The 52608-nt window shown below is 64.2% G+C and carries 68 protein-coding genes and 3 tRNA genes; 17 read left to right on the forward strand and 54 right to left on the reverse strand.

Annotated elements, in window-relative coordinates:
- Positions 1-624 precede the first annotated feature (624 nt).
- The 4 genes from C487_RS10005 to C487_RS10020 all read right to left on the reverse strand — a co-directional run bounded on the left by C487_RS10005 (position 625) and on the right by C487_RS10020 (position 3334).
- Positions 625-695 (reverse strand) — tRNA-Pro (locus C487_RS10005).
- 89 nt (positions 696-784) lie between these two features.
- The gene (locus C487_RS10010) at positions 785-1693 is read right to left on the reverse strand and encodes an RNA-guided pseudouridylation complex pseudouridine synthase subunit Cbf5 (RefSeq protein ID WP_006185627.1); all 909 of its coding nucleotides are present in this window, start codon (positions 1691-1693) and stop codon (positions 785-787) included.
- Positions 1693-2268 carry a (d)CMP kinase gene (gene cmk / locus C487_RS10015; RefSeq protein WP_006185628.1) on the reverse strand — a complete coding sequence of 192 codons (576 nt, stop codon included), beginning with the start codon at positions 2266-2268 and terminating at the stop codon, positions 1693-1695. The genes C487_RS10010 and cmk overlap by 1 nt, the downstream gene beginning before the upstream one ends.
- 115 nt (positions 2269-2383) lie before the next feature.
- On the reverse strand, positions 2384-3334 hold the full coding sequence (locus C487_RS10020; RefSeq protein ID WP_006185629.1) for a DUF106 domain-containing protein: 951 nt from the start codon (positions 3332-3334) through the stop codon (positions 2384-2386).
- A gap of 313 nt (positions 3335-3647) precedes the next feature.
- Between C487_RS10020 and C487_RS10025 the strand changes: the two genes are divergently transcribed.
- On the forward strand, positions 3648-5237 hold the full coding sequence (locus C487_RS10025) for a DUF7289 family protein (RefSeq protein WP_449406431.1): 1590 nt from the start codon (positions 3648-3650) through the stop codon (positions 5235-5237).
- A gap of 5 nt (positions 5238-5242) precedes the next feature.
- On the opposite strand, the gene C487_RS10030 is transcribed toward C487_RS10025, so the two are convergent.
- On the reverse strand, positions 5243-5878 hold the full coding sequence (locus C487_RS10030) for an adenylate kinase (protein ID WP_006185631.1): 636 nt from the start codon (positions 5876-5878) through the stop codon (positions 5243-5245).
- Positions 5879-5937: 59 nt separating this feature from the next.
- Between C487_RS10030 and C487_RS10035 the strand changes: the two genes are divergently transcribed.
- The 3 genes from C487_RS10035 to C487_RS10045 all read left to right on the forward strand — a co-directional run bounded on the left by C487_RS10035 (position 5938) and on the right by C487_RS10045 (position 10291).
- The gene (locus tag C487_RS10035) at positions 5938-6387 is read left to right on the forward strand and encodes a hypothetical protein (RefSeq protein ID WP_006185632.1); all 450 of its coding nucleotides are present in this window, start codon (positions 5938-5940) and stop codon (positions 6385-6387) included.
- 449 nt (positions 6388-6836) lie between these two features.
- Positions 6837-7808 carry a cytochrome c oxidase subunit II gene (gene coxB, locus C487_RS10040; RefSeq protein ID WP_006185633.1) on the forward strand — a complete coding sequence of 324 codons (972 nt, stop codon included), beginning with the start codon at positions 6837-6839 and terminating at the stop codon, positions 7806-7808.
- Positions 7808-10291 carry a cbb3-type cytochrome c oxidase subunit I gene (locus C487_RS10045; protein ID WP_006185634.1) on the forward strand — a complete coding sequence of 828 codons (2484 nt, stop codon included), beginning with the start codon at positions 7808-7810 and terminating at the stop codon, positions 10289-10291. Before coxB ends, C487_RS10045 begins: the two co-directional genes overlap by 1 nt.
- A gap of 321 nt (positions 10292-10612) precedes the next feature.
- Here C487_RS10045 and C487_RS10050 read toward each other — a convergent pair whose 3' ends face one another.
- From C487_RS10050 to C487_RS10060, 3 genes are all read right to left on the reverse strand, one after another.
- The gene (locus tag C487_RS10050; protein WP_006185635.1) at positions 10613-12253 is read right to left on the reverse strand and encodes a S8 family serine peptidase; all 1641 of its coding nucleotides are present in this window, start codon (positions 12251-12253) and stop codon (positions 10613-10615) included.
- Between the two features lie 108 nt (positions 12254-12361).
- Positions 12362-12649: a DUF7410 domain-containing protein gene (locus C487_RS10055; protein WP_006185636.1), complete on the reverse strand. Its 288-nt coding sequence runs from the start codon at positions 12647-12649 to the stop codon at positions 12362-12364.
- Positions 12650-12712: 63 nt separating this feature from the next.
- Entirely contained in the window at positions 12713-14116 is a 1404-nt protein-coding gene (locus C487_RS10060; RefSeq protein WP_049908081.1) for a hypothetical protein, read from the reverse strand.
- Positions 14117-14265: 149 nt separating this feature from the next.
- On the opposite strand from C487_RS10060, the gene C487_RS10065 reads away from it, so the two are divergent.
- On the forward strand, positions 14266-14532 hold the full coding sequence (locus C487_RS10065) for a cytochrome C oxidase subunit IV family protein (protein WP_006185638.1): 267 nt from the start codon (positions 14266-14268) through the stop codon (positions 14530-14532).
- 319 nt (positions 14533-14851) lie between these two features.
- Here the strand turns inward: C487_RS10065 and C487_RS21710 are convergent, their stop codons facing one another.
- The 26 genes from C487_RS21710 to C487_RS10190 form a co-directional block, all read right to left on the reverse strand.
- Positions 14852-14983, reverse strand: a complete 132-nt coding sequence (locus C487_RS21710) for a hypothetical protein (protein WP_269150345.1) — start codon at positions 14981-14983, stop codon at positions 14852-14854.
- Between the two features lie 159 nt (positions 14984-15142).
- Positions 15143-16618: a preprotein translocase subunit SecY gene (gene secY / locus C487_RS10070; RefSeq protein WP_049908078.1), complete on the reverse strand. Its 1476-nt coding sequence runs from the start codon at positions 16616-16618 to the stop codon at positions 15143-15145.
- A gap of 3 nt (positions 16619-16621) precedes the next feature.
- Positions 16622-17110: an uL15m family ribosomal protein gene (locus C487_RS10075; protein ID WP_006185640.1), complete on the reverse strand. Its 489-nt coding sequence runs from the start codon at positions 17108-17110 to the stop codon at positions 16622-16624.
- Positions 17111-17112: 2 nt separating this feature from the next.
- The gene (locus C487_RS10080; protein ID WP_006185641.1) at positions 17113-17580 is read right to left on the reverse strand and encodes a 50S ribosomal protein L30; all 468 of its coding nucleotides are present in this window, start codon (positions 17578-17580) and stop codon (positions 17113-17115) included.
- A complete protein-coding gene (locus C487_RS10085; protein WP_006185642.1) occupies positions 17580-18236 on the reverse strand; it encodes a 30S ribosomal protein S5 in 657 nt (218 codons plus the stop codon). Before C487_RS10085 ends, C487_RS10080 begins: the two co-directional genes overlap by 1 nt.
- Positions 18233-18781, reverse strand: coding sequence for a 50S ribosomal protein L18 (locus tag C487_RS10090; protein WP_006185643.1), 549 nt, complete (start codon positions 18779-18781; stop codon positions 18233-18235). Before C487_RS10090 ends, C487_RS10085 begins: the two co-directional genes overlap by 4 nt.
- The gene (locus tag C487_RS10095; RefSeq protein ID WP_006185644.1) at positions 18781-19230 is read right to left on the reverse strand and encodes a 50S ribosomal protein L19e; all 450 of its coding nucleotides are present in this window, start codon (positions 19228-19230) and stop codon (positions 18781-18783) included. The genes C487_RS10090 and C487_RS10095 overlap by 1 nt, the downstream gene beginning before the upstream one ends.
- On the reverse strand, positions 19223-19948 hold the full coding sequence (locus C487_RS10100; protein ID WP_006185645.1) for a 50S ribosomal protein L32e: 726 nt from the start codon (positions 19946-19948) through the stop codon (positions 19223-19225). The genes C487_RS10095 and C487_RS10100 overlap by 8 nt, the downstream gene beginning before the upstream one ends.
- A 3-nt stretch (positions 19949-19951) precedes the next feature.
- Positions 19952-20485 carry a 50S ribosomal protein L6 gene (locus tag C487_RS10105; protein ID WP_006185646.1) on the reverse strand — a complete coding sequence of 178 codons (534 nt, stop codon included), beginning with the start codon at positions 20483-20485 and terminating at the stop codon, positions 19952-19954.
- 2 nt (positions 20486-20487) lie between these two features.
- Positions 20488-20880, reverse strand: a complete 393-nt coding sequence (locus C487_RS10110; protein ID WP_006185647.1) for a 30S ribosomal protein S8 — start codon at positions 20878-20880, stop codon at positions 20488-20490.
- A gap of 1 nt (position 20881) precedes the next feature.
- Complete coding sequence (locus C487_RS10115) at positions 20882-21067, reverse strand: 30S ribosomal protein S14 (RefSeq protein WP_006185648.1); 186 nt, start codon at positions 21065-21067, stop codon at positions 20882-20884.
- Positions 21060-21599, reverse strand: a complete 540-nt coding sequence (locus C487_RS10120; RefSeq protein ID WP_006185649.1) for a 50S ribosomal protein L5 — start codon at positions 21597-21599, stop codon at positions 21060-21062. The genes C487_RS10115 and C487_RS10120 overlap by 8 nt, the downstream gene beginning before the upstream one ends.
- Positions 21592-22290 carry a 30S ribosomal protein S4e gene (locus tag C487_RS10125; protein ID WP_006185650.1) on the reverse strand — a complete coding sequence of 233 codons (699 nt, stop codon included), beginning with the start codon at positions 22288-22290 and terminating at the stop codon, positions 21592-21594. The genes C487_RS10120 and C487_RS10125 overlap by 8 nt, the downstream gene beginning before the upstream one ends.
- On the reverse strand, positions 22287-22643 hold the full coding sequence (gene rplX / locus C487_RS10130) for a 50S ribosomal protein L24 (RefSeq protein WP_006185651.1): 357 nt from the start codon (positions 22641-22643) through the stop codon (positions 22287-22289). The genes C487_RS10125 and rplX overlap by 4 nt, the downstream gene beginning before the upstream one ends.
- A 2-nt stretch (positions 22644-22645) precedes the next feature.
- Positions 22646-23044, reverse strand: a complete 399-nt coding sequence (locus tag C487_RS10135; RefSeq protein ID WP_006180012.1) for a 50S ribosomal protein L14 — start codon at positions 23042-23044, stop codon at positions 22646-22648.
- On the reverse strand, positions 23044-23481 hold the full coding sequence (locus tag C487_RS10140) for a 30S ribosomal protein S17 (RefSeq protein WP_006185652.1): 438 nt from the start codon (positions 23479-23481) through the stop codon (positions 23044-23046). The genes C487_RS10135 and C487_RS10140 overlap by 1 nt, the downstream gene beginning before the upstream one ends.
- Positions 23472-23990 (reverse strand): ribonuclease P protein component 1, encoded by a 519-nt coding sequence (locus tag C487_RS10145; RefSeq protein WP_006185653.1) that lies wholly within the window; start codon positions 23988-23990, stop codon positions 23472-23474. The genes C487_RS10140 and C487_RS10145 overlap by 10 nt, the downstream gene beginning before the upstream one ends.
- Positions 23991-24003: 13 nt before the next feature.
- Positions 24004-24234: a 50S ribosomal protein L29 gene (rpmC, locus tag C487_RS10150; protein ID WP_006185654.1), complete on the reverse strand. Its 231-nt coding sequence runs from the start codon at positions 24232-24234 to the stop codon at positions 24004-24006.
- Entirely contained in the window at positions 24234-25178 is a 945-nt protein-coding gene (locus C487_RS10155) for a 30S ribosomal protein S3 (RefSeq protein WP_006185655.1), read from the reverse strand. The genes rpmC and C487_RS10155 overlap by 1 nt, the downstream gene beginning before the upstream one ends.
- Positions 25178-25657, reverse strand: a complete 480-nt coding sequence (locus tag C487_RS10160; RefSeq protein WP_006185656.1) for a 50S ribosomal protein L22 — start codon at positions 25655-25657, stop codon at positions 25178-25180. The genes C487_RS10155 and C487_RS10160 overlap by 1 nt, the downstream gene beginning before the upstream one ends.
- Before the next feature lie 7 nt (positions 25658-25664).
- A complete protein-coding gene (locus C487_RS10165; protein WP_006185657.1) occupies positions 25665-26087 on the reverse strand; it encodes a 30S ribosomal protein S19 in 423 nt (140 codons plus the stop codon).
- Entirely contained in the window at positions 26084-26806 is a 723-nt protein-coding gene (locus tag C487_RS10170) for a 50S ribosomal protein L2 (RefSeq protein WP_006185658.1), read from the reverse strand. The genes C487_RS10165 and C487_RS10170 overlap by 4 nt, the downstream gene beginning before the upstream one ends.
- Before the next feature lie 2 nt (positions 26807-26808).
- Entirely contained in the window at positions 26809-27063 is a 255-nt protein-coding gene (locus C487_RS10175) for a 50S ribosomal protein L23 (RefSeq protein WP_006185659.1), read from the reverse strand.
- Positions 27060-27812, reverse strand: coding sequence for a 50S ribosomal protein L4 (gene rpl4p / locus C487_RS10180; protein ID WP_006185660.1), 753 nt, complete (start codon positions 27810-27812; stop codon positions 27060-27062). The genes C487_RS10175 and rpl4p overlap by 4 nt, the downstream gene beginning before the upstream one ends.
- Positions 27813-27815: 3 nt before the next feature.
- On the reverse strand, positions 27816-28835 hold the full coding sequence (locus C487_RS10185; RefSeq protein ID WP_006185661.1) for a 50S ribosomal protein L3: 1020 nt from the start codon (positions 28833-28835) through the stop codon (positions 27816-27818).
- A 4-nt stretch (positions 28836-28839) separates the two neighbouring features.
- Positions 28840-29745, reverse strand: coding sequence for a putative RNA uridine N3 methyltransferase (locus C487_RS10190; RefSeq protein ID WP_006185662.1), 906 nt, complete (start codon positions 29743-29745; stop codon positions 28840-28842).
- 301 nt (positions 29746-30046) lie between these two features.
- On the opposite strand from C487_RS10190, the gene C487_RS10195 reads away from it, so the two are divergent.
- Together C487_RS10195 and C487_RS10200 are read left to right on the forward strand one after the other, a co-directional pair.
- Positions 30047-30117: transfer RNA gene (locus C487_RS10195), tRNA-Gly, on the forward strand.
- A 271-nt stretch (positions 30118-30388) separates the two neighbouring features.
- A tRNA-Gly gene (locus C487_RS10200) sits at positions 30389-30459 on the forward strand.
- Positions 30460-30629: 170 nt separating this feature from the next.
- Here C487_RS10200 and C487_RS10205 read toward each other — a convergent pair.
- Entirely contained in the window at positions 30630-31064 is a 435-nt protein-coding gene (locus C487_RS10205) for a DUF4112 domain-containing protein (protein WP_006185663.1), read from the reverse strand.
- Between the two features lie 318 nt (positions 31065-31382).
- On the opposite strand from C487_RS10205, the gene C487_RS10210 reads away from it, so the two are divergent.
- From C487_RS10210 to C487_RS10225, 4 genes are all read left to right on the forward strand, one after another.
- Entirely contained in the window at positions 31383-31736 is a 354-nt protein-coding gene (locus C487_RS10210) for a HalOD1 output domain-containing protein (RefSeq protein ID WP_006185664.1), read from the forward strand.
- Positions 31737-31894: 158 nt separating this feature from the next.
- The gene (locus tag C487_RS10215; protein WP_006185665.1) at positions 31895-32209 is read left to right on the forward strand and encodes an MTH1187 family thiamine-binding protein; all 315 of its coding nucleotides are present in this window, start codon (positions 31895-31897) and stop codon (positions 32207-32209) included.
- Positions 32210-32396: 187 nt separating this feature from the next.
- On the forward strand, positions 32397-33329 hold the full coding sequence (gene mch / locus C487_RS10220) for a methenyltetrahydromethanopterin cyclohydrolase (protein ID WP_006185666.1): 933 nt from the start codon (positions 32397-32399) through the stop codon (positions 33327-33329).
- 2 nt (positions 33330-33331) lie between these two features.
- Positions 33332-33850, forward strand: a complete 519-nt coding sequence (locus tag C487_RS10225; protein WP_006185667.1) for a hypothetical protein — start codon at positions 33332-33334, stop codon at positions 33848-33850.
- An 87-nt stretch (positions 33851-33937) separates the two neighbouring features.
- Here C487_RS10225 and C487_RS10230 read toward each other — a convergent pair whose 3' ends face one another.
- The 7 genes from C487_RS10230 to C487_RS10260 form a co-directional block, all read right to left on the reverse strand.
- Positions 33938-34255, reverse strand: coding sequence for a winged helix-turn-helix transcriptional regulator (locus tag C487_RS10230; RefSeq protein ID WP_006185668.1), 318 nt, complete (start codon positions 34253-34255; stop codon positions 33938-33940).
- Between the two features lie 436 nt (positions 34256-34691).
- Positions 34692-35237: a hypothetical protein gene (locus C487_RS10235; protein WP_006185669.1), complete on the reverse strand. Its 546-nt coding sequence runs from the start codon at positions 35235-35237 to the stop codon at positions 34692-34694.
- Between the two features lie 351 nt (positions 35238-35588).
- Complete coding sequence (locus C487_RS10240) at positions 35589-36926, reverse strand: glutamate-5-semialdehyde dehydrogenase (protein WP_006185670.1); 1338 nt, start codon at positions 36924-36926, stop codon at positions 35589-35591.
- Positions 36919-37752: a glutamate 5-kinase gene (gene proB / locus C487_RS10245; RefSeq protein ID WP_006185671.1), complete on the reverse strand. Its 834-nt coding sequence runs from the start codon at positions 37750-37752 to the stop codon at positions 36919-36921. The genes C487_RS10240 and proB overlap by 8 nt, the downstream gene beginning before the upstream one ends.
- Positions 37745-38521, reverse strand: a complete 777-nt coding sequence (proC, locus tag C487_RS10250; protein ID WP_083864582.1) for a pyrroline-5-carboxylate reductase — start codon at positions 38519-38521, stop codon at positions 37745-37747. Before proC ends, proB begins: the two co-directional genes overlap by 8 nt.
- Positions 38522-38710: 189 nt before the next feature.
- Entirely contained in the window at positions 38711-39406 is a 696-nt protein-coding gene (locus C487_RS10255) for a TMEM165/GDT1 family protein (protein WP_006185673.1), read from the reverse strand.
- Positions 39407-39592: 186 nt separating this feature from the next.
- A complete protein-coding gene (locus C487_RS10260) occupies positions 39593-41194 on the reverse strand; it encodes a GTPBP1 family GTP-binding protein (protein ID WP_006185674.1) in 1602 nt (533 codons plus the stop codon).
- 208 nt (positions 41195-41402) lie between these two features.
- Here C487_RS10260 and C487_RS10265 point away from each other — a divergent pair, with 208 nt between their 5' ends.
- Both C487_RS10265 and C487_RS10270 read left to right on the forward strand, forming a co-directional pair.
- The gene (locus C487_RS10265) at positions 41403-41582 is read left to right on the forward strand and encodes a hypothetical protein (RefSeq protein ID WP_006185675.1); all 180 of its coding nucleotides are present in this window, start codon (positions 41403-41405) and stop codon (positions 41580-41582) included.
- 2 nt (positions 41583-41584) lie between these two features.
- A complete protein-coding gene (locus tag C487_RS10270; protein WP_006185676.1) occupies positions 41585-41842 on the forward strand; it encodes a hypothetical protein in 258 nt (85 codons plus the stop codon).
- Positions 41843-42043: 201 nt separating this feature from the next.
- Here C487_RS10270 and C487_RS10280 read toward each other — a convergent pair whose 3' ends face one another.
- The 5 genes from C487_RS10280 to C487_RS10295 all read right to left on the reverse strand — a co-directional run bounded on the left by C487_RS10280 (position 42044) and on the right by C487_RS10295 (position 45101).
- A complete protein-coding gene (locus tag C487_RS10280) occupies positions 42044-42439 on the reverse strand; it encodes a PIN domain-containing protein (protein WP_006185678.1) in 396 nt (131 codons plus the stop codon).
- The gene (locus C487_RS22220) at positions 42436-42633 is read right to left on the reverse strand and encodes a DUF7557 family protein (protein ID WP_083864584.1); all 198 of its coding nucleotides are present in this window, start codon (positions 42631-42633) and stop codon (positions 42436-42438) included. Before C487_RS22220 ends, C487_RS10280 begins: the two co-directional genes overlap by 4 nt.
- 132 nt (positions 42634-42765) lie before the next feature.
- Complete coding sequence (pyrF, locus tag C487_RS10285; protein WP_006185679.1) at positions 42766-43614, reverse strand: orotidine-5'-phosphate decarboxylase; 849 nt, start codon at positions 43612-43614, stop codon at positions 42766-42768.
- A 183-nt stretch (positions 43615-43797) separates the two neighbouring features.
- Positions 43798-44217 carry a VOC family protein gene (locus C487_RS10290; RefSeq protein WP_006185680.1) on the reverse strand — a complete coding sequence of 140 codons (420 nt, stop codon included), beginning with the start codon at positions 44215-44217 and terminating at the stop codon, positions 43798-43800.
- Positions 44218-44300: 83 nt separating this feature from the next.
- Positions 44301-45101 carry a class I SAM-dependent methyltransferase gene (locus C487_RS10295; RefSeq protein WP_006185681.1) on the reverse strand — a complete coding sequence of 267 codons (801 nt, stop codon included), beginning with the start codon at positions 45099-45101 and terminating at the stop codon, positions 44301-44303.
- A 149-nt stretch (positions 45102-45250) separates the two neighbouring features.
- Between C487_RS10295 and C487_RS10300 the strand changes: the two genes are divergently transcribed.
- Positions 45251-45619, forward strand: a complete 369-nt coding sequence (locus C487_RS10300) for a methylglyoxal synthase (protein ID WP_006185682.1) — start codon at positions 45251-45253, stop codon at positions 45617-45619.
- Between the two features lie 103 nt (positions 45620-45722).
- Positions 45723-46382 carry an HAD family hydrolase gene (locus tag C487_RS10305; RefSeq protein ID WP_006185683.1) on the forward strand — a complete coding sequence of 220 codons (660 nt, stop codon included), beginning with the start codon at positions 45723-45725 and terminating at the stop codon, positions 46380-46382.
- A gap of 49 nt (positions 46383-46431) precedes the next feature.
- Here C487_RS10305 and C487_RS10310 read toward each other — a convergent pair whose 3' ends face one another.
- The 3 genes from C487_RS10310 to C487_RS10320 form a co-directional block, all read right to left on the reverse strand.
- A complete protein-coding gene (locus C487_RS10310) occupies positions 46432-46824 on the reverse strand; it encodes a hypothetical protein (protein ID WP_006185684.1) in 393 nt (130 codons plus the stop codon).
- 23 nt (positions 46825-46847) lie between these two features.
- Positions 46848-47306 carry a DUF2240 family protein gene (locus tag C487_RS10315; protein ID WP_006185685.1) on the reverse strand — a complete coding sequence of 153 codons (459 nt, stop codon included), beginning with the start codon at positions 47304-47306 and terminating at the stop codon, positions 46848-46850.
- Between the two features lie 76 nt (positions 47307-47382).
- The gene (locus C487_RS10320; RefSeq protein WP_006185686.1) at positions 47383-48024 is read right to left on the reverse strand and encodes a ribonuclease H family protein; all 642 of its coding nucleotides are present in this window, start codon (positions 48022-48024) and stop codon (positions 47383-47385) included.
- A gap of 275 nt (positions 48025-48299) precedes the next feature.
- On the opposite strand from C487_RS10320, the gene C487_RS10325 reads away from it, so the two are divergent.
- Positions 48300-48665 (forward strand): DUF7344 domain-containing protein, encoded by a 366-nt coding sequence (locus C487_RS10325; protein ID WP_006185687.1) that lies wholly within the window; start codon positions 48300-48302, stop codon positions 48663-48665.
- 125 nt (positions 48666-48790) lie between these two features.
- On the forward strand, positions 48791-49717 hold the full coding sequence (locus C487_RS10330) for a DMT family transporter (protein WP_006185688.1): 927 nt from the start codon (positions 48791-48793) through the stop codon (positions 49715-49717).
- A 69-nt stretch (positions 49718-49786) separates the two neighbouring features.
- On the opposite strand, the gene C487_RS10335 is transcribed toward C487_RS10330, so the two are convergent.
- The 4 genes from C487_RS10335 to C487_RS10350 form a co-directional block, all read right to left on the reverse strand.
- Positions 49787-50059 (reverse strand): hypothetical protein, encoded by a 273-nt coding sequence (locus tag C487_RS10335; RefSeq protein WP_006185689.1) that lies wholly within the window; start codon positions 50057-50059, stop codon positions 49787-49789.
- Positions 50060-50257: 198 nt separating this feature from the next.
- Positions 50258-50398 (reverse strand): hypothetical protein, encoded by a 141-nt coding sequence (locus tag C487_RS21010; RefSeq protein WP_006185690.1) that lies wholly within the window; start codon positions 50396-50398, stop codon positions 50258-50260.
- Positions 50395-50643 carry a hypothetical protein gene (locus C487_RS10340; RefSeq protein ID WP_006185691.1) on the reverse strand — a complete coding sequence of 83 codons (249 nt, stop codon included), beginning with the start codon at positions 50641-50643 and terminating at the stop codon, positions 50395-50397. Before C487_RS10340 ends, C487_RS21010 begins: the two co-directional genes overlap by 4 nt.
- Before the next feature lie 901 nt (positions 50644-51544).
- Positions 51545-52279 carry a protein sorting system archaetidylserine decarboxylase gene (locus tag C487_RS10350; RefSeq protein ID WP_049908082.1) on the reverse strand — a complete coding sequence of 245 codons (735 nt, stop codon included), beginning with the start codon at positions 52277-52279 and terminating at the stop codon, positions 51545-51547.
- Between the last annotated feature and the right edge of the window lie 329 nt (positions 52280-52608).

Here is a 52608-nt window from a genome sequence, read left to right on the forward strand (position 1 = left end):
TGGGGGTAAACACATACCGGATTTCTAATTGAATTCCCCGATTTTGAACCTACTGTCCTCCTGCGATTTCTGGGGGTAAACACATACCACATTTTTAATGTGTATTTGAGCAACAGCAACTAGTGACTGTAATACTGTGTTATCGGTAGTAGTTGAATAATCTGACTCCATACGAAAGAGAACGATGTGAATTCGCGCGCGTTCGCTTGAGTCTATACAGACTGCATCAAATGCGATACCACGCTGTCCAGCAGCGGGGCTCGCGAGTTAAGCTTCAAGGCCGGAATTATCGCCACAGTCGTTCGGTACGATTTCACTGACACTCTCGAATCGTTCCATTCCTCTTGAGGATGAAAGACGTTCATCAGTCATCATGACCCTCCAGCGATCCGATGGAAACTGGTTTGAGTTCGATATCGACACTTAGCCCATAGTGTTTCTCGACATCAAACCCAATATCTTCGAGCAACTCGCAGGGTTCTGCTGGCGGGAACCCTTTGTCTCGGAACTCATGCCGACCACCTCTTACTTAAAGAGAGGTGTTTATTCCATGATGGCCCTAAGTGAACGTTGGAACTACAGGGTGCTCTCCCTGCAGTAATTTTCATCCAGGAAAACGTGAAATGGGACCGCCGAGAATTGAACTCGGGTCCTACGGACCCCATCCGCAGAGGATACCACTACCCCACGGTCCCACACGTGAACCGATGGCCGTCTGCCGCTTAAGGGTGTCGTTTCGAAGCCGGTGCGTCACCGTGTTTCGTACCCAACCGATCGAGGCCGCTCAGACGAGTACGCGCTCGAGGGCGACCACGAGACCGCTGTCAGCGTCCGCGGCACCGACCCGCTCGCCGAGACACACCGCTGCACCGTCGGGCGTGTAACAGGCGACCAGCGATCCGTGGTCGATCCCGTCATCGGCCTCGAGCACGCCCGGTGCGTAGACGGGTGCGCCGTTGGCCACCTCGCGGGCCGCGTTCTCGGCGATGACGATGCTCGGAATCCCCTCGAGAATCCGCTCGGCGGGATCGACGATGTCGTACAGCGGTTCGGGGTCGTCGTCCTCGAGCCAGAAGCCGAGGGCGTCGAGGAAGTCGTGGGCGCTGTGGAGCGTGCGGTCATCGAACGGCTCCGTCGCCGTTCGGCGCAGGTGCCCCATGTGTGCCCCAGTACCGAGCGCTAGCCCGAGGTCGTGACACAGTTTGCGGACGTAGGTGCCGCTCTCACAGCGGATTCGCAGGAGGAGGCGGCGGTCCTCGACCTCGAGCACCTCGAGATCGTAGAGTTCGCGGACGCGGAGTCGGCGCGAGACCGCGCTCTTGCGCGGGGGCTTCTGGTAGATCGGGCCCTCGAACTCTGCGACGACCGATTCGGCGTCGGCCGGGACCGGCGCGTGACACTCGAGGACGGCGACGTACTCCTTCCCGCCCTCGAGGAAGACCTGCGCGAGTCGGGTCGCGTCGCCGAGCATAACCGGGAGACAGCCGGTCACTTTCGGATCGAGCGTCCCGGCGTGGGCGGCACGATCGATCGTCGACGCGACGCCGCGCTCGGCCAGCGTCTCGACGACGGCGTCCCGAAGCCAGCCGCTGACCTGATGGGAGGAGGGGCCGGGGGGTTTGTCGAGGTTGACGACACCGAAGGTGAGCAACTCGGCGGGCGAGCGAGCCGCCGGTGGGCCACGGAGCGTCATCAGAAGTCGGTCTCGAGGTCGACGAGTGCTTTTCCTTCGTCGCCGGCGTCGTCGTAGCGCTCGACGGCCGTGACGAGCATGTCGAGGACGGCGTCGGGCTCCCAGCGGGCCGTGTTCACCGAGAGATCGTAGATCGTCAGGTCACGAATGTCGATGCCGTAGTACTCATCGTACCGCTGAGCCTCGCTTGCCTCGCGGGCTTTCGTCTCTTCAGTCGCACGCGCGGGGTCCTTGTCCTCGCGCTCGGCGATGCGCTCGCCGCGCACCCGCGCCGGTGCATCGAGCCAGAAGCGGAAGTCCGCCTGCTCGCCGGCCAGCCAGCCCGCGAGTCTGGACTCGAGAACCAGATCGTCCTCCGCAACGGCGATCTCGCGCAGCCGTCGATCGAGGTCGCGATCGATCTCGTCGTTCTCCTCGGCGAGTTTGTTGAACTCGAGCGGGGTATAGCCGCGTTCGTCGGCCAGCTCTCGAAAGATGTCACCGCCGCTGACGTGGTCGAGATCGAAGGCGTCGGCGAGTAACTCCGCAGTCGTGCTCTTCCCGCTTCCCGGCGGGCCGGAGACGGTGAGTAACATACTCCCTCTGTGAGGGGGCCGGTAAAATGGGTTTTGAATCGGGGAGCGGAGGCGATGCCTTCTCGGGGCAGACGACCGGGCCGCGAGACGAGCACGGAGCGGCAGCGAGTCCCCCTCAGGTGCTCGCGGGCGACATATCGATGTTCAGCGACTTGCGCAACAGCTGGGAGAACCCCATCGAGCACAGGAAGTACCAGACGATCCAGGCCTGCATCGGACCGAGTGCGCCCTCTTGCCACTCGATTTCACCGATGAGAGGCATCACGACGGTCCGCTCCGCGTCGCCGATGCTGCCCGTTCGGATCGACCAGTACATCCAGAGGAACAGCGGGATCGTCAACAGCATGATCCAGACCATCGGACGGAACTGCTCTTTGAACATGCCGAGGTTGTCCGCCATGGCCTCCATCTGCTCCTCGCGGGCGCGCTCGATCTCGTTCTCGAGGCGTTCGATTTCCGCCTCGCTTGCGCCCCGCTCTTCGGCGTCTTTCTTTTCTTGGCGGAGTTCCTTTTGCTCCTCCTGGACGGCCTGCATCCGCTCTTGGTACTTGCCCATGACCTCCGTGTTCATCAGGTTCGCCTGGAGCAGCGACGAGTAGAGGCCGGTGATCAGCGCGACCGAGAGGATCACGGCGTAGAACGGGAGCGCCGCATCGAGCGGACCGAGGACGGCGTTGACCGTACTCCCGACGACGTTCTGGATCGAATCGAACCAGTAGCCGGGCATCAACAGGAGCGCGCCAACGCCCGCGAGCTTGTCCCACTGCGACCAGCTCGATTCGTCCTCGTCGATGTCGACGTCGGCAGCGGCGCTGCTCCCGCCGTCACCGTCGAGGGCCCGGTCGAAGGCTTCGCGGTCGGCGATTTCGAACCCCTGATCGCCGTCGACTAACACTCCTTTTTCGATCAATCGCCCCCACTGGCCGCTCGTCAACTCGTCGCTGACGTCGGCCCATTGGACCTCGCCGCCGTTCCTGTCGGCCTCCTCGCGGATCGCCTCGAGAGCGGTCGCCATCGAGGAGTCCTCGCGCACGAGGGCGTCGATCTTCTCGGCTGTACGCGTCATCTGCTTGTCCTAGGCGTCGTCCGGTATACAAGTGTTTTTCTTCGGTACTCCCAGCGGTTTCGGAACACTCGGCGACGTGTCGTTCGACCGGCGGGGACGGATGGCATCGATGAAACAGACGGAATCGCAGTCCGTGTCGCCGTGTCCGGCCCGTAACCTGTCCGCTGCCGCTCGGATACCCCGAGGCATCGCGGTGAGCACGCAGACGCGATAGCGAGCAGTCCCGTAGTATTCCGGACTATCAGTCCGATATGAACTGTTTGATCGGTCGAACGGTTTATTATTCGGAATCCCGAACGCTTGGTCGATAGAGATGGGTTCACGACGTGGTGGCGGGGCAGTTAGTCCGTCGAAAAGGGGGGTAACTGCGGTGATCGGCCTCGTGTTGTTGATCGGGCTGGTCGCAACCGTTAGCGTCGGTATCCTTCTCATCGCGGGGGACACGATGAACGACGCGGAACAGCGTTCGGAAAACGAGCGAGTCGAACAATCGTTCGTCGAGATGAGCCAGCAGATGGCCACGGTCTCATCGAATACCGATATCTCGCGGACGATGGAGTTCGACGCCGGCGAACGTGGTGCACTTGTCAAGACGGAGACCGGAACGATCAATATTTCCGGTCCGGATCTCAACGAGACCATTTCGATTCCGATCGGTGCCGTCGAGTACGAGGGGGACGATGGTACTCGTATCTCCTATCAAGCGGGAGGCGTCTTCCGCGAAACCGGCAACGAAACGCGGGTCGTCTCCGCGCCGCCGGTATACTACGACAATAAGGATAACACGTTCTCGTTCCCGATCACCGAGGTGAACGACGATACGCAACTCGGCTCGGGCGATGTACGAATGTCCCATGCGGACACAACTGCATACACGAACGTGACCTATGTCGAACAGAGTACTGTGACGGTCGAAATTACGAGCGAATACTGTGTCGGCTGGGAGGCGTACTTCGACGGTCAGACCGCAAACGCGGAAGGGCAAGCGATCACGGAACGGTGTGGGAACGATAACACGATGATCGTGGAACTTGGTCGAACGGAGGTCGAAGGCGACTTCAGCCAGGCGGTGTACGCCGGTGGCGGCGGGATCGAACTCGGCCATCACCATGCCGAAATCGACGGGAACGTTACGACCGACGGCGAAATCCACGGCTCGGGTGATGTCACCGGAACCGAAACGGAGGGCAACCAGCAGTCGATTCCGTCGTTCGATAGCGTGATTCAGTCGAAAGTCGACGGCGCTGAACGGGGAGACGGTGAACCGATCGACCTCGGCGAGAACAAGACGACCCTCGAGGGCGGCAAGACGTACTACGATCCGGACGGGTTCGATCTACAGAACGACGTGACCGCGGACTTGGACGATGGGAACGTGACGCTCATCGTCGACGGTGATATGAAATTTACTAATAGCGATCTCACGGTTGATCCAACCGGGGCCGCGGACAATACCTCGTTTCAGGTGTTCTCGACGGGGGATATGGCCATTGATAACCAGGACGTGTGTGTCGGAAGCTGTGACTACGGTTCCGGCGATGCCAAATCACTGCAGATCTACGGGACCTCGTCGATGCTCGTCCACGTCGGGACCGGGAACTCGAAATTCGAAGGCATCCTGTATGCGCCACGTGACGAAGGATACGCCGAGTCGGAGGGGATCGATCACTGTAGCCACGATGTGAACGGAACGGAACCGGACGTCTGTATCGCCGGCGGTGGCGGGGCGGCCCAGATATTCGGCACCATCATGGCAGGACCGATGTACGTCGACAACAATTTCGAAATCGAACACGACACGTCGCTGACCGGCTTCGAACCGGACGTTCGCCACGGCGTCTTACCGCCCCGACTGACGTATCTCTCGATCGCAGTGCACGAAATCGATGTCGAAAACAACTGAGTCGGTTACGCCGCGTCTTCGATCGTTTCCTTCACCGCTTCCCACACGTCGTCCGGAGCCTGCTCGCCGTCGATGCGCTCGAGGTCGCCCTGCTCCTCGTAATGCTCGACCACGGGTTCGGTGTTCTCGTGGAAGACCGAGAGTCGCTCTCTGACCGTGTCTTCGGTGTCGTCGTCCCGCTGGACGAGGCGCGCTTCGACGTCCGGGTCCGCGGGCGGGTTGTACTCGACGTGGTAGATGTCGCCCGTTTCGGGGTCCAGCCGCCGACCCGTCAGCCGGTGGACGAGTTCTTCCTCGCCGACATCGAGGTAGAGAACGACATCGAGGTCGGTCATGTCCTCGAGTTCTTCGGCCTGTTCTAGGTTCCGGGGATAGCCATCGAGAACGAAGCCATCGGCCTGACTGAGTGCCTCGTCGACGATGGCATTGACGACTTCGTCGGGAACGAGTTCGCCCTGATCCATGTATTCGCCGGGGGTGTCGTACTCGGTATCCATGTCGGAGATGTCCATCTCCTTATTGTTCCGCAGAGCGTCGCCGGTAGTGATATGATCGACATCGAACTCCTCGATGATCTTTGCACTCTGCGTTCCCTTTCCTGCCCCGGGGGCACCGAGAATCAGGATTCGTGGCTGAGCCATAGGGCACGGTTCAGCGGCGGCACATAAAGGCTTAAAGAATCGGGCACGATCATCCGATTATGACGCGCTTCGCTGCCGCCGAGTCCGCCGAGCGACGGAAACTGTACGTCGACGCGATCACTGCCCACCGCGAGCGCGAGAGCGCGTTCCTGACCGTCGAAGCAGACGGGAACGCACTCGAGGCGAACGGCGAGACGGCCTCCGAACGCGGTCCCAATGCCGGCGAATCGGACGGACCAACCGATCCGAGCGTTCCATGGGTCCAGTTCGGCGACGGGACGATCAACCTCGACTGTACCGATGAGGAGTTGGATGCGCTGAAAGCCCTCCTCGAGTCGTTTCCCGCGTTCAAAATCGACGACCTGATCCGCCCCGAGGAAGCCGAGGGAGTGAACGTACGGATCAGCGCGAAGGCGGACGCAAACCGGATCGCCCAGCTCATCGACCAGGTGTTTCTCGAGGTATACGACCTGCCGGCGGCGTTTCGCGTCTGGGTCGTCGATATCTGACTGGCGTCCAATCGAAACGCCTCCGACCGACCACGAGAGGGAGGACGATCAGTCGGGGCCGGGTTTTGTCGAGCAGGTGGCGTACGACCGACCGGCTGGTCGACGCGTAAGCGAGACCGGATCCGGGGAAACATCCTCTCGAGCCGATCGTGGACGAATATATTCGGCGTGATGAGGTGTTACCGGCCGGGCGTGTCGGTGGTCGTCCGTGGACACGAACCCTGGCAGCGACAGAAAAAAGAGTATCGGCCCCAATAGAACAGTGATGGATCGACGAGGCGGAGATCAGTCGGCTCGAGCGACACGGCAACGATCCGCCGTCCCGGCGACCGATAGACGGCGTCACCCGGGCGGTTTCCAAATAGATAAGTGCCCTCAGCAATCAATCTCCGACATATAACCGGAGTTCAAAAGAGGTGAATACAATCATCAACCTACTGACGACCCCGATGCAGAGGACACGTGCCGACGTGTTCGAGCAGATCTTTCTGGTCTTCCTCGGACTCGGTGCACTCGTCGGAATCATCGTGATCGCGTATACATTGTATAACGCGTACAAATACCGCGACACCGGCGAGGCCGACGAGGGTGACGATCTGCCATCCCTCGGGGAGTTACCGACAGGCGGACAGGGCGGGAAGAAGCTGTTCCTCTCGTTCGGAATCAGCGCCGTTATTGTCATTTCGCTGGTGATCTGGACGTACGCGGCGCTCCTGTACGTCGAAGATCCCGGCGACGGTGCCAAGAGCGCACAGGAGGACGCGCTCAACGTCGAAGTCACCGGTGATAGCTTCGCCTGGTTCTTCGAGTACGAGAACGGCATCGAATCGACGAGCACCCTTCGTGTCCCCGCCGGCGAGCGGGTCTGGGTGGAGGCGACATCGGGTGACGTCTGGCACGCGTTCGGCATACCCGATCAACGGGTAAAAGCCGACGCGATTCCGGGCGAATACGACGAGACGTGGTTCCAGGCCGACGAATCCGAAGCCGGCCAACAACAGGAAATCAAGTGCTTCGAACTCTGTGGCGAGTACCACACCTCGATGGTCGGAACGCTACAGATCATGGACGCCGACGAGTTCGATCAGTGGATGGACGAGCAGTTGACGATGGCGTTCACGATCGAAGATCAAAACGGATCCCGCGTGACCGAGGGCTATGAACTCACGCTCGAGAGTCAGGAATCCGACTTCGAAGGGAGCTACACGGCCGACGAATTCGACAACGGTACCATCGAAGTGTCCGACATCGAGCAAGCGGGCAAATACAACGTGACGATCGAACCGACCGACGGCCAGTTCGAACCGGTCGAAAACCAGTTCGACATGACCGGCCCGGTCGAGGAAACCTACACACTCGAGATGAACGCGACGGAACGTACTGCTAACGAAAGCGAAACGAACGACGGAGGTAGCGCCTGATGAGTGATCTGCCACCGAAGCGGTCGATCAAGCGCTGGCTGGTCACGACCAACCACAAGGACGTCGGCATCCTCTATATGGCGACGTCGATGTTCTTCCTGCTTTTCGGTGGGACCCTGGCACTGCTGTTCCGGACCCACCTCTGGCAATCCGGCGGGACGGGGCTGCTCACCAACGACCAGTTCTACCAGTCGGTTTCCGGGCACGGACTCATCATGGTTTTCTGGTTCCTGTCGCCGATCGCCAGCGGATTTGCGAACTATTTCGTCCCGCTCCAGATCGGGGCGAAGGACCTCGCGTTCCCCCGTCTGAACGCCCTGAGTTACTGGTTCTACCTGTTCTCGGGCATCCTGATGGCGATCTCGTTCTTCCAGGGCGGCTCGTTCTCCGGCGGCTGGACGATGTACGCCCCGCTGAACGTGCCGACGTATACCCCGGCAATGCAGGCGATGACCGGCGGGAACTCGATGGTTCTCGCTTTGGTCCTGTTCTGTATCTCCATCACGATGGGGACGGTAAACTTCCTGACCACGATGCACCGATCCCGTGCTGAGGGACTCGGTCTGTGGAACATGCCGATGTTCTCGTGGTCGTGGCTGCTGACCGCCTGGATGATGCTGTTCGCGTTCGCGGCGCTGCTGGCAGCCGTGCTGTTACTCTCGGTCGATCGGCTGTTCCTCACGCAGTACTTCGCGACCGATCAGGGCTCGAGCCTGCTGTGGGCGCACATCTTCTGGTTCTTCGGCCATCCGGAGGTGTACATCGTCTTCTTCCCCGCCTTGGGGATCATGTTCGAGACGTTCCAGACGTTCACCGGACGACGACTGGTCGGCCGCAAGTGGGTTATCATCGCGATGGTCCTCGTCGCGGTCCAGTCGTTCCTCGTCTGGATGCACCACATGTTCCTGTCGACGATCAACCTCCCGATCAAGACGCTGTTCATGGCGACGACGATCGGGATTTCGCTGCCCTTCGACCTGATGGTCTTCGCGCTGATCTATACGATGGTCAAAGGGCGCGTTCGATTTACCACGCCGTTCCTGTTCTCGCTGGGTGCGCTCGTGTTGTTCATCCTGGGAGGCATCACCGGCGTCTTCCTGGGTGCCGTCGTCCTCGACTACGAGTTCCGCGGCACCTACTGGGTCGTCGCGCACTTCCACTACGTGATGGTCTCGGGAGTGACAGCACTGATGGGCGGCATCTACTACTGGTGGCCAAAGCTCACCGGGAAGATGTACTCCGAACGGCTCGGAAAGCTCAACTTCGCGGTCTACTTCATCGGCTTCAACCTGCTGTATTTCCCGATGTTCATGGCCTGGGAGACGCCACGGCGTGTCTTCCACTACGGTAGCGGTGCCCAGATCTATCATCAACTGGCAACCGTGGGGGCGTTCGTCTTCGGTGCCTCCTTCCTGATCATGTTCTTCACCCTCGGGAAGAGCCTGGTCTCGGGCCCCAAGGCCCCCGACAACCCGTGGACGTACTCCCGGACCGCCGAGTGGGCGATTCCATCGCCGCCACCGCTCGAGAACTGGCCCGACCGGCCGAGCTACGCCAGCGGGAAACTCGAGTTCGTTGACGACACCGCGGCCGCGACCGACGGCGGCGTCGCACAGGAAGCGACCGGCACGGCAGCCGCGACGCACGAAGAAGAGCACGCCGATCACGCCAGCATCTGGCCGCTCGGCATCGGTATCGCGACGTTTACGTTCTTCCTCGGGCTCAGCGGCATCACGCCGTATTTCTTCTCGTTCGTCGAGTCACACATCCACAGCGGGGTCGGGAACTTCGTCACCCTCGATTCGGCACCCGCACAGAACATCGTCTACCCGGCCCTCATGGTGCTCGGACTGGCGATGCTCGCGGTCACGCTGTTCCAGTTCGGTCGCGAGCAGTTCACTGCACCCGAGATGGCCGTCGCCGAACGCTGGCCGTTCGGCGGCATCAGCAACGAGAAGCTGGGCGTCTGGGTCTTCCTGGCCTCCGACGTCGTCGTCTTCGGTGCCGCGATCGGTGCATACGTGTTCATGCGGATCCACATGGGTTGGCACGACTGGCATCTCGACTCGATCACCGAGGCCGGCCTGTTCAACACGTACGTGCTGTTGACCTCGAGTTTCACCGTCATCCTCGCGCACGTGATGGCCGAGCGTGAGAACAAGAAAGGACTGCTCGGCGCGCTGAGTGCGACGGTTCTGCTCGGACTCGTGTTCATGGGCGTCAAAGCCTTCGAGTACAGCAGCAAGTTCGCGGACGGTCACTACTGGTTCAGCGGCATCGAGTACTCGCTGTACTTCGTGACGACCGGCCTGCACGCGCTGCACGTCATCCTCGGGCTCCTGATCGCCCTGTTCATGATCTACCGCGTCATCTCGATCGACGCTTATCTCGAGGATCACATGCCCGTGGAGTACTTCGGTCTCTACTGGCACTTCGTCGACATCGTGTGGGTCTTCCTGTTCCCACTGTTCTACCTGATGTAGCAATCCGTCGCTACACGGGATTCGTTTTCTTCGGTTTGTGTTCTGCTCGGCAAGCGAGAGCAGCGGATCGCAACGGCCGCAGTGCTCTCGAGCACTACGATACTGAGCGCCGTCAGTACGACGAGGGGCCGACGCGTCTGCGAGACGTCGTCGGACCGACAGCGCTCTCGTCGCCGCGTAGCGCCGGACGGCTACTCGCGTTCGACGGTCGAGCTGTCAGTGCCGGGTCGACTCTCGGTGTGTCCGGCCACGGGTCCGAGCGCCGTCAGCCGAAGCCGGAACTAGTGAGTCGTCAACATCGCCGTCGAGTCGGACCGGCCGTCACCGCCTCCCGACTCGGTACCGTACCAGAACGGCGAGGGTCAAACTGACCACGATGAGAACGCCGGCGATGAAAACGGGACTCGAGGGAGAACGTGCCCCCTCACTCGGGTTTGAATCGCTCGCGTTGCCGGCGACCGAGTCATCGGACGGCCGGCGGACGGCGACGAGCGCGTCAGCGGCGGCTTTGGCATCGACGATGCCGTGCCCGTAGCGGGTCTCGAGCGGTTCCGTGCCATTGGCCGTCGTCGTGTCGCCAGTGACTGTGCCGGCCGCGGGCATGCGAGCCGTTTCGGTTATCACCGTCGTGATCTCGTCGGGCGTCGCGTCGGGCTCGATCGACAGGAGTAACGCGGCCGTTCCGGAGACGTGCGGGGCTGCCATCGACGTTCCCGGCATCGATCGGTACCCGCCGCCCGGAGCGGCGCTCGTGACCGCGACACCAGGGGCGACGACATCGGGGACGACGTACGACGGTGGGGCCGTCCAGTCCGGCGGCGCTGCCGCCCACTCGGTCCGATCGATCCGCTGTCCGCTGGAGAACGAGGGGACAGCGCCGTTCCGATCGACTGCGCCCACGCTGATCGTCTCGTAGACGTTTCCGGGGGAGCCGGATGTCTCCGGTCCGTCGTTGCCGGTCGCACCGACGACGACCGCACCGCTTTCCCGCGCGTTCCGGACCGGATCGATAAACGGTGCGTGTTTCCCGGTCGCACCGAGACTCAGACTGATCACGTCGGCGTCCTGCCGGACGGCCCACTCCATCCCGGCGACGACCTGCGCGAACGACCCGTTCGTGTCGGTCATCACGAGCCCGTGAAGCAACTCCGCCTCGGGGGCGACGCCGATCGCGGTTCCGGTCGTCGCTCCACCGGCTACCGTCCCGCTCACGTGCGTTCCGTGCGTTCCCGTATCGTGTGGCGTCGACCCCGCGACGCGCCCGCCTGTCGCGTCGAACTCCGCCCATCCGCCGGGATAGGTCGGATCGGACGGATCGTCCGTCGCGAGGTCGATATCGGGGTGGCCGGTATCGACGCCGGTATCGAGGACCGCGACGCGAACGCCCTCCCCGCGGGTATCGTAGGCGTCCCAAGCGTCGGTGGCATTGACTTGCGCGAGCCCGGCCGTGGTTCGTCGTTCGCCGCCCGCTAACGCGGCCGCTCCCGACGCCGTCGCGTTCACGCGATCCGGCCGCTCGGGAACCGACACCTCGACGTTCTCGTGGACGGCTTCGACCGCACCGAACCGGTCGAAGGTCCCGTAGTCGACGGCGTCGGTATCGACCTCGAGCAACACGGCGTTGGTGAGCCAGAACGTCTCTTTGACGTGGAGCCCGTCTCTCCCCCGTGCGTACTCGAGGAGCGGCTCCTGTGTCGACTCGGCATGGGTCTCGAGCCGTCGTTCGGTCTCGTCCGCGCTGATTCCGGCGGGGATATCGGGCTCCTCGAGTCGGATCACGGCCTCGACCGTCGGTCCGTCCGTAGGGAGGTCAGCATCGACGACGATCGGGTTGTCATCGGATTCCGGTGCATCGGTGGCGCTGTCCGAACCGAGTACACCCGGACCGACACCGGACGTCAGCAGGAGCCAGGCGACGACGAGGGTGAGTACGGGAGCCGTTCCCGAGCGGACTGACGGCATGATACACTTACTATGTCGCGATGAAATAAAGGGATTCTGAACGATCCACGTCCGTAGACGGTGGGATGGTCGCGAGTATACACCCTCTCGAGCCGTCAGACCGGTCGCTCAGCCCGCCCAGACCAGCGCGTAAATGAACGTAAACAGGAAGTAGACGAGAAACACGGAGATGGCTGCCTTGAAGTGGAACGTGAACAGGTCGTACTCCTCGTCGTCGCGTTCCTCGTCGAAGACCTCGCGTTCGGCGTCGGAACACTCCTCGGCGTGATCGACGCCGATGTGGAACGTCACGTATCGTTCGGCGCGAAACGGCCGGCCGCAGTACGGACAGGTTCCAGCTGGCGTCTCGTCCGCGGGGACATCGTACTCGCGCTCGAGCGCTCGGTCGGTCGCCATTCGGTCGATGCTTGTGGTGTCGCGAGCAAGTGTTTGCCGGTTCGGCTGCCGAGACGGGCTCCGTCAGCCCGGAACGTAGGGCGGGCTCATCGTCCCCTGCGAAACGAGATAGAGACTCACCATCGTAAAGAAAACCATGACGACGATGAGCGGATACTGGCTCCTGATCGCCTGGAGCTTCCCGGGGAACAACTCGAAGGAAACGGTGTGGGCGACCCACACCGCGAGGACGTGCCCCAACAGGATGCCGGCGATCTCGACGTAGCCGAACCAGCCCGGCAACGCGTACCGGGTCGGGTTCGGCGGCGGGTTCAACGGCATCGCCAAAGCATCGAGCAGCGACGGCCACAGCGAGAGTCCGAATCCGACGTAGTGTGCGAGGTGGTAGCCGGCGGCGATAGCAAGCAGCGGCGCGGCGAGTCTGTAACCGAGGTATCGCCGCGAGAGGTACGTCTCGGCTCGCTCGCGAGTCCGGTCGATGGCGACCCAGTAGACCTTCCAGAACAGGGCGAAGCCACCAACGAGCAAGAGGAGATAGACAAGTACCGGCGGGAGTCCGATCCCGACCAGCGCTTCGATGGTCCAGACGCCAGCCGGCGTAACGATAAAGCCGCTGTAGGTCAGTTCCCAGACCAGCGCGAGCACGAATGCTACGAGCGACGTGTCAGTGATGAGATCCGGCTCGCTCAACCGCGACCCGGGATATCGGAGTTCGAGCCCGTCGTCGGTTCGCTGAATCGGTGCCACGGCCCCGTAGAGGCGAAACCACAGCGAGAGGGGGTCGCCGCGTCGAAACCACGTCGCCGGCGAAAAGACGACCGCGCCCGAAATCGTAAACAGCGAGTACATCACGAGGATGGCTACCAGCGCCCGGGCCGTAGTCGTCAGGGGTGCGACGACCTCGAGCCAGACGAACGTCAACAGTGCGACGACGGCAGGCCAAGAGTCGTACGAGGAGGGGTACGATTCGTAGCCGTTCGGGAGCACCTCGGCGATCCGCCGCCAGGGGTTGAGTGCCGGCCACGGGTTACCGACGGTGTAGGCGACGATCGTCAACAACGCACGCCCGCCGACGAACGTCACCAGGACGGTCGCGCTGACCAGTCCGATGTTCGGCCCGCCGATGCCGGCCACGAAGACGAGCACGAGTCCGAGGAGTCCGAGCACACCCAACAGGAGCGATCCCGCAGTCAGCAGTCGGTCGAGGGACTGCTCGAGCGCGTGGTCGTGATAGGCCCCGATCACGTCGCGGTCGGTGACGAGCATCGTCAACAGAGCCGAAGCACCGACGGTACCGCCGCCGGTCGCGAGGTAAAGCCACGTCGGGACGCTTACGTCACTGCTGCCACCGCTGAGACCGGCAGCGACGTTGCTGGCGGCGGCGACGCCGGCACCGATAGCCAGCGCAACGAACGCGACCGCGAGGCCGATACCGCATCGGCGGACGACTACCGACCGTCCACTCATTGCCGGCCGTTCGGACTGGTCGTGCATCTACGTGTCGTTTCCAGTTCCCGAGTACCGTCCGCGACGAGCGGTGGATACGCAGTGGGATCACGTTCCGTTCGGGGTCATATGAGGAAGGTATAAGTATCCGTCACCCACATTCACCACCAATGGCGAGCATTCGGACGTACAGCCTGATTTACGTGGCACTGCTACTGCTGGCTACGGGGAAATTCGCTTTTTTCCACTTCCCGGAGATATTTAGCGAACAGGTTGCGATTGCCGGGACGATGGTGTTGGCGGCCATCAAGGTCTCGCTGATCGCCGGTTACTTCCAGCACCTGAAGGACGAACCGCGGTCGGTCACCTACATGATGCTCACTGCGTTGTTCATGGTGCTCCTGTTGACCCTCGCCGCAGGCTACTCCATCCAGTAATTCGTTTCGAACCGTCACCCGTTCCGCGGGGTACATCTACACGTTTCTCGCCGTTTTCCGTCACCGCACAGCGCCGGTACCCCTGTAGTCCGCTACATTTCGAGATACTCGCCTCGCTCAGTGCTCACCGGACGGCCAGAGACGCCCCTCACGAAGAAGGCGAGTGGAACGTCCCCTCCGTCGTCCGACCACGACGGTCGGCTGAGAGGACGACGTGCCGTCCATATCGGCAACGAAATCAGACGAGTCCGCCGGCTACGGCCGAGAGTCCGAGCCACTGCTCGTCGGTTCCGCACCGCCGTCTCGCGTGACCGCTCCGTCACAGTCGTGCCAGGGCAGTATCGAGGCACCGACACCAGGCCAGGACGAGGTCCGCGCGTTTTCCTGCAGTGGGCCGGATGTCGTTCCAGCCGACCGCGTCTCCATTCTCCTCCTCGAGTACGGCTGTCATCCGCGGCGTCGGATCGAGAGGTCCCTGGGCAAAACGAGAGTCGGGGCTCCGCCGACTCGGCTCAGGCGTTTCGCGGTCGGACGACTCACGTCGCGTCGTGAGCAGCGCCGACGATCACGTGAGCAAGTCGACGACCGGAAAGAAAACGAGTGCGGGTCGTTATTCGCTGCCGAACATCTGGCGCATCATCGGATGCATCTCCATCATCTGCTCCTCGGCGATCTCCTCGTACAGTTTGTACGTGATGGAGACGGCCAGCAGCAGTCCGGTTCCGCTGATGCCACCGATGGTCCCGAGCATGTTCGCACAGACGGCCAGCAGGCCGACCAGCGCGCCGCCGATGACGGTCACCTGCGGGATGTACCGCTCCATGACCTTCTCGATGACGCCGACGTTCTGTCGGAAGCCGGGGATCTGCATCCCGGAGTTCTGGATCTGCTTTGCCGTCGATTCGGGCCCCATGTCAGTGGTTTCGACCCAGAAGATGGCAAAGACCGCGCCACCGACGATCATGAAGGTGACGTCGATGCCGATCCGGATCATCACTTGCCACCACTCCTGGGAGACGTTCGCCGTCCACCACATCCAGCCCTGTCGGGAGTAGATCGGGGCCACGTAGTAGAAGAACCCACTGACGGGCTGGCCCTGCTGTGAGTAGGTTCCGATCCAGGCGGGCATGTTCCCCCACTGGCTGTTCAGGATCTGTCCCATGAACTGGACGTTCGCTTGCACTGCACGAACGAGGATCATGGGCAGGACGCTCGCGTAGATGAGCTTCACGGGGAAGCGTCCACGCGCACCCTTCACTCGAGCGTGGCTGAGCGGGATCTCGACGCGAACCGACTCCGCGTAGACGACGATCCCGAAGATCAGCAGCGTCGTGATCAGCCCGATGAGGTTACCTTCGGTGACCAACAGGGCGTAGAGCCCCTCGCCGGACGCGATCGAGCCGATCTCGATCTGCCCGGTCAGAATCTGGTACCAGCTGTAGAAGAACCCTTGCGAGTTGGGCTGGATGAAACCGTTGACCAGACGCTGGCTCACGCCGGCGATGATGAACAGACCGATCCCGCTGCCGATGCCCCACTTGCTGACGACCTCGTCCATGTAGAGGATGAGGATCCCGCCAACGAATATCTGGGCGAACATCAGGACCTGGATCTGCGTCGCGGTGAGCGCCATCCCACCGAGTTGCATCGACGTCTTGGCTGGCAGGAAGCCCCCTCCCGGCGGACCGGAGAACACCATCGGGAGCCCGGTCAGAATAACCATCAGGATGACCAGCAGCTTCTGGAGCCCCTGATAGAGGACCTGGTCCCGTGGGTCGTCCGTGTCGAGCCCGAGCAGGTTCGCCCCGCCGAGCAGTTGTAAGACGATGCTCGCGGTGACGATCGGACCGATACCGACCTGCAGAACTGATCCGTGTGCCCCGGCGAGGATCGCACGGAACTCACCGAAGAGATCGCCCGACCCGCCGGTCTGGTACCCGAGCAGCGTGATGCTCGTCAGGAAGAAGTACAACATCAGGATACCGGCCGTCCACATCAGCTTGCGCTTGAAGGGGACGTGCCCCTCCGGACGGCGCACTGCTGGCATCCGCGTGAGGACCGGTTCAGCGGCTTCCTTCCATCCCATATGTTATTCCTTGTCCTGTTCAGCGTCGGCTTCGGCGTCGTCGTCCTCCTGTGCTCGCTCCGAGATGACTGCCTCGCCGCCGGCAGCCTCGAGCTTCTCCGCGGCCGCATCGGAGAACGCGTCCGCCGTTATCTCGAGCGTGTTCCGGACCTGTCCGGACCCGAGGACTTTCACCGTGTCGACCTCGTGGCCGTCCTCGACGATGTCGCGTGCGTCGAGTCGGTAGCCGTCGTCGGTCTCCTCGGCGAGATCGTCAGCGACGTAGAGGATCGCGTCCTCGTCTAGCTTCTGGACGTCGATCTCCGCGACATCCTCGCGGATGTCGTGGGGTCGCTTGAAGCCGTGTTTGCCCTTCGGTTCGTAGTTGTGGAACTCGTGTTTGCTGCGCCCGGCACGGCCGCGGCCACCACGGTGGCCCGCACCGCGTCGGTTCTTGTGGGAACCGCCGCTGTGGGTTCGCGATCCGCGCTGGCGTCGTTTTTTACTCGTCATGGTTATCGCATCGATTCTAGGAGGTCGTTAATCTCCCCTGTTGTATGCTTTCCGAGTTGGCCGCCCTCAACGGTCGGCTTTTTGATACCGTCGTGACCCCCCCGCGGTGGGTGGAGTCGAAGCGTCGGTGACAGTCCCTCGTCACGAAGCGTCGTCTCCTCCGCCAGGAGCGCGTCGGCCAGTTCACCGAAGTCGCTGTATTCGGTGTTGTCCGCCAGCCACTCCTCGTCGACGTCGGACTGATCCCCTTCGAGGGGTTCGGCTCGCTTCGCGAGCAGGGTCTCGAGGACGTCCGCGTCGGGCTCGCCGACGGCGACGTAGTCGTTGACCTTCGCGATCATCCCCTCGTAGGCGTCGGTCTCGGGGACGAGCGTACAGTGGTTGACGTTGTGGATGTTGAGCATCGACAGGGTATCCTGAACGTCGTCCTGTCGGTTCACTTCGCCGCGAATCTGGACGATTGCCTTCATCACTCGCTCACCTCGACTTCCTCACGGTTTGGTCGACGGCGCGGGTGCCGCGACTGCGAGGCGTTCTCGAGCGCGTTGTAGGTTGCCTTCGCGAGGTTGACCGTCGTTCGAGTGTTGCCGTGGCTCTTGGTCCAGGCGTTCTCGATGCCGGCCAGCTCGAGGACGTGACGGACGGTGTCGCTGGCGGCCAGTCCCAGCCCTTCGGGGGCGGGAATGACCTCGACCTCGACGGAGCCGGCTTTGCCGGTCGTCCGTCGGGTCAGCGAATGTGGCCGATCCGAGCGGTCCTCCCAGGAGCCCGATCCGCGCGGGACCTGGATCATGTTCAGCTTCGCGATACCGATCGCCTTCTGGATGGCAGAGCCAACCTGATCGTCTCGGCCTTCGGCGTAGCCGATGAACCCGTCGCGGTTGCCGACGGCAACGACACAGCGGAACTTCACGCGTCGTCCGGAGTCGGTCATCCGCTGGACCATGTTGATGTCCAGCACTTCGTCTTCCAGTCCGGGGAGGAGTTGGTCGACGAGTTCGGGTTCCTTCAGCGGGAGGCCAGAGTTGAGGGCATCCTCCATCGTCTCGATGTCGCCCTCCTGGACCTTCCGGCCGAGACGGGTGACTGGCTGCCAACCGCCGTCGTTGTAGTTGTTTCCACTCATTCGAGAATCGCCTCTCGTACGTCGTCGAAGTGTTCGGGGAGATCAGTCGCGTCGAAATCGCCGCTGTACAGCGGCTCGTCCAACTGTTCGGCGTACTCGGCGATATGCTCGCCGCGCGTACGCGACCAGTCCGCGAGCACGCTGTCGTTGTGCGGAATCTCGAGGCCGGCGTCGATCGCGCCCTCCTGTACCGCGAACACCTTGTTGCCGGGCGTCGCCGTGTTGAGACCGATGTCGAGGACTGCTTCCTCGAGACCTGCCTCGACGGCTCGTTTGCCGGCCAGGAGGCCGGTCAGATACGCCGCGGAAATGTTGCCCGTGGGTGCGTCCCAGCCGTACTCCGCCAGATCGCTCGAGTGTGCACTCGCAAGCGTCTCGTCTCCCTGAGGTCCGGGAGTGATCAGCTGCGCCGTAGTATGCTTGTTGCTCTTGCGAGCAACCAGGCGTGGCTTGCCCGATTTCAGCAGGCGCAACCTCTGGTGGTAGTCCGTCCGGACCTCACGGCGACGCCGCATCGGTACTTTGTATCGTGGTCCTGTCGCCATTATTGGTCACCGTAGGTTTCGTCGATATAGTTCAACAGGTACCGGACGCTACGGAACTCCCCGCCGCCAGCCTTCTTGTAGAGCTCGCGGTACTGCGTGGGCGTGAGTTCGCCCTTGTCGCGGAGTTCGCGCAGCTTCCGTCGCTGTGCGCGAATCTTGTTCTGCCATTCGTCTTTCTCGTTCTGGCGTGCGCCCTTCTTGCCGCGGCGCTTGCCCTGCCCGTTCTGGTGGCCGTAGGCGCGCTTTGCGTTGCGCTCACGAGCGCGGCCGCGGGAGTTGCCCGAGGGGTCGTCGGCCTGAATGCGACCCTCGTCGACGAGTTCGCGGATCTCGTCGCGCGTGATCGCTTCGGCGATGTCGCCCTGCGCATCGGGGTCGAGCCAGACGCGGTTCTCGCCGACGTCCAAGACGTCAGCGGCGAGTCGCTTCTGTGCTGTGAGATCAGTCATCGGATTCCACCTCGACTTCCTCGTAGGTCGGGTTCAGGACACGAATGCCCTGTTCTTCGGCGATCTCTTCGATCCGCTCGCGCTTGCGCGCACCGACGGCGGATGCGATTCGAACCGCCTCACGGGAGCCGTCAACGCCCTCGAGGTCGTCCGTGTTCTCGACGTAGACTTCCTCGAAGCCGCTGGGGTGTTTCCCGCGGACTGCTTTCGGCGTGCGGTAGCCGGCCTGAACTTTCGGGCCCTTGCCCTTGACGCCGCGGCGCTGCTTGGACAGCGTCCCGCGGGGTCGACGCCAGGACTCCGGCGTCCGCTTTTTCTTGTGGTAGTCCTGTCGATTGAACTGCGGTTTCCCTTCGCTCCGTCGGCGGTTGAGGAGTCGCTCCTCGTTCTCGGAGAGGTCGGGCGTCTTCTCGGTCAGCCCGCGAGCCTGCAGTTCGGTCTCGACGTCTTCGTCGGCTTCCGCCTCGGCCTCGGCACCCTCGTCTTCGATCTCGGCTTCGGTTTCCTCGGTGACTTCGAGGTCACCGACGTCGGCCTTGATACGGGCGGCGAGTGCGTTCCCGACGCCGTCGGCTTCGGCGAGGTCGTCCTGATCGGCTTCCTTGACGTCCTGGATGGACTCGAAGCCGGCGTCACGCAGTGCGTCTGCCTTGCTCGCACCGACGCCGCTGATGTCCTCGAGCTCCTGGGGTTCGTCGTTCGATTGGTCGTCTGCCATCTATCAGGCACCTCCTTTGGCGGGTTTGTTGGTGATGTAGACCCCGTCCTGGAAGACGCGGGTGTCCTTGCCGCTGACCTTCGTCAGCTGCTCGATGTCCGCCGCCGTCTGTCCGACATCCTCCTTGCTGGGGCCGGACAGGACGAGTTGCTCGTCGTCGACGGAGACCTCGGTGTCACCGTGGATAGTCGTTCGTCGCGGTGCCTTTTCGCCGAGGAAGTTCTCGATGACGACCTCGTCGCCCTCCACGCGGACCTGCATCGGGAAGTGAGAGTAGAAGACCTCCATCTCGTACTCCCAGCCCTCGGTCACACCGTGGATGGCGTTGGTGATGTGGCTCTCGAAGGTGCCGACGGTCGAATTCGTCTTCGCGTCCTCGGCACCGCTTTCGATTACCACCTGGTCGTCGTCAGTCTCGACGGTCACGTCGGGATACCAGAGACGCCGGGTTACGGCGCCTTCCGGACCCTCGACGGTGACGTCGAACCGATCGACCTCGACGGTTACGTTCTCGGGGATTTCCAGTTCGACTCGCATGATTAGTAGACGTATGCGATCACCTGGCCCCCAATACCCTTCTCGCGCGCCTCGTAGTGGCTCATGATGCCACTGCTCGTCGTAACGACGAGGGCACCGAAGTCCCGAGCGGGGAGATAGCGCTTCTCCCACTTCTCGAAGTCCTCGGAACCAACGGCGTAGCGGGGCTTGATGGGGCCGCACTCGTTGATCGCTCCTTTCAATTCGACCTCGAACTGACCGGCTTTGCCGTCGTCGACGTACTCGAAGCCGTCGATGTACCCGCGGTCGTAGAAGACCTCGAGTACGCTGCCAATCTCGTTCGAGGCGGGCGTTACCTCGTGGGTAAGATGACCCACGCTCTCGGCGTTGTCGAGTCCCGAGAGCGCGTTGCTGAGTGGATCGTTTCCGGTCATGTTATCGGTACTTCCTGAATCCCATGTCGCGGGCGATCTCGCGGAAGCACTGCCGGCAGAGGTTGATGTCGTACTTCCCGACAAGCCCCTGCTCGCGGCCACAGCGCTGACAGGACTCGATCTGTCCCGTTCGCTTCGCGGCGTGCTCGCCCGTGCGGTCGTTCTCTTCGGTTTCGCTTTCACTCATCGTCCGTGTCCTCCACGCTCACGTCGAAGTTCGCCTCGAGGAAGCCGATGGCGTCCTCGGGAGTCAGTCGGTGCTTCGACGGGATCGACCGGGTTGCCTTGTCGCGTTTGGCGATGCGGTAACCCGGACGCACCAGGTTAACGGTGACGTCTAGTCCGTAGATCCCGATGCTCGGATCGTACTCCTGGCTCGGGAAGTCGGTGTGCTCCTCGACGCCGAAGCTGAAGTTGCCCGTGTCGTCGAACTGGGCCGCCGACAGCTCCGTCAGCGGCAGCGACTTCTCGAGGAACTCGTAGGCGTCGTCGTCGCGGAGGGTCACCTTCGCGCCGATCGGATCGCCCTGCCGAATTCCGAAGTCGGGTTCGGTTCGCTTGGCCTGGGTCCGGACGCTGTCCTGACCCGTGACCTCCTCGATGATGTCCTCGGCTTTGCCGAGTTCGCGACCGCCCTGTCCGACGCCCATGTGGACGACGACCTTTTCGACGCGCGGTTCGCGCATCTCGTGGAACTCACCGGAGTCGGCTTCACTCATCGTCTTCACCCGTGAAGTTCTCGTCGATGACGACGACGTACTCTTCGACGGTTTCGAAGCCGCCGTCGTCAGTCGAAACGCCGACACTGTTCGAACCGCTGCCCGGCGTGATATCGATCGTGTCGATCTCGCCGACCTTGCCGCCGTGGTTGCCACGGACGGCCGTCACGAGTGCGCCTTCCTCGTAGGGGAAGTGCGCGACGACGGACTTGTCGTCGTTGTCGATGACGATCGAGTCCTTCGGTTCGTACTCGTCGTCGACGATGACGTTCGTGCCGTCGTGCAGCGTCAGTTGGGTGTCGCCACCCGACACTTGCTGCTTGTTCACGATCTTGCCGAGGCGGCTCTGGGCCGATTCCTCGTCGATCTCGGTCAGCGCGAGCCGACCGCCCTCGTCGGGGAAGACGCGGTAGTACTCGTCCCGCCCGGGGAACGCAACGATGTCGAACATGCCGATCGGGCGCTGTTCGTCGTTGATCGGAACCCCGTTGATGAGGATCGAGTCCTCCGAGAGGGCATACCGTGCTTCCTTCCGCGAGTCCACGTAGCCGAGCACGTCCCGCAGGAGGACGACGAGCGGCACGCCGTCTTCGCCGTGGGGACCGGCGTCGGCCTTGACCGTGAAGGTCTCGGTCTTTCGCTCGACCGGCCAGGACTTCGGTACCGAGAGTCGTTTCTGGTGTTTCGTCATTCGCTATCACCTTCGAGACGCGCCTCGCGACGCTCGTCCTCGAGATCGAGCTCCGTGATCCGGACGTTCGAGGGGTCGAGCGGCCGCGGCACTTCCTCGCCGTCGGCCGTCTCAACGGTCACGTCCTCGACGTGGACGGTTCCGTCCTCGAGGATCGCGCGCATGACCTCGCCTTCCTCGCCGGCGTGGTCGCCGCGCATGACCTCGACCGTGTCGCCCGCGTTGACGCGGGTTCGACGGGTGTCGTACTCCTCGCGGAGCTCGTCGGACAGCGTCGCGTGCAGCTGCTTCTGTCGCTCGTGCAGCGGCGCGTTTCGCGTCTGCGTTCGCTGTTTGTGTGGTTGTTCAGTCATATCTATACGATCATCGTCGCCGTACTGGCGATTGCTCCGAAGCGCTCTGCGACTTCGCGGGCGATCGGCCCCTTGATCTCCGTACCGCGGGGCTCCTCGTTCTCGTCGATGATGACCGCCGCGTTGTCCTCGAACTTGAGCCGCGTGCCGTCGGGCCGGCGGATCGATTTCCGCTGGCGGACGACGACGGCCTCGAGGACCTGTCGGCGCATCTCGGGGGTTCCCTTGGTGACCGAGACGGTCACTTTGTCACCGATTCCCGCCTTCGGCTGGCGGTTCTTGGTGCCGTGGTAGCCCGCGACGCTGATGACCTTCAGTTCACGCGCGCCGGTGTTGTCGGCACACGTGACCAGCGAGCCCTTCTTCAGGCCCTGCGTGACGTCGGCCTTCATCGCCTCCATCACTGATCACCCTCGTCTGCAGCCGCGGCGAGGTCCTCGTCGGAGAGCGCCGGCTCAGGCTCGGCCTGGCTCGTCAGCTCTGCGAGGTCCTCCGCGGTTGCTTCGTCGGTTACTTCGACGACCACGTGCGATTTCGTCTTCGACAGTGGTCGGGTCTCTGCGATCTTGACCGTGTCACCGACCGAGAGCGGCTCGAGCACGCCCGGTACGTGTGCCGGGATGCGCGAGCGTCGTTTCATGTGTCGGTCGTACTTCGGGACCGCCACATCGTACTCTCGCTCGACGACTACGGTCTTGTCCATGTCCGTCGAGACGACCGTCCCTTCGAGGATCTGCCCTCGAACGGAGAGTTCGCCGTAGAACGGACACTTCTCGTAGTCGTATTCCTCCGGGTTCTCTGGTTCCGGAGGGGTGTCAACGTCTAGTCCTATTGCCATGGTGAGTCACCATTCGTTTCCGTGCGTCGGGCGGGTCGTGAGAGCAGCCGCGATCCATCGACCGTAACGTAGGCTACATCCTCGCCAGCAGCGCGACGGTGATCCCGTGAGGGGACATCGTCGCGACAGCCGGCGGCCTCGCCGCCGGCTCGGTCCGCCGCGGACGAGGATCGATCCTCGGAATCCCCGGCGGGTTCAGTGTTGGCCAGTTTGGACGCAGTCCCCGACCCCTTCTCGGGTTCCCGGACCTCGTCCGGAAAGCCGTCGAGGGTCCCTCGACGGTCGTCGGCGGCGTCATCTGTGAGCGCGAACTCGAACGTCGAGCCCGATTTCGGCACCATCACGACCCGAGACTCGCCGTCGCGTCGAACCTCTATGGAGAGGGTCTTCGTCGTCTCGATGACGACGCGCCCTGCAAGCCCCACCCGCGAGGCGTCGTCGCTCTCGACGACGCGGACGGGGAGGCCGTTGAGTTCGTGTCGCGGCAGGGTCTCGGGTGTCAGTGCCATTGGTGTCGTTCTGTTATTCGGCGTCCGCTTCGACTTCGTCGTCGAGGTCGCCCTCTTCGCGCTGAATCGTCTTGATTCGCGCGATTGTACGACCCAACTCGCCGATACGGCCCGGGTTCTCCGGGGCCCCACCGGCCGCGAGAACGGACTTCGCGTTCAGCAGTTCCGTCTCGAGTTCCTCGAGTTCTTCCGCCCGCTCTGCGGGCGTCATATCGCGGATCTCCTCGACGTGGAGGATCGCCATCAGGCGTCACCTCCCTCGTCTGCGTCCTCGTCTTCCATCTCCTCGACGAGTTCCTCGGCCTCCGCTTCGACGTCTTCCTCGAGTTCCTCGAGTTCTTCCTCGACATCTTCGTCGCCGCCGGGGACCTCGACCTCGTCGAACTCCTCGTCGGCGTCGACCTCTTCCTCGATGACCTCCTCGACGACGTCCTCGTCGAGGTCGGTCTCGGTCTCGGCGTCGGCGACCTCTTCGGCCGCAGCCTCGGTCTCGGCATCCGCGTCGGCCTCCTCGGGTTCGCCCTCGAGGAGTTCCTCGACGCCCTCGGCCTCGTTGACTTCGACGGCGTCCGGAACGACTTCCTCCGGATCCATGTCTTCGCTGACCTCGAAGTCGTCGGGCAACTCGGCACCCGGCGGGATGATCTTCACGTCGACACCGATGGTGCCGAGTTTCATGACCGCGACGCCCTGGCCGTGGTCGACGACCTCCTCCGCGGGCTCGCCGTTGTGCTTGATGTAGCCGCGGTTGAACTTCTCGACACGCGATCGTGCGCCGGTGACCTTCCCGGACAGGACGATCTCCGCGCCGAGCGCGCCGGCTTCCATGATCCGGTCGATCGTCGTGTGACCGGCCTTCCGGAAGTACCAGCCGCGCTCGAGTGCGTTGGCCAGCCGGTCCGCGACGATCCGTGCGTTGAGGTCGGGTTCTTCGACCTCCTGGACGTCGATCTGGGGGTCCTCGAGGTTGAATCGATCCTCGAGAGCCGTCGTGACCTTCCGAATGTTCTCGCCGCCTTTGCCGATGACCATCCCCGGCTTCTCGGCCTTGAGGACGATCTGGGTTCCCATCGGCGTCTTGGCGACGTCCATACCACCGTAGCCCGCACGGCCGAGTTCTTCCTGGAAGAACTCGTCGATCTGGGACCGCTGCAGGCCGTTCTCGATGAATTGGTGTTCGTCAGCCATTAGCTATCACCTGCTTCGTCCTCGTCGACTTCTTCGACGACGATCTCGACGTCGACCTGCGGCGTGTTCCACGAGGAGGCACGCCCCATCGCGCGGGGCTTGCGGCCCACGGACTCGCCGACCTTGTGGGCGGCGACGTGGACGATTTCCATGGATTCGCCGTCGAAGCCCTGATGATCCGCGTTGGCTTCGACGTTCTCGAGCAGATCGAGGAACTCCTTGGAGACCTTCTCCGGGTACTTGCCGGCGTCCCAGCCGTCGATGTCGGAGCGGTGTCCGGCACCGGCGTTGTGAGACTTGAACGGCACCGACTGGGTCTCGTCGATTACGTCCTGAAGGTACGCCTGGGCCTCGGCGACGGTTCGGCCCTTGATCTCGCGTGCGACCTCCTTGCTGTGCTTGTTGCTCATATGACGCTCCCGAAGCATGGCTTTCGCCGTCGCGTCGGGATCGGCGTCGACTGAGTAGTTGATTCCCATACGTGGATCACTTCAGTGGGACGAACTTCGACGATCGGGTCGCGCCGATACCGGCCTGTCCGTGCTCGACCGAGGTCCGCGTCAGCTGGAACTCGCCGAGGTAGTGGCCGATCATTTCGGGTTCGACGCGAACGCGTTCGAACGCCTGTCCGTTGTAGACCTCGAAGGTCATTCCAACGAACGCCGGCAGGATCGGCATATCCCGCAGGTGCGTTCGAATCGGATCGTTCGCCGTCTCTTCTTCGCCCTTCTCGCGGGCCTCCTCGAGAAGCTTCTCCTTCTCGACGGAGAGACCGCGCTGGATACTTCGCCGCTGTCGTGCGGGGAGCAGTTCCACGACTTCGTCGAGCTCCATGTCCTGCAGCTCCTCGAGCGTGTGGCCGCGGTAGGTGAACTCACCTTCACGGCCGGTTCGGTACTCCTGACTCATTTGTTGCCACCTCGACCGGTGCTCCGGGAGGCGATGTCACCGACTTTCCGTCCCGGCGGGGCGTCCCGCGAGACGGACTTGGGTTTGCCGGGGTGTTGGCGGCCGCCGCCACCGAACGGGTGGTCGACGGCGTTCATCGCGACACCGCGGACACGAGGCCACTTGGTGCCCCGGGCCTTCATCTTGTGATACTTGTTACCTGCCTTGACCATCGGCTTCTCCGTTCGACCGCCACCGGCAACGACGCCGATGGTCGCTCGACACTGCGGGTCGAGGCGCTTGACCTCGCCGCTGGGAAGCTGGATGACCGCCGCGTTGCGGTCGTGGGTGATCAGGTCCGCGTTCGTCCCCGAGGCGCGGGCGAATCGGCCGCCGTCGCCCGGGTTCGACTCGACGTTACAGACCGGCACACCTTCGGGAATCTCCGCGAGCGGAAGCGTGTTGCCGGGCTTGATCTCGGCGGAGACGCCGACCTGCAGTTCCTCGCCGACGGTGATGCCTTCCGGTGCGAGGATCAGACGCTGGTCGCCGTCCTCGAACTCGACGGCGGCGATCGGCGCGGATCGGGCCGGGTCGTGTTCGATGTCGACGACCGTCCCGCGGACGATGTCGTCGTCCTCCTCTTTCTTGTGCTCGAGGTCCGCCTTGTATCGGTGCGACGGGGCACGGAACGTGGAGGTCCCGCGACCGCGTCGTTGTCCTTGAATGCGTCGTCCCATTCTCAGAACACCCCGATTCGCGAAGCGACTTCCTGTGCGTCGTCCTCCTCGGAGAGGCGGACGATGGCTTTCTTTTTGCCCTTCATCGTTACCTGTGTGTTGACGTTCCGGACCGAGATTTCGAACCGCTCCTCGACCTCGTCCCGGATTTCGGGCTTGGTCGCGTCCGTGTTGACGACGAACTGGAGTTTGTTCTCGAAGTCCATGTCGTTCATCGCCTTCTCGGTGACGAGGGGGTGTTCGATGACCGAGCTCATCGGTCAGCCACCTCCTCGAGCGCGCTTTCGGTCCAGACGGTGAGTCGTCCCGGCTGTGCGCCGGGCGCGAGATCCTCCGCGTTGACCTCAGCGGCCGTCGTCACGTCGGCACCGGCGAGGTTTCGAGCCGCACGGGACGGGCCGGTCTCGCTGGAGGTGACGAAGAGGATCGACGTCGGCGTCTTGTACTTGCGGCCACGGGCTTTCCCCTGACCGGAGCGGACGCTGCGACCCTCGTCGGCGCGTTCGATGTCGTCCGCGAGGCCGGCTGCCTCGAGGAAGTCGACGACCTCGCGGGTCTTCTGGAGGTCCTCGAACTCGTCGTCGACGACGACGGGAATCTCGGCGTCCTCGTCGAACTCGTGGCCACGCTCGGCGACGAGTTCGGCGTCGGTCGTCGCAGCGACGGCGCTGCGAACGGCCAGTTTCTTTGCTTTCGTGTTGATCGATGCGGACTGGTCCTTCTCGGCTTTCGGCGGGTGTGCCTTGCGTCCTTTGACGGCCTGGGGGACGCGCCGAGCGCGACCCTCCTGTCGTGGAACGTGGGCCATCCCGCGGCCGCTACCGAACGATTCGGCCGGCGTTCGAAGGCCGGCGAACTCGTCGGCACCGTAGTCCTGTTTTCGGTTTGCTTGGGCGGCGCGAACGGCACGAGCGATCAGGTCCGGGCGGTACTGGGTCTCGAAGACCGCCGGGAGCTCGATCGTGTCCGCGTCCGAGCCGTCCAGGTTTCGTACTGTTGCGTCCATATGTTATCCCTGGTTGGATGCGGTGGAGACGTAGCGCACCTCGGGATCGAGGCGCGGCTGGTCTCCGGGTCGGATCGCCGGGCGGAAGCGTACGAGACGCTGCTGTGGCCCGGGGAGCGAGCCCTTGATCAACGCGTGCGGGCCGTCGACTTCGCCGTAGTTGACGAAGCCGCCGTCGACCGTCGCGTCCGCGCCGTCGCCGATGTCGACGAGGCGCTTGTTCAGTTCCGTCCGCTGGTGGTAGCCGGTCTGCCCCTGCTGGGGGACCGTCGAGCGGACGCGGGACGGGTTCCAGGGGCCGAGGTTGCCGATGCGGCGACGCCAGCCCTGGCGGGCGTGTTTGCCCTTGCGCTTCTGGACGCCCCATCGCTTGACGGGGCCCTGCGTCCCTTTCCCTTTCGTGACGCCGCTTGCGTCGACGTACTCGCCGGCGCGGAACACGTCGTTCATGACGTGTTCGCCGCCGTCCTCGATGATCTCGAGGGCGAAGTCGACGCGGTCGCCGACGGAACCGCCGCCGACGCGCGTTTCCATCACGTCCGGTTTCTTCTTCGGAACCGAGGGGACGTCCCCCGGGACCGTGTGGGTGATGACGCGAACGTCGTCGACGCGACCCTCCTCCTGGAGGCCACGGAGCTCGTCCGTGGCGGCGTCGGTGTCGTACTCGTCACCGGGAAGGTCCAGGACGCGATCGAGTTCGGGAACGAACTCGTCGGTCCAGACCTCGGTTATCGGCTTCATACCGTACGGCGTGTCTTCGTACGCTCGCAGCGCGACGGCGCGCATCGGCGGCGTCTCCACGATCGTCACGGGGACGGTCTCTTCCATCCCTTCGGTCGGCGAGTTCGCTTTATCGTCGACCATGACGACGTGGGTCATGCCGGCCTTGTAGCCCGCGAAGCCCTGGAGCGTCGGCTGTCCGTCGTCGTCCGGCCACGAGTTGAAACGTGGGACCTCGCTGGTCGCACGCTGTCGTGGACCGAACCCGAGTGAGCCTTTGCGTGGTGTATTTGCTTGTGGCATTCTATCACTCTCTCAGTGAGAGGGGAGCGAGCGTCGCGAACAGAGCCTCCTCCGTTCGCACGACCTCGCTTCCCTGATCCGGAACCGTGTTTAGCCAGAGGTCGAACCCCGGATCGGCGGTGGGTTCGACTCCGTTATCGGCTGCGTCGTCCCGGTTGGACGACGGTTCGATCGCGTCGTCTTGTCCGGACGACGCTTCGATGGCCGATTCCTCGATTCCGAGGATAGCCGGCAGCCCTCTCTCGGGCGCGCCGAAGGCGACGGTCATCCCGTCGCGCTGGACGCGTCCGGCCAGCGTCTCGAGCCGTCCGACGGTGAGTTCATCACCGAATCGGGAGGCTGCAATGCGGACGCCGGCATCCTCACGGCCGAGTGCTGCCTGCAGGTCCGTTTGCTCGATCGAAAGCCCCGGGAGGGGCTCGTCGACGAGCTTCGCTCGGACCGGTCGTCGCGAAGAGATCCTGACGGTCACGCGCTCCCCCTCTTCGACCGCCATTTTCGGCGGTACGTTGAGGGAGATCGGGTGTTGCAGTCCGCAATTGACCCGGACGCGCCCTTCAGGTCCGACCTCGGTCACGATTCCTTGTCTTGACGACCCCGAACCGGTAGATTCGGAGCCGGTCTGTGACATGGCGCGGAGCGGCGGCAAGACGCCCGCGTACTCCAGTTCGTTCCGCATCCCCCATGCCTCGTTGCGGAGGTATGGGGGCGTTGCGGCGTACCGCAACACGGTTTGTACGAACCCGCCGTCGAACTGCCCGGTTTCCCCATCCCGATCGGGATAGACGACCAGGCGATCAGCCCGGAAGATCGTCGCCGCGCGGGCGACGTATCCGAGTTTACGAGTTGCCTCGCGTTTGTCTTCGGCTTCCCGGCTGAGCGACGACGGCACGAGTACGCTGACAGTCATGCCGATACGCTTCGGCGCCGCGTCACTAGACTGTAGCGATGTATTGCGGAGAGGGTCTTAAAAGAATAGCGGATTCGATTCCGGCTGTCAACGCCTCTCACCCACGAATTCGTGCCGAACGGACACACACTCACTCAAGGTGACTGATCACGATCGTCTCCGATCGATGTGGATGCTATTGCCGCTGTACGTCGTAGTTCGTCGGTCCGAAACTCGAAAACCGGCATGCTGCGGCATGCCGATGCCGGGTTGATTCGCAACCCTTATACATCTATCCGGCAGTAGGTATGAATGCAACAGGGCGCTGGTAGTGTAGTGGTATCACGTGACCTTGCCATGGTCACAACCTGGGTTCAAATCCCAGCCAGCGCACTTCTCCGACGATTACCCTAACCGAGCGCTGCGTATGCGCTTACTACCGTTTCGTCGTCTCTCAGTTTCTCGTCTCGGTGTATCCCAAACCGGCGGTCGAAGGTCGGCTATCGTCCGCCCGCCGTCACTTCGCCCGGAACGGTGGAAGTCGGCTCGTGAACGGGTACCACAGGGAGGCGCTCGTTCGAGGTTCGTTATATATAAATAGCGGTGGCACGACCGTTCTGATACACTCGAGACGGAGTGTCCGACGGCGCGGTGCTGATCGAGCGCGCTGGTAGTGTAGTGGTATCACGTGACCTTGCCATGGTCACAACCTGGGTTCAAATCCCAGCCAGCGCACTTCTCCGAAAACAAGTTCACGAGCCACTGCGATAGCGTGTCGCAAGGGGACGTGCAGGCAGTCAAACTGGGTTCGAGCGCGGACGGCGGAGCAGTGGCCCGTCCCCGACTGAATTCCTGTGAGCGAGGGTCCCCGGAACGGGACCGACGCGGTGTCCCTCGAGTCCGCGCTACTCGAGAGGAACGGTATCCGGCCCGTGCTCCGCTCCGCCACTTTCGTCGGCGAGGTCCCGAAGGGCGAGTTTCAGGTTTCGCTTGTTGGCCTTCCAGACGGCGTCGAAGGCGACGCCGAGGACGGGAACGGAACCGATGACGGTGTCGATGCCGATGTTCACGAGCATGCGAAGCAGCGTCGACTGGGAAACGCCCAGTCGGGCGGATTCGGCGGCGAGATACAGCGAGACGGCCGCTGCAGCGGCGTCGCCTGCCCCGGGAAGGATGCCGACGATCGGGTCGATACCGATCCTGCTGTCCGTGCCCGGCACGCGGAACCCCTCGTCGAGGGTGTGCGCGACGACGCGCATGCGCTTGATCGCCGCCTCATCGACCCTCGCGGGGAGGTCGTTCTCGAGCGCCTCGAATTCCGACCGAGTATTACGTCTCATATTATTTGATTTGGCGCGTGCGCGAATAAGCACGTGGGCGGCCGTAGCAAGCGGTCGACCGTTCGGTTCGCGCTGCCTCGAGACGAACCGGCCGAAAGCGTCGGCCAACGAGATGGAAACAGCTGATTTCGTCACAAAAGCCCGTGTTATTCCGACCGCCACCGACGGGATCGATCGTGATGGTCTTCGCAACGGGTGGTTGCCGGCCGAATTCACGGCAACCCTAATTTCACACATACTGTCTTTTTCCGGTGTCGAGTAGCTTTTATACCGCAAGTAACTACGATACAATACACGATTGAGCGATCAGACATAGCAATGCAGACTGAACTTACAACCGCGGACGGCACCGACGATCTCCAGTACGACCAGCCCAACGACCGCTACGTCTTCCACCACGATACCGACGGCACCGCGACGATTACGACGACGATCGTCCACGCACTCTCGTCGATCGCGGACACCGACGTCTCCCAGGGGGAGTTTTCCCTGTACGACAGCGTCGATCCGGACGCGCTCGACCGCATCTTCAGCAAGAAAGCCGACGGAACGGAACGAACGGGGGGGCACATCGCCTTCACCGCCCTGGAACACGAGGTGTACGTCTACGCGAACGGCGACGTCATCATCTACCCGCCCGCGGAGACGCCCGGAACGCCGACGACGAACTGACACCGCGTCAGTCACCTCCCGCACGCAGTCACCCTGATCGTTTTCCACCGACCGGTTCACGGCCCACGAGCGATGCGACCCGACGAACTGTGCGACCACCGTGGGGACCGCGGTCCGTATGAGACGGTTTTACGTCCTGTCGTCCCGCAACACTCACTATGACGGTCGTCGCACTACTGAGCGTGGCACCGGTAATCGAGGACAGCATGGCCGGCGAGGTCGCGAAGGCAGTCGAGGCGCTCGAGGGGTTCGACGTCTCCTACGAGACGAATCCGATGGGGACGGTGATCGAAGCCGAAACGACCGATGAACTCTTCGCGGCCGCGCAGGCGGCCCACGACGCCGTCGATGGTGATCGAGTGAGCACGGTCCTGAAGATCGACGACAAACGGACGCGAGACATCGACGCCTCGGAGAAGGTCACGGTCGTCGAAGAGCACCTCGGGCGGCCGGCCACCAATCGCGACGCCTAACCGCAGGTGCGGACGGACTCGCTGCTAGCCTCGCTGGGCGGTCGTCCGCGACGGGCGTGGTGGCGTCACCGACGGGGGCGTTCGAAGACGCGGGCCGTACCGTCGCGCACAGGGAGCTACCTTATGTCAGACGTCGGTCAGACGCCAACGGACAAACGGTTTTACCACGGAGGCTGAACCACGGGGCATGGAAAGTCTCAATCGCATGGCGATCGAGCTGGTCGACGAGGCCCTCGACTACGCCGAGGAGTTGAATATCGGTGGCTATGACCTCGAGAACGACGCGACGGTCCTCGACTTCGGGCTCGAGTTCGACGGCGGGATCGAATCGGGGCTGCTGTTGACCGAGATACAGACCGCGGGGATGGCGACGCCGAGCTACGAACTCGGCGAACTCGGCGACGCCTCGGTTCCCTACGTCGAGCTATCGACGGACCAGCCGGCGCTCTCGCTGCTCTGTTCCCAGAAGGCCGGCTGGGAGGTGCTGACCGAGGACTTCGAAGGGCTCGGCAGCGGTCCCGCCCGGGCGCTGGTGGCCGAAGAAGAGGAGTTCCGCCGTATCGGCTACACCGACGCCTTCGACCTGACGGCACTGGCGATCGAGACGGAAGCGGACCCGACCGAATCTGTCGCCGAACACGTCGCCGAGCGCGCCGAGGTCGAGACGAGCAGCGTCTTCCTGCTCGCCTATCCAACCGCGAGCCTCGCCGGCAGCATCACGAACGCCGCCCGTGCCGCCGAACTCGCGACGTTCCGACTCTCCGAGCTCGGCTACGACCCCCTCGACATCATCTCTGCGACCGGTCGCGCGCCGGTCGCACCCGTCGCGGACGACGAACGGACGGCCATCGCCCGGACGAACGACGCGATCGCCTACGGCGGGCGAGCGCATCTCACCGTCCGGGAGGACAGCGACCACTTCGACTCGGTTCCGTCCACGGCCGCCGCGGACCACGGCCGCCCGTTCGGTGCGGTCTTCGACGACCTCGACTGGGACTTTTCGGAGGTGCCCTCGGATCTCTTCGCGCCCGCCTCGGTGACGGTCGACGTGGTCGGCGGTCCGACGTACGTCCACGGCGAGACGGACGAGGACCTCCTCGTCGACTCCTTCGGGCTGTAGTCGTGCAGTTCAAGCCAGTTCCAGAACCGCCCGCGGACCGTACGCTCCTCGCGACGGTCCGGCGAGCCCTCCCCGCGACCGCCGGGGATGTCGACGACTGTTGTCAGCGACTCGTCGACGAGACGCCACTCGAGACCCGCGAGGCCGCAGCGACGTGGCTCACCTTCCTGCGCGCGCTCGAGATCGCGAGCGAGGACCCGGCGGGCTTTCGCCGTCGCGACGCGGGTTCGGGCACCCCGGACGACCACGATCGGGAGGAACTCGGGCGGGCGTTTCGCGACCGCGTCTACGGGGCCGAACCGGTGCTGACCGTACTCGAGCGGGCCGACGGCCCACGGACGGTCGAGGAGGTCGTCGATGCGGTTGGGGAGCAACGGCGGGCCGACGGCCGAACGCGACCGAGTCGCGCCACGGAGCACCGACGCGAACGGATCGAACGGCTCCTCGGGTGGGCCGTGGTGTTCGATCTGGCCGAGCGAGACGGGGCCGGATACCGGTCGACACGGGCATCCGAGACGTGAGCCGCGGTGGTCTCTCGAGGGGACAAAATGCCCGAAGCGATACGGGTGTCCGATTGCTGCGACGAAACGCCACGTCCCCGGGCCGCGTCAGGGGTCACGCTCCGTCGGTTCCTGGCCGTGTTTCGCCTCTTTGATCATCGAGCAGAGGTACTCGTCGCCCCACTCCTCCATCGCGCGAATGACTGGCTCGATCGCCTCGCCGTGATCGGTCAATCTGTACGTGACGTGATGGGGCCGTTCGCTGACGACCGTCCGTTCGATCAGGTGATTCTCCTCGAGGGTCTTGAGCGACTTCGAGAGCGACTTGCTCGAGATGCCGCTGGTCGACTTCTTCAGATCACTGAACCGGAGGGAGCCGTGTTCCAACAACCGATAGATGACCACCGGGTCCCATTTGTTTCCCATTATCTGGATCGTAGCCGTCACCGGACACCAGGGCTCATCACTATGCTGATCGATCATCCGTCGGAGGTTTTCTCTCATAGTTACCTATCAAGGGACGTTGGTATCCGGACGACTCCGTTCTCGAAACGGCAACTCGCGAATATCGTCCCCGACCGCTCGATCAACAGGGGAGTGTATTAGCCCTTGTCTCCGTCAATTCGCTCCGGATAGAGGTCAGCGAAAACGACTCCCGTAACTCCGAGTTGGCCGCGCCAATACCGGCAGTAACGCGGACTCCACGGCGATGTAGAATCCTGGATATATACGATCGGACACTCCAAAAGACTGGTTATAAATACCAGTATGATGGGCGTAAATAATCCATGTCTGCGGAAACAGTACTCCCGACTCCCTGCGAACAGCCGCCGACAGTCGAAAGGAAAAGGGAGGGGTCGGGTTACAGTTCCTCTTCGAGATCGGTAGACTCGGTCTCGAGTTCAACCGTCCCGTCTTGGACTTCGAGGTCGACGTTGTTGGTTTCGTACTCCAAGGAGTCGTCGGAGACCTCCATCTCCGTGTCTCCGACGGTGAAGTCTTCGACCGACCCGTCGCTGAATTCGAAGTCGACATCCTCACCGTCGTTGGTCTCGGTCTCGATATCAGCGTCGCCTTCGCCCTCGTAATCGAGACCAGCACCGTCGAGTTCGTAGCCGTCGTCGGTCGTTTCGAGATCGACACCCTCAGGCGTCTCTAAGTCGATATTACCGTCCGAATCGACCTCGAGATCGGTACCGTCGTTGTCTTCGAACTCGATACTATCGGATGTGGCATCGAGTTCGACGCCGTTCTCTTCGAAATCGACGCCATTAGCGGCGTCCACACCATTGTCGTCCGTGTCATCCCCGTCGTCCTGTGCAGTTACCGGTCCGGCCATCCCCACGATGAGTCCGATACCGATCGCGGCGATGAGCGCGAGCCGGAATACATCTGTTGTCTTATACATTGTGTTCACTGCACGGAGCGACTGCTCCGTACAGTACGACAGACACCGACGAAGCGAAAAAGAGTATCTGAATGATGTGTTACCGAGTATATGGTAACACAGTAGAAATCGGGTTACGAGCCGGTTACCCGGCCACTATTACCGCAGAGCCCGTAGGTAGAAAGACGGTTCCGTCTCGTGGATGGACCCAGTCGTTCGGGTTCGGACCGCCGATCGCTATCGGGTTCGTTTTCGCACCAACCGCGCAACCTATCACGTCCCGTGCCATTCTGTGCATATAAAATCAACGACGGGAGCGGAACTCGAGGCGGCGGGCCCAACGACGCGATGAGGTGGCCTCGACGGAATCGATTACTCCTCGGACAGGCGGCCGGGAACCCAGTCACCGTCGAACTCGTTGTGGGTGTACGGCTTGGCGTCCTCGCCGGCGTAGGTCGCGACGAGTTGTCCGTCGCCTTCGAGATGGTACTTGTACGTCGTCAGCCCCTCGAGCCCGACGGGGCCGCGGGCGTGGATCTTGCCGGTGCTGATGCCGACCTCCGCGCCGAGCCCGAACCGGTAGCCGTCGGCGAAGCGGGTCGAGGCGTTGTGGAAGACGCTCGCGGAGTCGATGCTGCGCATGAACGTGCTCGCGCGGTCGGCGTCCTCGGTAACGATCGATTCCGTGTGCTTCGAGCCGTGGGTCGTGACGTGATCGATCGCTGCCTCGAGCGAGTCGATCACCTTGATCGAGACGATCAGATCGCCGTACTCGGTGTCCCAGTCGGCCGCGGTCGCGGCCGCGACGTCGACGATCTCGCGGGTGCGTTCGTCGCCGCGAATCTCGACATCGGCGGTCTCGTAGCGGTCGGTGATCGTCGGCAGGAACTCCTCGGCGACGCCCTCGTGGACTAGCAGGGTCTCGACGGCGTTACAGACCGCGGGATACTGGACCTTGGCATCGTAGGCGATGTCCTCGGCCATCGAGAGGTCGGCCGCGTCGTCGACGTAGACGTGACAGATCCCCTCCGTGTGGCCCAGTACGGGGATGCTCGTGTTGTCCTGAATGTAGCTGACGAACTCGGAGCTCCCCCGCGGCATGAGGAGGTCGATCGACTCGTCCATCTCGAGCAGCGCATCGACGTCCTCACGGGCCTCGATGTGTTGGGCCCAACCGTCCGGGATGCCGGCGTCGGCCGCGGCGTCCTCGATGATGTCGAAGAGGATCCGGTTCGAATGCAGCGCCTCGCTGCCGCCCTTGAGGATGACCGCGTTCCCCGACTTCAGACCGAGCGCGGCGATCTGGACGAGCGCGTCGGGGCGAGACTCGAAGACCGTTCCGACGACGCCGATCGGGACGGCGACCTTGTAGAGTTCGAGGTCGTCGTCGAGTTCCCTGGCCGAGAGCGTCCGGCCCAGCGGATCGTCCTGTTCGGCGACGCTGCGGACCATCTCGGCGATGTTCTCGATCTTCGACTCGGAGAGCGTCAGCCGGTCGACCAGCGCCTGCGTGTACTCGCCGTCCTCGAGCAGCCGATTGCCTGCCTCGACATCGGTCTCGTTTTCGGCGAGGATTTCGTCGGTGCGGGCTTCGATCGCGTCGGCGATGGCGTGAAGCGCCGCCTTCCGCTCCTCGTCGGAGAGCATCGCCAGCTCGAGGGCCGCGTGCTGTGCCTCCTCGACGTCGGCTTCGATGTCGGTTTCAGTCATCGCTCACACCGTTGATGGGGACGAATATGGTCCCCACGGGCTTTGCAGTAGCGATCTGCTCGAGTACGTCGGGCTCGGTGGACTTCGCGATGATGGCCGGAATCCCGTGTTCGCTGACATCGCGTGCGCCTTCGACTTTCGTCTGGATGCCGCCGAAGCCGTCGGACGTGGTCTCGCCGATAATTCGCTGGACCTCGTCGTAGTTGGTGCCGACCGCCTCGATGCGCTCGGCGTCGTCGTCTTCCTTCGGGTTGCCCGTGTAGACGCCGCCGACATCGGTGAGCGTGACAAGCAGGTCGGCGTCGACGCCCATGGTCGCCGCCGACGAGAGCATGTCGTTGTCGCCGATCCGGATCTCCTCGGTCGCGACGGCGTCGTTCTCGTTGATGATCGGGACGACGCCCCAGTCAAGCAACGTCTCGACGGTGTTCCGGAGGTTCGTGAACCGTTCGGGGTTCTCGAGGTCGTGCTGGGTGAGCAGGAGTTGGGCCACTTTCCGGTCGTACCGGTCGAAGCTCTCGGTATAGCGGTGCATGAGGTGGCTCTGGCCGACCGTCGAGAGCGCCTGGGACTCCTCGACGGTCCCGCTCGACTGCTCGATCCGGCCCGTCCCCGCGCCGATGGCACCCGACGAGACGAGGATGACTTCCGTGTCCCGCGAGAGGAGGGCCTCGATGTCGTCGACGAGTTTGTCGAGTTTCCCGTCGTCGAGGTTCGAATCCTCGTCGGTCAGGGAATTGGTCCCGGCCTTGACGATCACGCGGTCGGCGTCGGCCGCGAGCCGTCGCGCCTCCGTGACGGTCGCCTCCTCGAGTCCCTTACTCATCGTTGAATTCGGCCGCCAGTTCCGCCGACCGTTCTTCGGCCGCCGCCACCGCCTCGGCGACGTTCGCTTTGGCGTCGCTGTCCCAGAGGACGTCCATCCCCTCGATGGTCGTTCCGTTTGGCGAACAGACGGCGTCGATCAGGTCCTCGATGTCTCGGTCCGATCGGAGGACGGTCTCGGCCGCACCTTTGAACGTCTGTGCGGCCAGCGTCTCGGCGTGGGCTTCGTCGAGGCCACCCTCGACGCCCGCCTCCGCCATCGCCTGAATGAGATAGAAGACGAAGGCGGGACCGCTCCCGTTGACCGCAGTCGCGATGTCCATCTGGCGCTCGTCGATTTCGGCGAACTCGCCGACGTCATCGAGCAGCGTCCGCACCTCGTCGGTGACGCCTTCGGCGGTCACGGCCGCCGCCATATCGCGCGTCTCGGCGGCCAGGTTCGGCATGATCCGGACGACGTTCGCGTCGGTCCGCGCATCGACGTAGTCGGTAGAAACGCCCGCAGCGATGGAGAGCAGCGTCTGCTCCGGGGTGAGATCGAGATCGTCTAGCACTGCGCCGACGATGTCCGGTTTCACCGCGACGATAACCACATCCGACTCGGCCGCTTCCGAGACGTCCGATGTCGTGCGGTCGACGTAGTCGGCGACCGACTCGAGGGCGTCGGGATCGAGATCACACGCGACTACCGTGTGATTCCCGGCCCGCCAGAGCCCCTTGATCAGGGCGCTCCCCATGTTTCCGCAACCGATAACGCTCGTCTGTACCATCTTGTCTTAGTTCAGGAACCGAGGCGAACATACCAACTTTGGTTTCGATCGGTCCGGCGGCGTCGAGCCGTCCGTCCGGGTTGCAGTAGAAACGCGGCGAGACGCCCCATATACCGTCGATTCCGTGACCCGACCCGTCGAGAGGGCGGCGCGAGGCGGACGGACGGTACGGCGATACTCGATGCCTTCTTACGTGAACCCGAGGATGACGGACGTGATCGCGTCGACGATCGTTTCCCAGACCGAGATACCCGTCCCAATCTGCAACACCGTATCGAGCCCGAAAAAGAGGAACAGTCCTGCGCCGGCGAGGTGGGCAAGCCTGGCATCGAAGCGGTGAGAGAACCTGTGGAAGAAGTAGGCGTTGACCGCGCTCACGGGAACGATCGCGAGCATTTCGCCGGCCCAGATCGCGGGGTGAGCACCGTACTGAACGGCGAGCCCGATCGTGACGAGTTGGGTCTTGTCGCCGAACTCCCCGACAGCCATCAGGGCGAAGATCGGCACGAACCCGCGGAGATACGGCGGCAGGTCGTAGCCGCGGATCGAAACGTCGATCTCCGCGGCCGTCGCCGCACCGCCGTTCGTTACGGCCGGTCGCCGGCTGCCCTCGGGTGCCGATCGAACGAGCAGGACCGCAAAGAGCAGGAACAGCCCCGCCGTGATCGCATCGAGATAGACCCGTGGGAGGACGCCTTGAATCGCCGCACCGAAGCCGATTTCGAGGGCCGTCCAGCCGGCGAACGCACTCGCCGCAGCGGCGACCACGATCCGGGGATCGTACCGAGTCGACAGCCCCGCGATGATGAACTGACCCTTCTCACCGGGGAGCACCGACAACTGCAGGACGAACGCGGCGACGAGAACTTCGAGCCAGCCAGTCATGCGTCGAACACGATGACGGAGCGATGTCGGTCAGTGACGCCACCGATCATACTCCGTGTTAGCCCCGTCTAATGTATACGTATTATGGATCAAACAGCTGGCGGGCAGCGATCGGCGCGCCGAACGAAGAGCGGGCGTACGGTCCGCTCGGTCCGGAAGCCGGAGTCGTTCCTCGCTTCGGGGCGGTTACTCCATCGGGGACACGTCGGTGACCGTCCCGACGCCCTTGCTTCGGCCCTCCCGGAAGACGAACTTCTGTCCCTCCTCGATGAGATACGGACGGAACTTGAACCGGACGGTGCTCTTGCCCGTATCGCCCGGCAGGAGTCGGCCGTCTTCGGGGTAGAAGGCCGCGGCCTCGCCGATCGTCTCGAGGTGGACGACGGGCTCGTACCCCTCGCCGATCCGTGTCGGGTGGTTGAGCACCATGACCTCGGCTTCGAACTCCCGGACCGGGTCGGGATCGGCGTCCCGGGGAAGCAAGACCATGCCGCGTTCGATGGCGCTTTCTTTGATCCCTTTGAGCGCGATCCCGACGATCCGGCCGGCTTGTGCCGCATCGACCCGGTGGTAGTGCATCTCGATCGAGCGGACCTCGACCTCCTGGAAGCGGCCGTCGGACATCGGGCCGATCAGGAGTTCGTCGCCGGCCTCGACTTCGCCGGCCATGACGGTGCCGGAGGCGACCGCACCAACGCCGGTCACCGAGTAGCTCCGGTCGACGTACATCCGGAACTCGCCGGTGTCCTGGGCGGTCTTGGGGAGCCGATCGAACAGTTCATCCAGCGTCTCCAACCCCTCCATCGTGATCGCGCTGGTTTCGACGATCGGGACGACCCGCTCGCTGATCTCCTCGAGCGCGGCGTTGACGCCGTGACGGCTGACCCGAAGCGGTGATTTGTCGACTTCCCGGAGCAGGCGCTCGACTTCGCGTTCGACCTCCTCGACGCGGTCCTCGTCGACGGTGTCGGTCTTCGTGATCGCGACGATCGTCGGGAGGTCGGTCGCGAGCAATACGCCGAGGTGTTCCCGGGTCGTTCTGGTCGGTCCGTCATCGGCGGCGACGACCAACAGCCCGTAATCGAGTTTCTGGCCCACGAGTCCGCGGATCGTCGTCCGAAGCCACGGCTCGTGGCCGACGGTATCGACGAAGGAGACGAGCCGATCGGCCTCCTGAACGACCGCGGCGCGGTCGGCCTTCCGATCGGGGTTCCGGACTCGAACCGGCCCCTCGTCGTCGAAGCCGTAGACCGCGTAGGACAGGTCGGCGGAGAGGCCGCGCTCGACCTCGTGGGGCTGAACGTCGAGGAACGCGCGGGTCGCACCGTCCCCGTCGTCGGGTTTGCCCGTCACCAGCGAGCCGACGAGCGTACTCTTTCCGTGGTCGACGTGGCCGGCCGTTCCGACAACGACGTGTTCGTCGTCCGTCTCGAGGACGCCGCCCTCCCGGACCTGTGCGACGCCGACCAGACCCTCGTTGATCCCCCAGGTCTGGACGTCCTCGATGTGTGCGTCGGCCTCCTCGGCGAGCAGCGAGAGGACGTCCATCGTCTCGGAAAACGTCTCGGGATCGATACCGGCGAGACCGCCGTCGTCGGTGACGCCAACCACGTACGTCGCCTCGCCGTCGCCCGAAAGGAGTCGATGTCGGAGTTGCGCGGCCAGGCTCTCCCGCCGTCCACCCTCGAGGTGGACGTCTCGTGACAATCGCTCTTTGAATTCGACGTTGCCACCGTCCTGTTCGCCACGGTCCAGGGCCCGCTCGAGGAGGGCCCGGTCACGGCTCATATCCGCTGGTAGTAGATCACATGGCAAAAGCCTTCCCGTGCATTGACAATAGGTGTCATGGGAGTGCTACGCGTTGATACGGAAGCGGCGACTCGCCGACGGGGCTGGCCGTCGAATCGCCGAGAATTGAACTCGCGTCGGCGGTGGAATACCCACCAGGGACGCATTCCGGGGCCGGTTTCAAGACGCTCGAGGTCCTACGGGCGATATGAGCGTCAGCGGCCTCTGTCAGATCTGTGAATCCCGTCCCGCCAAGGAGCGGTGTTCCAACTGCGGCACGCTCGCGTGCGAGGGACACTTCGAGGAGTCAACGGGCCTGTGTGCTGACTGCGCCTCGCAGGCCCGGCCGGGTCCCGGGAACGACGACGTGGGAATCAACCGGTTCTGAACGTGACCTCGATCCGTGACCTGCTGGGCGACGCGCTCGGCGTCGGCGAGACGTATCGCCTCCGACTCGAGGAGCGCGACGGCCTCCTCGTCGCCGCCCACCCGAACGATGCGAGTCCGATGGACATCGCCGTCGTCGAGGGACTGGACCGGCTCGAGGAACGACCACCGACGGAGCCGGTGACGGTCGAGATCGTCGGTCGAGTCGTCGGCGGGCGGATCGCGGGACGGGTGGTCGAGTCCGGTCCTCGAAACGCGTAACTTTTTGCCGTTCTCGTTGCTGTGCCTTCGGACTGTAGCGACCCCGATACTGCTCGAGGACGGCCTCGAGATCGTCCCAGTCACTCGAGTCGAATACGGACAGTGGAACGATCGAAGCGATAGACAGTGGCCCATGTTCGACGAAGGATACGTCTCGAACGACACGGTCGGCTTTCGTCGTCTACCGTACTGATCGGTCGCTCACTCTTCGTTGTGAAGGTTCGTAACGTCCATCACGTCCTCGAGCGGCCGGATCTCGAAGTCACTATCGGCAACCACGTATTCGTCCCCGGTCGAACGTGCAGTTGCGGCGATCATGGCGTCTCGGTGGGACAGTTCGCTTCCGTCCTCGATAGCCTCATTCTGTAACCGTGAGGCTTCCAAAGCCAGCTGTTCGTTGAACTCGAGCGCCTGCACACCGCTGAATTTCTGCCGTTCTTCGGTCGGGTCGAAGTCTTGCGATCCCGCAGGCCCGTTCAGGACCTCGAACACGCAAATCGTCGACGTCCACCACGGCTGTCGCTCATCGAGATACTCGATGACAGTTCGGTCGTTCCGCAGATATTCGATGATGGTCGAACTGTCGAGAAACGTCATCGCCAGTTCTCCCGAGACTGCCTGATCGACTCCTTTGCCCGTTCTGCTTGCTCATCCGACCATGCCCCGGCTTCGATCGGTTCTTCAGTAGCGGTGACTCGTTCTAAGAATTCGTCCCAGGTTTCGCCGTCTCGCTTCAATTGGTCCAGCCGTTCTTTAGTGGCCGAATCGACCGGAATAGACGTTCGGCTCATATGAATTCATAGTGAATTCATCTTTGTAGGTGTTTCGCCGGCGCGAGGAGTGCGCCGACCACCGCTGTACCGACGACGATCACTGACTCGAGATCAGTGCGATCGCCTCGAGCGCGCCAGCTACTATCGGTACTACTCTCGGTACTGATTGAGCCGCTTCTTCAGTCGCTTCGCGGCCTGCCCGCTCGCTCTCGCGAACTCCTCGCCGTCGTCTCGCGGCTCCGCCGCTCGACTGTCCGAGGCGCTTCGCGCCTCGTTATCTTCCCCCGCGAAAATGATCCCCCGCGAGGAGTTGACTAACCCGACGCCGTCGGCCAGCCCGTACTCGACGGCTGCCTCGGCATCGCCGCCCTGCGCCCCGATGCCGGGGACGAGGAAGGGGAGGTCGGGCACCTGCTCGCGCAATTCCTCGAGTTCCGCCGGCTGGGTCGCGCCGACGACGAGCCCGACGTTGTCGTTCTCGTTCCAGAGATCGGCCAGCGCCGCGACCCGCTCGTAGACCGGTTCGCCGGTCTCGAGTTCGAGGTCCTGAATGTCGGCTCCGCCCGGGTTGGAAGTCCGACAGAGGACGAAAACGCCGGCTTCCTCGTTCGCCAGGAACGGCTGGAGCGAGTCCCGGCCCATGTAGGGGTTGACGGTGATCGCATCGGCTTTCGCGAGCAGTTGGGCGTACTGGCGGGTCGTGTTGCCGATGTCGGCCCGCTTGGCGTCCAACAGGACCGGCACGTCCTTGCCGTGGGCGTACTCGATCGTCTCCTCCAAAGCGGCCCAGCCGTCCGGGTCCTCGTAGAAGGCCGCGTTCGGCTTGAAGACGGCGGCGTGGTCGTGCGTCGCGTCGATAATACGGCGGTTGAACGCCCACCGCGGGAGGTCGTGTTCCTGCAGGTGGTCGGGAATGCGCGACGGGTCGGGGTCGAGTCCGACGGAGACGACGCTGTCGACCGTTCGAATGCGGTCGTGCAGTCGGTCGAAGAAGTTCATGGCGGGACTGGCCCCGCGACGGTCGAAAAGGTTGCTATCCGCTCGGCCGACCGCACGGGTACCCGTCGACGGCCCCGATCGGCTCGGCGGCGTGCTCGCGTCGGCTTCGGTCGACGCTGACGGACGCACCGGGGCCGACGGACACGGAGACGGTATCCGATACCGCCGACGGCTCGAGCCGCGTTACGCCTCGAGAATTTCGATCAGGTTTCCCTCGGGATCGCGCAGAAACATGATCGTGGTCCCGCTCTCGGTCGTCCGCGGCTCGCTGATCGTCGGCACGTCCTCGGGAAGGCGCTCGGCGACGGACGCGAGATCGTCGACCGCGAAGCCGACGTGTGACGCGCCCGGTTGATTGAGCCCCGCCGCCGGGGAGCCCCGCGCTTCGGGGTCGTACTCGACGAGTTCGATCTTGATACCGTCCGCCTCGAGATGTGCGAACTCGGCGCTGGCACCGTCGACGTCGACGGCGTCGGCGAAGGCCTCACCGCCGACGCTGAACCGATCGGTGACCGAGAGGTCGAGCACGTCCCGGTAGAACGCAAGCGTCTCCTCGAGGTCGGCGACGGTGAGACCGACGTGGTGTGCGCTGAGAGCCGTCATTACTCCGTGGTACGAGCGCGCCGGAAAAACGCTTCCGGCTGCGCCGCCCGCGGTCGGCGATGGCGGCCGTATCGCCCCTCCGCTCACTCGACGACGGCCCGGACCTGGAGGTACTCGACGCGGACGGCGTTGTCCCCGAACCAATCCTCGAGCGCGGCGACGGCGTCCCGGCGGAGCGCGGCCCGCGCGTCGTCGTCGTCCATCCGCCGGAGGACGGGTGAGAGCGGCCCGGACTCCTCGGCGAACTCGCGCCAGAAGTGATGGGGCGTGGCATACCGGAACTCGAGCAGCCGCCGCTGGAACGAGCAGTCGGCCGCCCCGGCGAACTGCTCGCGGACGAAATCGGGGTCGCCCCACTCGAGGTGGGACCACGGGTCGCTCGGCGAGTCGGCGACGTGATCGGTCAGGACTTCGGTGAGGTCCCCGACGACGCCGGTGGGCGACCACGCAGTGAAACAGACCCGACCGCCGGGTTTGGTCACGCGGCGAAGCTCCGCCCCGGCGCGGGTCGAGTCCGGCGCGAACACGTGACCGAAGTTCGAGAGGACGACGTCGAACGCGTCGTCGGGAACGGGCAGCGTTTCGGCGTCGCCGGCAAGCCAGGTAATGTCGTCGTAGCCCGCGAGGCTCGCGTTTTCGCGGGCGAGGTCGAGCATGTCGTGGGCGAGGTCGAGGCCGACGACTGCTGCGCCCGCTCGGCGAGCAGTCAACGCGGCGTTGCCCGTCCCGCAACCGACGTCGAGGACGCGGTTGCCCGGATCGATACCGGCGACGTTGATCAGCCGTGCGATGGCGGGCAGCATGTTCGGTGCCATCGCGGGATAGCGACCGGCCGACCAGACGTGTCTCGCCGATTGCTCTCCGGATTCGGTCGGGTCTGTCATACCCAGTCCTCAGTCGCCACGAACAAAAATAGGTAGCTAATTCGAACTGCTTTCGGCCGGCATCGGATGCCAGGTTCGAGGACCGCCGGCAAACCCGACGGCGCTCGGTCCGGAGCAGCGTTTATCTCCCCCGAGAATGAGGGACGGGTATGACGCGCGTCGCGCTCATCGCCCACGACGAGAAGAAAGCGGACCTCATTGACTTCGCACGGACACACGAGGCACAGCTACGAGCGTACGACCTGATCGCGACCGGGACCACGGGACAGCGGCTGATAGACGAGACCGGCCTCGAGATAGAACGCAAGGAGTCGGGGCCGCTCGGCGGCGACCTGATGATCGGGTCCGAGGTCGCGGAGGGGAGCCTCGACGGCGTCGTCTTCCTCCGCGACCCGCTGCGAGCCCAGCCCCATGAGCCCGATATCTCGGCACTGCTCCGGATCTGCGACGTCCACGACACGGCGCTCGCGACGAACCTCGCGTCCGCGGAGTTCCTCATCGAGGGACTGGCGGAGTAGCCCGTCGCCGTCTCGTCGCCCGAGCGGGACCGACACGCCCGCGGGCGACGACCGAGCGGGCGGAAGGGACAGCTTCAACCAGCTCGAGCCCCCTGTCATACCCATGCCACGAGCGGTCGTCTTCGATCTCGATTACACGCTCGCCGTCCCGCGACGGGATCGGGCGACCCTTCTCGAGGAAGCCACGGCCGCGACGGGCGCGCCGTCGCTCACCCGGCAGTCGTACCTCGAGGCTCACCGCCGAAACCTCACCAGCGAGACGCGCGAGCCGATCTTCGCCGACCTGCTCGCGGACAGCGAGAGCGACGCCGATCCGGCCGCCGTCGCGACGGCCTACCGCGAGACGATCGCCGACGCCCTCGAGCCGCTGCCGGACGTCGACGCGATGCTTGCGGAGTTCCGCGGCGCGTACCGGGTCGGACTGCTCACCAACGGCCCGGTCCGCGCCCAGCGGCACAAACTCGAGACGCTGGGCTGGGAGGACGCCTTCGACGCCGCGCTCGTAACGGGTGAACTCGAGGCCGGCAAACCCGACCCGCGAGCGTTCGAGGCGATTACCGATGAATTGGGCGTCGCGCCCGGCGATGCGGTCTACGTCGGCGACGAGGTCGAAGCCGACGTGCGGGGTGCGACCGAGGCCGGGTTGCGGGCGATTCAAGTGCTGCTCGCGGACGGTCCCGACCCCGATCCCCGCGCCAGCGCCCACGTCGAGCAGGCGGACATCGCGGCGACGCTGCCGGAGATCGTCGCAGCGCTCGACTGACGTGCTAGCCGCCACGAACCGGCACGCGCCACCGCTCGCGATCCAGAGGCTACGCGTCGCGTTCCTCGAGCCGACGGCTCACGGTCTGTAACACGTCCGTCGCTCGCTTGACCGCGGCCCCGCTCTCGACGAAGACGAGCGTTTTTGGCGGCTGCGTTGCCTTCGGCCGTACCCTGAGGTCGGCATCGGCTGCCGCCGCTGCCGCGATGTCCTGTCCCGCCTCGAACTCGAGGTGGGCTCTGTCATCGTGGACGAAGACGCGAGCAATTCGTTCGTCGCGGCGAGTCACGTCGTAGGCGCGCGCGCCGTCGGCCGTCGGCTCGACGTCCCGATCGGCGTTGGTGACGGCGTACTCTGCGAGTTCTCCGTCCTCGCGGCCGTCGACCTCGCTCGAGAGGAGTTCGGCGATCCGGCGACCGTCGGTGATCCGTTCCTCGACCATACCTGCCGGTCGGGACGGCGAGACTAACCGTCTTCGGTGTCGAGGACGGCGTCTCGGGCGACCGGGGCCAGCTCGTCGACATCGACCCCCTCGCGGCGGGCGTAGACGACCGCGGCTGCCTCGATGGTCAGCCCGAGTTCCTGCTGGAGGGTGTTGATCGCGCCGACCGCCTCCTGTTTTGCCGTGCCCTCGGCGACCAGCGAATCGAGGACGCGTTCGAACGCCGAGCGTTCCCGCAGGAGGTCCTCGTCGGGGGCGAAGTCCTCCGGCACCGTCACCTCGCCGGGATCGAACGTGACCGCGAGTCCGTCGTCGCCGCGCTCAAGGAGTCCCTCGCCGGTGGCGACGTCGATCAGCCGCGTGGCCTGATCGGGGGAAAACCAGTCCCGATCGAGCGAGAGGGCGACGACGAACTCGTTTTCCTTGAGGCGACGGGTACCGTTCTGGATGAACGGGGCGGCGACCGCGACGCGGAGGCTCATCGGAGTCGACTTCCTCGAGCGGTGAGAAAACGATGACGGTTCCGCCCGACCGCGGTCGGGACGGTGCCGTCGGCGATCAGTCGGAGGCGCGACCGCCGCCACCGCTGTTGCGATCGGCTCGGGACGGCGGCGGGAACTCGCCGGCGCTGGGCTCCGGGGCTTCGGGGAGGACACAGCGGTCGGGTTCGCGATTGACGTGCCGGTACTGGGTCGGCGCGTTCGCGAGCGGATGGGCGGGGTTTTGGTCGCTGTCGATCCGTGCGGCCCGCACCTCGTCGAACCCGTTGAGACGGGCCCGAATCCCGCGCCAGTGATACCGTGTCGCGGTCGGGATGGAGACGGGACGTGGCGACTTCCCATCGGGATGCCGCGTCGCGAGGATGGCGCTGTTGACGTTACTGGCGAGCGCATCGTGGTCGATGAGGACGCCGACGGCGGCGTCCTGCGGCGCTCGCGCGGCGAGGACGTCGAGTCCGAGGTGGAGGGCGCGGTACTCGGCGACGTTGTTGTCCGGCGGCGTGTCCGCGGTCGCGACGCGTGCGACGCGAGTGCCGTCGCGCGTTTCGATAACGGCACCCAGCCCACCGCCCGAACCGCGGAAGGACCCGTCAGTAGCGACGTAGAAGTCACGGTGATGGGTCCGAGGGGGATGGGCGATGTGAGGCGTGGGCGACTCGTCGAACAGATCCCGCAGTGCGGGCCGGCCGTGAGCGGCCATAGGAGGCCGTAGGCCGGTTATCTACTTAATTATGTCGTCCGAGATAACAAATGACAATGTAGCCCTGGTGAGCGCTCCGTGTGGGACAGTCCCGTTCAACAATCAGTCACCGGAAACAAAGCATCATCGTGGCTAACCGAAGTTCGGTAAACAGCACAGAGACAGGCGCTATCCGCCGACTATGGGGCCCGACACAGGTGCGCGTTTCGTCCGGGCGATCCGGACCCAATCTGTGTTGGCAGCAGGAGTAATACCACTGGGTGCTAAATCGACCTATGAACCAGACGAACGCCAGTCGGATGGAAGCGGCCTGTTCCCTTCTCGCGGAGTCAGAACGCCGGTTTCTCCTCTACCAGCTCGCGGACGAGGGCTCCGCGAACCTCGAGGACCTCATCGTCCAGGTCGCGGCCTGGGAACTCGACGCGCGCGCCGACACGATCGACAAGGAGGTGCGACAGCGCGTCTACGTCTCACTGGTTCACAACCACCTGCCGCGGCTCGAGGACTACGACATCATCGAGTACGACCTGCGGAGCGGCGATATCGTGCTGGCGGAGGGGTTCGAGGACATCAAGCCGCTGCTCGAGCAGTTCAGACAGACCGAAGCCGAACCCGAACTCCGGGAGCGACCCCCGCTCTGAGCCGCCCCCGGTCGGCCGGACCCGACCGCCGTCGTTCGTCTCCCGTCCGGTGCCATAGAGAGTCGCGTGCCGGCAAGTTCGTTCTGAACCGTAACGCATAGGGGGTCCCTATCGAGATAGCCTTCGTGAGCCGCTATCGAAACCTGTTACTTTTCCTGATACTCGCAACGTTGTGGGGATCGGCCTTCGTCGCGATCAGCGCCGGCCTCTCCTACATTCCGCCGGTCCTGTTCGCGGCGCTGCGCTACGATATCGCCGGCCTCCTGATGCTCGGCTACGCGGTCTACGCCGTCGAGCATTGGCTGCCCCGTGGCCGACTCGAGTGGGCGCAGGTCGCCGTCGGGGCCGTGCTCTTGATCGCGGCCTATCACGCGTTCCTGTTCGTCGGGCAGCAAAACACGACGGCCGCGGCGGCGGCGATCCTGGTGAGCCTCTCGCCGGTCCTGAGTACCGGGTTCGCGCGGCTGTTGGTGCCCTCGGACGCGCTCTCGCCGGTCGGCATCGTCGGCGTCGTCATCGGTCTGGTCGGGGTCGGCGTCATCGTCCAGCCCGACCCGGCCAACCTCCTGGCTACCGGCGCGGTGGCGAAGGGACTCGTCTTCTGTGCCGCGGCCGCGTTCGCCCTGGGCAGCGTCCTCACTCGCCGGCTCGACGCCTCACTGCCGATCGAGACGATGGAAGCCTGGTCGATGCTCGGGGGTGCCCTCGTCATGCACCTCGTCAGCGTCGCGATCGGCGAGCCGATCGAGCCCGCGGCGTGGACCAGTCCCGAGGCGATCGGCGCGCTCGCGTACCTGTCGGTGGGCGCGAGCGCGGTCGGTTTCCTCATCTACTTCGACCTGCTCGAGCGACTGGGTGCCGTCGAGATCAACATGGTCTCCTACGTCGCACCGATCGTCACCGCGGTCGTCGGCTGGCTCTACCTGGACGAAGTCGTCGATACCGCGACGCTTACCGGGTTCGCCCTCATCGCCGTCGGCTTCCTCCTCGTCAAGCGGCGAGCGATTCGGCAGGAAGCCGACACCGTCCGGTCGCGTAGCTCGAGCGAGTGAGCCGCCGGGGACGGGCCACGCCGGTCGGTCCGGTGCGGGTGATCGGGCGGCCGCCGACGGGCCGCGCCGCTACCGGCGATGTGCGTGGCCGACGTAGAGCGCGAGGAGGTTGGTGACCAGCAAGCCGAGGAACAGCACGCAGTCGAGCGAGGACGACAGCCCGGTCGCGAGCAGGGGGAGGTACAGCACCGGCAGAGCGACCGCCGTCCAGAACCCCGCGGCGCGAATCGGGGACGCGAGCCCCGGCACGGCGCGCTCGAGCGCGCCGTGGTCGTCGTCGCAGCGGTCGCTCGTTGGACTCGACTCGCCGGACCGCTGTTGGGACGGGCGCGGGCTCGGCATCGAACGTAGCGGCTCACCCGTGCCGGCGACGACGCAAATATCGGCCCCACCGTTTCGGGCCGTCTCACGAGCGGCCCGCAGTCGGGCGGTGTGAACGGGAGCTTTCCCGTGGGAAACATCTCGTTTCCCTCGCTACCCGCGGCCGCTCGGCCGCGAGGTCGTCGTCGGGAGGGGGAAAGCGCCCGCGACGGGGGCCAGTCAGGTGAGTCGCTCGCCGTCGTCGTCGAACGCGAGTTCGCAGTCGTCACAGAGCCACCAGCCGACGAGCGGGTCGCGCCGGGCGATCTCCGCGCCGCACTCGAGACACCGCCGCGAGGGCTCGTCCGCAGGGGCGGTCATTCGTTCGGCCCGCCGTGCTCGGACGCACCGCGGGCGCGCGAGATCAGCCCCGGCGGGACCGAGCAGCCACAGGGGCTGACCGTTCCCGTGTGGGGGCCGCTGGCGGTCACGAACGTCACGGGCTCGCCACAACTGGGACACTCTGGACGCGACCACGAGCCGTCGTCGCTCGTATCGGGCTCGTCGCTCCCGTCGGAGCCGCCGCTCCCGTCGAGGGCGTCACTCCCATCGGACGCGTCACCCATCGCGCTCACCCCTCGAGCCCGACGGCGACGCGACGGCCGCTGGGACCGGCACGGAGCGGGCTGGGAACGGCGCGGACACCGCGGCGGTCCCCGCGGCGACTGCTGCGGGCAGCGCAGGGGCTAGTCGGAGGTGGCGATTCGGCTGTCGTGCGGGATGTTTATATCCCGGTAGAATGAACGGAATCATGCTTCCGAAATCCCTCGTGTGGGATTTGGAAGCCCGTCTCGGGTGATCCAGCACCCGGGGCGCTTTCGTACGCCCCTCTCGGAGACGTGGCCTCCGCGTTAATGGTTGGTCTGTTGTTACGTATGCCTACTGTTTCCGGTGGGGAAGTTATCGCTCAGTTCGAGGCTGCTGGACGAGGAGTCGGTCCCCGGTCGATGGCTTTCTCCAGGCGGAATCTCCGTGCGGCGGCCTCGCTTCCTCGAGAGTGGTCCCCGCACAGGCACACCCGTTCGATGCCGCCGGAATCCACGAACTGTCGTCGTTCGCAGCACGGTCGTCGCCTCCGTCAGTTCCGTCACTCGCGTCGGACCCATCGCCCATTGTGCTCCTCCCTCGAGTCGAAGACGGCGCGGAGACTGCTACGGGCAGCGCGAGGGCCGACCGGAGCCGGCGATTCGGCTTTCGCAGCAAGGTCGTGCGGGATGTTTATATCTCGGTAGAATGAACGGAATCATGCTTCCGGAATCCCTCCTGTGAGATTTGGAAGCCCGTCTCGGGTGCTACTACACCCGGGGCGTTTTCGTACGCCCCTCTCGGAGACGTGGCCTCCGCATTAATGGTTGGTCTGTTGTTACGTATGCTTACTGTTTCCGGCGGGGAAGTTATCGCTCGCCTCGAGCGAGCGCCGCACCCGCGCTCGATCAACTGGGTGAGAAAACGGCGAGCACTCGACCGCTACGCACGGCCGTCGTCGAGACCGGTCCCGGCCGGCGACTCGAGCACCACGGTTTCGCCGGCGGTCATCGAATCGCCCGTCTCGACCGCGATGTCCTCGATGTCGACTGCGGGCGGAAACAGCAGGTCGACGCGGCTGCCGAAGGCGATGTGGCCGATCCGATCGCCGCGCTCGAGGCCGTCGCCGCGCTCGGCGTAGGGATGGATACGACGGGCGAACGCCCCGGCGATCAGCGTTACCTCAGCGTCCGAATCCGGTTCGGCGGGGCTGGCGGTCGGCGTCTCCGCCGCTTCCGACTCTCCGTCGCCGTCCGCGGCCGTCGCCGACTCTCCGCCGGTCGCCGGCAGGTTCGGGGAGTCGGTCTCGAGGCGGACGTGGACGCGTTCGTTGCGATCGGACTCCTTCGAGAATGCGGGGCGGTTCGCGCCGGCGATATGTTCGACGTCGGTGACGCGGCCGGCGAACGGGGCGCGGACGACGTGGACGTGCCAGACGTTCATGAACACGCCGAGCCGGACCCGGTCGCCCTCCTCGCGGAGGACGGAGACGGTGCCGTCGGCCGGCGAGACGACGCCCGTCGGCGGCGGGGTGCGCTCGGGGTCGCGAAAGAACGCGAGCGTCCCGGCACCGACCGCGAGCGCGACGAGGCTCGCCGTGACGCTGACGAAGATGGCGAACGGGGCAGCGAGCAGGGGAAGGATGGCGTACTTCCAGGCCCCCGGCGCGAAGTTCATGAACGAATCGACGGGATCGAATCGTATGGCCGTTACGGAACGGTCATTCAGCGTCGCTCGCACGTCGACCGCGTGCAGTCCGGCGGCGCGGAACCCGGGGACCGATCCCACGGCTGGCGATCGTTCGTCGACCGGCGCGGCGACCGTGGCCGCTGACTCGCCGTCACCTGCTCGCCCGAGGGCCGTCGATCACCGCGGACTCGTTGCAGCGGCGACTGTAGGCCGGCCGTACCTCCCGATAGCCCGCGTCTTCCGCCGTCGCGGGCCGATTGCCGAACGAGCAGCGGGCTCGAGCGACCGACCCGGACACGGGGACGGTCGCATCCCGC

It is taken from the genome of Natrinema pallidum DSM 3751, assembly GCF_000337615.1.
Lineage (GTDB): Archaea > Halobacteriota > Halobacteria > Halobacteriales > Natrialbaceae > Natrinema > Natrinema pallidum.

What these genes read in the sequence shown, in the direction of transcription:
- C487_RS10010 (WP_006185627.1), bottom strand. Translation starts at nt 1,693, where the DNA reads ATGACGCTCCGTGGCCCACCGGCGGCTCGCTCGCCCGCCGAGTTGCTC.
- cmk (WP_006185628.1), bottom strand. Translation starts at nt 2,268, where the DNA reads ATGTTACTCACCGTCTCCGGCCCGCCGGGAAGCGGGAAGAGCACGACT.
- C487_RS10020 (WP_006185629.1), bottom strand. Translation starts at nt 3,334, where the DNA reads ATGACGCGTACAGCCGAGAAGATCGACGCCCTCGTGCGCGAGGACTCC.
- C487_RS10025 (WP_449406431.1), top strand. Translation starts at nt 3,648, where the DNA reads ATGGGTTCACGACGTGGTGGCGGGGCAGTTAGTCCGTCGAAAAGGGGG.
- C487_RS10030 (WP_006185631.1), bottom strand. Translation starts at nt 5,878, where the DNA reads ATGGCTCAGCCACGAATCCTGATTCTCGGTGCCCCCGGGGCAGGAAAG.
- C487_RS10035 (WP_006185632.1), top strand. Translation starts at nt 5,938, where the DNA reads ATGACGCGCTTCGCTGCCGCCGAGTCCGCCGAGCGACGGAAACTGTAC.
- coxB (WP_006185633.1), top strand. Translation starts at nt 6,837, where the DNA reads ATGCAGAGGACACGTGCCGACGTGTTCGAGCAGATCTTTCTGGTCTTC.
- C487_RS10045 (WP_006185634.1), top strand. Translation starts at nt 7,808, where the DNA reads ATGAGTGATCTGCCACCGAAGCGGTCGATCAAGCGCTGGCTGGTCACG.
- C487_RS10050 (WP_006185635.1), bottom strand. Translation starts at nt 12,253, where the DNA reads ATGCCGTCAGTCCGCTCGGGAACGGCTCCCGTACTCACCCTCGTCGTC.
- C487_RS10055 (WP_006185636.1), bottom strand. Translation starts at nt 12,649, where the DNA reads ATGGCGACCGACCGAGCGCTCGAGCGCGAGTACGATGTCCCCGCGGAC.
- C487_RS10060 (WP_049908081.1), bottom strand. Translation starts at nt 14,116, where the DNA reads ATGAGTGGACGGTCGGTAGTCGTCCGCCGATGCGGTATCGGCCTCGCG.
- C487_RS10065 (WP_006185638.1), top strand. Translation starts at nt 14,266, where the DNA reads ATGGCGAGCATTCGGACGTACAGCCTGATTTACGTGGCACTGCTACTG.
- C487_RS21710 (WP_269150345.1), bottom strand. Translation starts at nt 14,983, where the DNA reads ATGACAGCCGTACTCGAGGAGGAGAATGGAGACGCGGTCGGCTGGAAC.
- secY (WP_049908078.1), bottom strand. Translation starts at nt 16,618, where the DNA reads ATGGGATGGAAGGAAGCCGCTGAACCGGTCCTCACGCGGATGCCAGCA.
- C487_RS10075 (WP_006185640.1), bottom strand. Translation starts at nt 17,110, where the DNA reads ATGACGAGTAAAAAACGACGCCAGCGCGGATCGCGAACCCACAGCGGC.
- C487_RS10080 (WP_006185641.1), bottom strand. Translation starts at nt 17,580, where the DNA reads ATGAAGGCAATCGTCCAGATTCGCGGCGAAGTGAACCGACAGGACGAC.
- C487_RS10085 (WP_006185642.1), bottom strand. Translation starts at nt 18,236, where the DNA reads ATGAGTGGAAACAACTACAACGACGGCGGTTGGCAGCCAGTCACCCGT.
- C487_RS10090 (WP_006185643.1), bottom strand. Translation starts at nt 18,781, where the DNA reads ATGGCGACAGGACCACGATACAAAGTACCGATGCGGCGTCGCCGTGAG.
- C487_RS10095 (WP_006185644.1), bottom strand. Translation starts at nt 19,230, where the DNA reads ATGACTGATCTCACAGCACAGAAGCGACTCGCCGCTGACGTCTTGGAC.
- C487_RS10100 (WP_006185645.1), bottom strand. Translation starts at nt 19,948, where the DNA reads ATGGCAGACGACCAATCGAACGACGAACCCCAGGAGCTCGAGGACATC.
- C487_RS10105 (WP_006185646.1), bottom strand. Translation starts at nt 20,485, where the DNA reads ATGCGAGTCGAACTGGAAATCCCCGAGAACGTAACCGTCGAGGTCGAT.
- C487_RS10110 (WP_006185647.1), bottom strand. Translation starts at nt 20,880, where the DNA reads ATGACCGGAAACGATCCACTCAGCAACGCGCTCTCGGGACTCGACAAC.
- C487_RS10115 (WP_006185648.1), bottom strand. Translation starts at nt 21,067, where the DNA reads ATGAGTGAAAGCGAAACCGAAGAGAACGACCGCACGGGCGAGCACGCC.
- C487_RS10120 (WP_006185649.1), bottom strand. Translation starts at nt 21,599, where the DNA reads ATGAGTGAAGCCGACTCCGGTGAGTTCCACGAGATGCGCGAACCGCGC.
- C487_RS10125 (WP_006185650.1), bottom strand. Translation starts at nt 22,290, where the DNA reads ATGACGAAACACCAGAAACGACTCTCGGTACCGAAGTCCTGGCCGGTC.
- rplX (WP_006185651.1), bottom strand. Translation starts at nt 22,643, where the DNA reads ATGACTGAACAACCACACAAACAGCGAACGCAGACGCGAAACGCGCCG.
- C487_RS10135 (WP_006180012.1), bottom strand. Translation starts at nt 23,044, where the DNA reads ATGGAGGCGATGAAGGCCGACGTCACGCAGGGCCTGAAGAAGGGCTCG.
- C487_RS10140 (WP_006185652.1), bottom strand. Translation starts at nt 23,481, where the DNA reads ATGGCAATAGGACTAGACGTTGACACCCCTCCGGAACCAGAGAACCCG.
- C487_RS10145 (WP_006185653.1), bottom strand. Translation starts at nt 23,990, where the DNA reads ATGGCACTGACACCCGAGACCCTGCCGCGACACGAACTCAACGGCCTC.
- rpmC (WP_006185654.1), bottom strand. Translation starts at nt 24,234, where the DNA reads ATGGCGATCCTCCACGTCGAGGAGATCCGCGATATGACGCCCGCAGAG.
- C487_RS10155 (WP_006185655.1), bottom strand. Translation starts at nt 25,178, where the DNA reads ATGGCTGACGAACACCAATTCATCGAGAACGGCCTGCAGCGGTCCCAG.
- C487_RS10160 (WP_006185656.1), bottom strand. Translation starts at nt 25,657, where the DNA reads ATGGGAATCAACTACTCAGTCGACGCCGATCCCGACGCGACGGCGAAA.
- C487_RS10165 (WP_006185657.1), bottom strand. Translation starts at nt 26,087, where the DNA reads ATGAGTCAGGAGTACCGAACCGGCCGTGAAGGTGAGTTCACCTACCGC.
- C487_RS10170 (WP_006185658.1), bottom strand. Translation starts at nt 26,806, where the DNA reads ATGGGACGACGCATTCAAGGACAACGACGCGGTCGCGGGACCTCCACG.
- C487_RS10175 (WP_006185659.1), bottom strand. Translation starts at nt 27,063, where the DNA reads ATGAGCTCGGTCATCGAACACCCCCTCGTCACCGAGAAGGCGATGAAC.
- rpl4p (WP_006185660.1), bottom strand. Translation starts at nt 27,812, where the DNA reads ATGGACGCAACAGTACGAAACCTGGACGGCTCGGACGCGGACACGATC.
- C487_RS10185 (WP_006185661.1), bottom strand. Translation starts at nt 28,835, where the DNA reads ATGCCACAAGCAAATACACCACGCAAAGGCTCACTCGGGTTCGGTCCA.
- C487_RS10190 (WP_006185662.1), bottom strand. Translation starts at nt 29,745, where the DNA reads ATGACTGTCAGCGTACTCGTGCCGTCGTCGCTCAGCCGGGAAGCCGAA.
- C487_RS10205 (WP_006185663.1), bottom strand. Translation starts at nt 31,064, where the DNA reads ATGAGACGTAATACTCGGTCGGAATTCGAGGCGCTCGAGAACGACCTC.
- C487_RS10210 (WP_006185664.1), top strand. Translation starts at nt 31,383, where the DNA reads ATGCAGACTGAACTTACAACCGCGGACGGCACCGACGATCTCCAGTAC.
- C487_RS10215 (WP_006185665.1), top strand. Translation starts at nt 31,895, where the DNA reads ATGACGGTCGTCGCACTACTGAGCGTGGCACCGGTAATCGAGGACAGC.
- mch (WP_006185666.1), top strand. Translation starts at nt 32,397, where the DNA reads ATGGAAAGTCTCAATCGCATGGCGATCGAGCTGGTCGACGAGGCCCTC.
- C487_RS10230 (WP_006185668.1), bottom strand. Translation starts at nt 34,255, where the DNA reads ATGGGAAACAAATGGGACCCGGTGGTCATCTATCGGTTGTTGGAACAC.
- C487_RS10235 (WP_006185669.1), bottom strand. Translation starts at nt 35,237, where the DNA reads ATGTATAAGACAACAGATGTATTCCGGCTCGCGCTCATCGCCGCGATC.
- C487_RS10240 (WP_006185670.1), bottom strand. Translation starts at nt 36,926, where the DNA reads ATGACTGAAACCGACATCGAAGCCGACGTCGAGGAGGCACAGCACGCG.
- proB (WP_006185671.1), bottom strand. Translation starts at nt 37,752, where the DNA reads ATGAGTAAGGGACTCGAGGAGGCGACCGTCACGGAGGCGCGACGGCTC.
- proC (WP_083864582.1), bottom strand. Translation starts at nt 38,521, where the DNA reads ATGGTACAGACGAGCGTTATCGGTTGCGGAAACATGGGGAGCGCCCTG.
- C487_RS10255 (WP_006185673.1), bottom strand. Translation starts at nt 39,406, where the DNA reads ATGACTGGCTGGCTCGAAGTTCTCGTCGCCGCGTTCGTCCTGCAGTTG.
- C487_RS10260 (WP_006185674.1), bottom strand. Translation starts at nt 41,194, where the DNA reads ATGAGCCGTGACCGGGCCCTCCTCGAGCGGGCCCTGGACCGTGGCGAA.
- C487_RS10265 (WP_006185675.1), top strand. Translation starts at nt 41,403, where the DNA reads ATGAGCGTCAGCGGCCTCTGTCAGATCTGTGAATCCCGTCCCGCCAAG.
- C487_RS10280 (WP_006185678.1), bottom strand. Translation starts at nt 42,439, where the DNA reads ATGACGTTTCTCGACAGTTCGACCATCATCGAATATCTGCGGAACGAC.
- C487_RS22220 (WP_083864584.1), bottom strand. Translation starts at nt 42,633, where the DNA reads ATGAGCCGAACGTCTATTCCGGTCGATTCGGCCACTAAAGAACGGCTG.
- pyrF (WP_006185679.1), bottom strand. Translation starts at nt 43,614, where the DNA reads ATGAACTTCTTCGACCGACTGCACGACCGCATTCGAACGGTCGACAGC.
- C487_RS10290 (WP_006185680.1), bottom strand. Translation starts at nt 44,217, where the DNA reads ATGACGGCTCTCAGCGCACACCACGTCGGTCTCACCGTCGCCGACCTC.
- C487_RS10295 (WP_006185681.1), bottom strand. Translation starts at nt 45,101, where the DNA reads ATGACAGACCCGACCGAATCCGGAGAGCAATCGGCGAGACACGTCTGG.
- C487_RS10300 (WP_006185682.1), top strand. Translation starts at nt 45,251, where the DNA reads ATGACGCGCGTCGCGCTCATCGCCCACGACGAGAAGAAAGCGGACCTC.
- C487_RS10305 (WP_006185683.1), top strand. Translation starts at nt 45,723, where the DNA reads ATGCCACGAGCGGTCGTCTTCGATCTCGATTACACGCTCGCCGTCCCG.
- C487_RS10310 (WP_006185684.1), bottom strand. Translation starts at nt 46,824, where the DNA reads ATGGTCGAGGAACGGATCACCGACGGTCGCCGGATCGCCGAACTCCTC.
- C487_RS10315 (WP_006185685.1), bottom strand. Translation starts at nt 47,306, where the DNA reads ATGAGCCTCCGCGTCGCGGTCGCCGCCCCGTTCATCCAGAACGGTACC.
- C487_RS10320 (WP_006185686.1), bottom strand. Translation starts at nt 48,024, where the DNA reads ATGGCCGCTCACGGCCGGCCCGCACTGCGGGATCTGTTCGACGAGTCG.
- C487_RS10325 (WP_006185687.1), top strand. Translation starts at nt 48,300, where the DNA reads ATGAACCAGACGAACGCCAGTCGGATGGAAGCGGCCTGTTCCCTTCTC.
- C487_RS10335 (WP_006185689.1), bottom strand. Translation starts at nt 50,059, where the DNA reads ATGCCGAGCCCGCGCCCGTCCCAACAGCGGTCCGGCGAGTCGAGTCCA.
- C487_RS21010 (WP_006185690.1), bottom strand. Translation starts at nt 50,398, where the DNA reads ATGACCGCCCCTGCGGACGAGCCCTCGCGGCGGTGTCTCGAGTGCGGC.
- C487_RS10340 (WP_006185691.1), bottom strand. Translation starts at nt 50,643, where the DNA reads ATGGGTGACGCGTCCGATGGGAGTGACGCCCTCGACGGGAGCGGCGGC.
- C487_RS10350 (WP_049908082.1), bottom strand. Translation starts at nt 52,279, where the DNA reads ATGAACTTCGCGCCGGGGGCCTGGAAGTACGCCATCCTTCCCCTGCTC.